General features: G+C 56.7%; 31 protein-coding genes, 2 tRNA genes and 1 pseudogene (2 of these 34 cut by a window edge). 15 read left to right on the top strand and 19 right to left on the bottom strand.

The window, feature by feature from the left end:
- A protein-coding gene (locus EQG79_RS12515; protein ID WP_129601675.1) for a TolB-like translocation protein crosses the window boundary here: on the top strand, window positions 1-444 show its final stretch. The gene continues 2505 nt to the left of window position 1, outside the view; only the last 444 of its 2949 coding nucleotides appear in the window; its start codon lies beyond the left edge, outside the window; its stop codon occupies window positions 442-444.
- A gap of 80 nt (window positions 445-524) precedes the next feature.
- Here the strand turns inward: EQG79_RS12515 and EQG79_RS12510 are convergent, their stop codons facing one another.
- From EQG79_RS12510 to EQG79_RS12490, 5 genes are all read right to left on the bottom strand, one after another.
- Window positions 525-1856 carry an ABC transporter permease gene (locus tag EQG79_RS12510; RefSeq protein WP_129601674.1) on the bottom strand — a complete coding sequence of 444 codons (1332 nt, stop codon included), beginning with the start codon at window positions 1854-1856 and terminating at the stop codon, window positions 525-527.
- A gap of 56 nt (window positions 1857-1912) precedes the next feature.
- Complete coding sequence (locus EQG79_RS12505) at window positions 1913-2824, bottom strand: ABC transporter ATP-binding protein (RefSeq protein WP_077921002.1); 912 nt, start codon at window positions 2822-2824, stop codon at window positions 1913-1915.
- Between the two features lie 165 nt (window positions 2825-2989).
- Entirely contained in the window at window positions 2990-3409 is a 420-nt protein-coding gene (locus tag EQG79_RS12500) for an RDD family protein (RefSeq protein ID WP_077921003.1), read from the bottom strand.
- A gap of 102 nt (window positions 3410-3511) precedes the next feature.
- Window positions 3512-4756 carry a dicarboxylate/amino acid:cation symporter gene (locus EQG79_RS12495; protein ID WP_077921004.1) on the bottom strand — a complete coding sequence of 415 codons (1245 nt, stop codon included), beginning with the start codon at window positions 4754-4756 and terminating at the stop codon, window positions 3512-3514.
- Window positions 4757-4940: 184 nt separating this feature from the next.
- Window positions 4941-5381, bottom strand: coding sequence for an SRPBCC family protein (locus tag EQG79_RS12490; RefSeq protein WP_077921005.1), 441 nt, complete (start codon window positions 5379-5381; stop codon window positions 4941-4943).
- A gap of 157 nt (window positions 5382-5538) precedes the next feature.
- Here EQG79_RS12490 and EQG79_RS12485 point away from each other — a divergent pair, with 157 nt between their 5' ends.
- Window positions 5539-9531 (top strand): hybrid sensor histidine kinase/response regulator transcription factor, encoded by a 3993-nt coding sequence (locus EQG79_RS12485; protein WP_129601673.1) that lies wholly within the window; start codon window positions 5539-5541, stop codon window positions 9529-9531.
- A 201-nt stretch (window positions 9532-9732) separates the two neighbouring features.
- Window positions 9733-10131, top strand: coding sequence for a LytR/AlgR family response regulator transcription factor (locus EQG79_RS12480; protein ID WP_077921007.1), 399 nt, complete (start codon window positions 9733-9735; stop codon window positions 10129-10131).
- A 113-nt stretch (window positions 10132-10244) separates the two neighbouring features.
- Here EQG79_RS12480 and EQG79_RS12475 read toward each other — a convergent pair whose 3' ends face one another.
- Window positions 10245-11753, bottom strand: a complete 1509-nt coding sequence (locus EQG79_RS12475; protein WP_077921008.1) for a glycine--tRNA ligase — start codon at window positions 11751-11753, stop codon at window positions 10245-10247.
- Between the two features lie 224 nt (window positions 11754-11977).
- Here EQG79_RS12475 and EQG79_RS12470 point away from each other — a divergent pair, with 224 nt between their 5' ends.
- The gene (locus EQG79_RS12470) at window positions 11978-12973 is read left to right on the top strand and encodes a helix-hairpin-helix domain-containing protein (RefSeq protein ID WP_129601672.1); all 996 of its coding nucleotides are present in this window, start codon (window positions 11978-11980) and stop codon (window positions 12971-12973) included.
- Between the two features lie 39 nt (window positions 12974-13012).
- Here the strand turns inward: EQG79_RS12470 and rlmD are convergent, their stop codons facing one another.
- Window positions 13013-14446 carry a 23S rRNA (uracil(1939)-C(5))-methyltransferase RlmD gene (rlmD, locus tag EQG79_RS12465; protein ID WP_129601671.1) on the bottom strand — a complete coding sequence of 478 codons (1434 nt, stop codon included), beginning with the start codon at window positions 14444-14446 and terminating at the stop codon, window positions 13013-13015.
- Window positions 14447-14516: 70 nt separating this feature from the next.
- Here rlmD and EQG79_RS12460 point away from each other — a divergent pair, with 70 nt between their 5' ends.
- Window positions 14517-16763: a T9SS type B sorting domain-containing protein gene (locus EQG79_RS12460; RefSeq protein WP_129601670.1), complete on the top strand. Its 2247-nt coding sequence runs from the start codon at window positions 14517-14519 to the stop codon at window positions 16761-16763.
- A gap of 28 nt (window positions 16764-16791) precedes the next feature.
- Entirely contained in the window at window positions 16792-17601 is an 810-nt protein-coding gene (locus EQG79_RS12455; protein ID WP_077921012.1) for an SDR family oxidoreductase, read from the top strand.
- A 25-nt stretch (window positions 17602-17626) separates the two neighbouring features.
- Here the strand turns inward: EQG79_RS12455 and EQG79_RS12450 are convergent, their stop codons facing one another.
- A complete protein-coding gene (locus EQG79_RS12450; protein ID WP_129602275.1) occupies window positions 17627-18301 on the bottom strand; it encodes a hypothetical protein in 675 nt (224 codons plus the stop codon).
- A gap of 118 nt (window positions 18302-18419) precedes the next feature.
- Between EQG79_RS12450 and EQG79_RS12445 the strand changes: the two genes are divergently transcribed.
- Window positions 18420-18495: transfer RNA gene (locus EQG79_RS12445), tRNA-Lys, on the top strand.
- Between the two features lie 71 nt (window positions 18496-18566).
- On the opposite strand, the gene EQG79_RS12440 is transcribed toward EQG79_RS12445, so the two are convergent.
- Window positions 18567-18989 carry a DUF3127 domain-containing protein gene (locus EQG79_RS12440; protein ID WP_129601669.1) on the bottom strand — a complete coding sequence of 141 codons (423 nt, stop codon included), beginning with the start codon at window positions 18987-18989 and terminating at the stop codon, window positions 18567-18569.
- Between the two features lie 151 nt (window positions 18990-19140).
- Between EQG79_RS12440 and EQG79_RS12435 the strand changes: the two genes are divergently transcribed.
- Window positions 19141-19222 (top strand) — tRNA-Leu (locus tag EQG79_RS12435).
- A 154-nt stretch (window positions 19223-19376) separates the two neighbouring features.
- Here EQG79_RS12435 and EQG79_RS12430 read toward each other — a convergent pair.
- The 7 genes and pseudogenes from EQG79_RS12430 to EQG79_RS12400 form a co-directional block, all read right to left on the bottom strand.
- A complete protein-coding gene (locus EQG79_RS12430) occupies window positions 19377-19817 on the bottom strand; it encodes a glycerophosphodiester phosphodiesterase family protein (protein ID WP_317126250.1) in 441 nt (146 codons plus the stop codon).
- Between the two features lie 103 nt (window positions 19818-19920).
- Window positions 19921-20892: pseudogene (locus EQG79_RS12425) on the bottom strand (TonB-dependent receptor); the annotation flags it as partial.
- Between the two features lie 113 nt (window positions 20893-21005).
- Window positions 21006-21767, bottom strand: a complete 762-nt coding sequence (locus tag EQG79_RS12420; RefSeq protein ID WP_129601668.1) for a LytR/AlgR family response regulator transcription factor — start codon at window positions 21765-21767, stop codon at window positions 21006-21008.
- Complete coding sequence (locus tag EQG79_RS12415; protein WP_129601667.1) at window positions 21764-22894, bottom strand: sensor histidine kinase; 1131 nt, start codon at window positions 22892-22894, stop codon at window positions 21764-21766. The genes EQG79_RS12420 and EQG79_RS12415 overlap by 4 nt, the downstream gene beginning before the upstream one ends.
- A 4-nt stretch (window positions 22895-22898) precedes the next feature.
- Window positions 22899-23555, bottom strand: coding sequence for a DUF5367 family protein (locus tag EQG79_RS12410; RefSeq protein WP_129601666.1), 657 nt, complete (start codon window positions 23553-23555; stop codon window positions 22899-22901).
- Between the two features lie 28 nt (window positions 23556-23583).
- Window positions 23584-28110, bottom strand: a complete 4527-nt coding sequence (locus EQG79_RS12405; protein ID WP_129601665.1) for an efflux RND transporter permease subunit — start codon at window positions 28108-28110, stop codon at window positions 23584-23586.
- Window positions 28107-29210, bottom strand: a complete 1104-nt coding sequence (locus tag EQG79_RS12400; RefSeq protein ID WP_129601664.1) for an efflux RND transporter periplasmic adaptor subunit — start codon at window positions 29208-29210, stop codon at window positions 28107-28109. Before EQG79_RS12400 ends, EQG79_RS12405 begins: the two co-directional genes overlap by 4 nt.
- 781 nt (window positions 29211-29991) lie before the next feature.
- Here EQG79_RS12400 and EQG79_RS12395 point away from each other — a divergent pair.
- Complete coding sequence (locus EQG79_RS12395; protein ID WP_129601663.1) at window positions 29992-33906, top strand: PAS domain S-box protein; 3915 nt, start codon at window positions 29992-29994, stop codon at window positions 33904-33906.
- A 55-nt stretch (window positions 33907-33961) separates the two neighbouring features.
- Here the strand turns inward: EQG79_RS12395 and treF are convergent, their stop codons facing one another.
- The 3 genes from treF to EQG79_RS12380 all read right to left on the bottom strand — a co-directional run bounded on the left by treF (window position 33962) and on the right by EQG79_RS12380 (window position 40519).
- A complete protein-coding gene (treF, locus tag EQG79_RS12390; protein WP_129601662.1) occupies window positions 33962-35569 on the bottom strand; it encodes an alpha,alpha-trehalase TreF in 1608 nt (535 codons plus the stop codon).
- A gap of 31 nt (window positions 35570-35600) precedes the next feature.
- Window positions 35601-38966, bottom strand: a complete 3366-nt coding sequence (treS, locus tag EQG79_RS12385; protein ID WP_129601661.1) for a maltose alpha-D-glucosyltransferase — start codon at window positions 38964-38966, stop codon at window positions 35601-35603.
- Window positions 38967-39118: 152 nt separating this feature from the next.
- On the bottom strand, window positions 39119-40519 hold the full coding sequence (locus tag EQG79_RS12380; RefSeq protein WP_077921023.1) for a chloride channel protein: 1401 nt from the start codon (window positions 40517-40519) through the stop codon (window positions 39119-39121).
- 347 nt (window positions 40520-40866) lie between these two features.
- Here EQG79_RS12380 and EQG79_RS12375 point away from each other — a divergent pair, with 347 nt between their 5' ends.
- The 6 genes from EQG79_RS12375 to EQG79_RS12350 form a co-directional block, all read left to right on the top strand.
- Entirely contained in the window at window positions 40867-42600 is a 1734-nt protein-coding gene (locus EQG79_RS12375; RefSeq protein WP_129601660.1) for a tetratricopeptide repeat protein, read from the top strand.
- A gap of 474 nt (window positions 42601-43074) precedes the next feature.
- A complete protein-coding gene (locus EQG79_RS12370; protein ID WP_129601659.1) occupies window positions 43075-44229 on the top strand; it encodes an efflux RND transporter periplasmic adaptor subunit in 1155 nt (384 codons plus the stop codon).
- Window positions 44230-44299: 70 nt separating this feature from the next.
- Window positions 44300-47518: an efflux RND transporter permease subunit gene (locus EQG79_RS12365; RefSeq protein WP_129601658.1), complete on the top strand. Its 3219-nt coding sequence runs from the start codon at window positions 44300-44302 to the stop codon at window positions 47516-47518.
- Complete coding sequence (locus EQG79_RS12360) at window positions 47496-48953, top strand: TolC family protein (RefSeq protein WP_129601657.1); 1458 nt, start codon at window positions 47496-47498, stop codon at window positions 48951-48953. The genes EQG79_RS12365 and EQG79_RS12360 overlap by 23 nt, the downstream gene beginning before the upstream one ends.
- Before the next feature lie 151 nt (window positions 48954-49104).
- Complete coding sequence (locus tag EQG79_RS12355) at window positions 49105-53175, top strand: hybrid sensor histidine kinase/response regulator transcription factor (RefSeq protein ID WP_129601656.1); 4071 nt, start codon at window positions 49105-49107, stop codon at window positions 53173-53175.
- Between the two features lie 598 nt (window positions 53176-53773).
- Window positions 53774-57671, top strand: the 5' portion of a protein-coding gene (locus tag EQG79_RS12350) for a hybrid sensor histidine kinase/response regulator transcription factor (RefSeq protein ID WP_165358880.1). Its footprint extends 119 nt past the window's final position; only the first 3898 of its 4017 coding nucleotides appear in the window; it begins with the start codon at window positions 53774-53776; the stop codon falls past the right edge of the window.

The raw sequence follows: 57671 nt of genomic DNA, 5'->3' as shown, positions 1-57671 counted from the left end.
GGTAAACACCATTCGTTACGGCTGCGGGGCGGTTTCCAGCAACAGTCGCGGGGTACGTACCGGTTTGCGCCGGTTGTATTTTACCCACGCGGTCAGGCCTACGTCAGCGATGATCAGATCCTGGCCGGGAGCGCTGAATACCGGTTGCCGATTGCCGATACGCACTGGTCGCTGGGGCGGTGGCTGTATGTACAGCGGATCAAAGCTGCCGGTTTTATGGATGCCGCCCAGGGACAAAGCCGACTTGAGGTTCGAACGGCCACGGGGCAGTTGCGCGGATATCAGACCCGAACCAATCAATACCAGACCGCGGGCGTCGACGTATCGTTCATCGTAAACGCCCTGCGCCTGCGCACTCCTTTTGAGGTAGGTGCCCGTGGCGTTTACAACCTGACTACCGGTCAATGGCTCGTTCAGCCCCTGGTGGTTGACATCGGCTTCTAACACGGTTTCCTTGAATGAAAGAAGCCCGCTGACCACAAGTTGTAACCTGTGATCAGCGGGCTTCTTCTGTTCTATGGGGTTTAGCCCTTATAAAACACCCATTTCGACAGTTCTTTGTACGACACTTTTTTGCCGTACATCAGAATACCCACCCGGTAGATGCGGGCAGCCAGCCAGGTGGTACCCATAAAGCCCAGGATCAGCAACACCATAGACAGGGCCAGCTCCCAGCCCGGCACCCCAAACGGTACCCGTACCATCATGACCACGGGCGAGGTCAGCGGGAAGATCGACGTCCAGAAGGCCAGCGGCCCATCAGGATCCCGAATCACGAACTGGGCTACTGCAATGGCGCCAATGATGGGCAGGGTAATCGGAAACATAAACTGCTGCGTTTCTGTCTCGTTGTCGACTGCCGCGCCAATGGCTCCAAACAAGGCACTGTAAATGAGGTAACCACCCAGGAAATAGAACAGAAAACAGGCTACGATCAAGGGAATATTGAGCGTATCGATGGCACGCATCACGCTGGCAACGGCACTCTCCTGCGTCTTTTTCACCTCAGCCGAAGCCGGTCCCTGAGCCATGGCCCCGGCGGCTCCGGATGTTTGCATAGCCTGCCGCCCCCGGTCCACCTTGTCGCCCATGATGGTACCGCCAATGGTAAAGAGGCCAATGGTGAGGGTGATCCAGAGCAGGAACTGGGTCAGACCAACCAGAGCCACGCCGATGATTTTCCCCAGCATCAGCTGAAAAGGCTTTACGGACGAGATAATCACCTCAACGATCCGGTTGGTTTTTTCTTCCATGACGCCCCGCATAACCTGAGTGCCGTAGATAAATACCGAAATATAAATCAGGAAAGCGCAGAAATACCCGATAATGGTGGTGGCAATGGCGTTGCTGTTCTTCTCACCCGCATCGCTCAGGTTGATCGTCTGCGCATCGACGTTGACTTTAGCGTCTTCGATTACCTTCTGGGTAATGCCGGCTTCGCTTAGTTTGATGGTTTCGATCTCCTTGCCAATAGCGCGTTCGATATTGTTCTGCAAATCAAGACTGACGCTCTTCTGGGCAAAAATCTGCACGGTTTTGGGCCTCTCGATGACATCTTTCGGAATAAACACCAGCGCATCGTACCCTTGCTTGACAAACGATTTCTTGGCGACGCTCAACGGTTGTTTTTCGTAGGAGTAGGTCGTTTCTTCATCATTTTTGAACTGGTTGGTGAACCGGCCGCTTTCGTCGACGACGGCGACTTTTTTCTGGTCGATGGAGCTTACGGCCGCCCAGCCGATGATAGCATAGAAGGCGAAGATCAGCAATGGCCCCAGGATGGTCATGATCACGAACGACCGTTTACGCACCCTGACCAGGTATTCGCGTTTGATAATCAGGAAAATTGTATGCATGGACTTGATAAGTGAATAGGCTTTGACGGTACACGATCCGGCAGCACAGGCCGGCATTAATCGTTGGTTTCGCCGACGGCCTGGATGAAGATATCGTTCATGCTGGGAATATTCTCGCCAAATGACCGAACCGCCACTCGATCGAGCAGGTGACGGATCAGTTCGTTGACGGCAGCGTCGGGCGGAATCCGGATATCCGTTCGCTGAAAGTTATCGTCGGTAGCGGTGGTGGTCAGTACTTCGAAGGCAGGCGGCAGGTCGTCAAGCGTTCCCTGGTACTCGACATGGTAGGTATGGGTTTTAAACTGCTCTTTGATGGCTCGTTTAGGTCCATCGAGCACTTTGTGAGATCGGTTTATGAGCGCGATGTGATCACAGAGTTCTTCAACCGATTCCATGCGGTGGGTCGAGAAGATGATGGTCTTCCCTCTGTCGCGTAGTTCGAGAATTTCATCCTTGATCAGATTGGCGTTGATGGGGTCAAAGCCGGAAAACGGCTCGTCGAGTATGATCAGATCGGGTTCGTGCATGACCGTGGCCACGAACTGCACCTTCTGCTGCATACCCTTCGACAAATCTTCTACCTGCTTGGTCCACCAGGTCTTGATATCGAACTTCACAAACCAGATTTTGAGCTTTTCCATGGCTTCTTTCTCGGTCAGCCCTTTCAGTTGAGCCAGGTAAAGCAATTGTTCACCAACCTTCATTTTTTTATAAAGGCCGCGTTCTTCGGGCAGGTAGCCAATACGCTTGATATGATCCGGCTTGAGCCGCTCACCATCCAGGATGACCTCCCCCGAATCGGGAGCGGTGATCTGATTAATAATACGGATTAGCGAGGTTTTACCGGCGCCATTGGGCCCAAGCAGCCCAAAAATACTGCCTTTGGGTACATGGAGGCTGACATCGTCCAGTGCCCGATGCTCGGCATACTGTTTGACGATGTGGTGGGTTTCGAGAATATTCACAGAGTTTGGTATATCGTTTAGGTTGTCTAATGAACAGACAAATGAACAGGGCCTGCACTGAATCAACAACCAATTTACGGATGAACTGCCATTGCGGTATATAGACGGTATAAAAAAACCACAGCCCCCGGTCGGGACTGTGGTTTTTGTGATGAAAACAACCGGTCAGGCCTTGACAACAATCGTTTTGGCCCATTTGTCGCCAAAGCGTTTTTTCTCATCGCTTAATACCATCAGGGCGTCAATGATGTTAAAAACCGGGATCATGAGCGACACCTGCCGGGTGATGGCCGTGCCGTAATCGCCCAGCAGACCGGCGCCGGTATCTTCCCGGACCGCTTTGATACCCATCAGCTTTTTTCCGATGCTTTGTCCGCCCAGGAAACCGCCCACTTCGGGCAGCGCATCTTTAACGAGAAAGTAAACAAGAGCGAAAATCATTCCGATGAAGGAAAGCCTGTAGCTAATGACGCCCAGAATCAATAGCGGCACGTAAGCCACGACGACATCGATAAGATACGCAATAAAACGCACACCGGCACTGGCTTTGACCTGGGTGCTGAGCGAGGTGAAGGACGATTCCACAGTATACGGGTTTAGGTAAAACGGTTTTTTAATATTCCCATCTAACCTACAAAATCCCCGGCAACGTTCTGCATTTCTGTTCAGCTACGGGCGCAATCTTTACTAAGCGGTAATCTCTTCAGAATCAATAGGATGAGTGCGGAATTCGCCTTCCCATTTAGAGACTACACAGGTGGCTACCGCGTTGCCGGCCACGCTCGTGGCGCTGCGCCCCATATCCAGAACCTGGTCGATACCCAACAACAGAGCCAGCCCTTCGATGGGTAAATTGAACAGGGACATGGTGCCCGCAATAACGACCAGCGACGCCCGCGGTACCCCGGCAATTCCCTTAGACGTGATCATCAGCGTCAGCATCATCGTAATCTGCTGTTCAATGCTTAGCGGTACGCCGTAGGCCTGGGCAATAAAAGCCGTTGCGAAGGTCATGTAGAGCATTGACCCGTCGAGGTTGAACGAATATCCCAGGGGCAGTACGAACGAGATGATTCGTTCTGAGCAGCCAAATCGCCGTAGAGCCTCAATGGTTTGCGGAAACGAAGCCTCCGAACTGGCCGTACTGAACGACAGGATGATCGCATTCTTGATTTCGGCCAGCAGCGCCAGATAGGGAATCCGCACGACCAGACAGATTACCCACAGAACGACAAAAACGAAGAAGAGCAGCCCGCCAAAGAAGCAAAGGATCAGGTAGGCATAGCCCGCCAGTATACCGAGCCCCTGCTGCGCTACTACGGCCGCAATGGCACCCAGCACCCCAAACGGTGCAAACGACATCACATACCCTGTCACTTTAAACATGACATGCGACAAAGCGTCGAGGGCTTTGATCACGATTTTTCCCTGGGCTCCAATGGACCCGACCGCAATACCGAAGAAAATACTGAAGACCACGATCTGTAGTATTTCGTTGGTGGCCATGGCATCGATAAAGCTCGTTGGTACAATGTGGGTAATGAAGTTCTCAAAAGTCATCTTAGGCACTTCAACCCCCGTATCGGTTCCCTTGGGAGGCAGGGGCAGGCTCATTACCTCGCCTGGTTTCAGGATGTTTACCACCAGCAGCCCAACAACCAGCGACAGTATGGTGGCGAAATAAAAGTAAGCCAGCGTCTTGAGTCCGATCCGACCAACGGTGCCAAAGTCGCCCAGTTTAGCGATACCCACGACCAGGGTGGCAAATACCAGCGGCCCGATGATCATCTTAATCAGCCGAAGAAAAATTTTGGAAAGTATATTCAGGTCCGTTCCCGAAAATCCTGAGTCAGTTGCCGGAAACAAGTAACCAATCAGGATACCGAGCACCATGCCCAGAAAGATACGCGTAGTCAAGTTAGGGAGTTTCATGCAGTCAGGTTGAAAGCCAGTATGAACAAAAGTAACGTAATCGGAGCAGTTGAGAAAACCGGAGCCGCACAGAAGTAGAGGCCAAAGCGCTCAAAAGGCTATCTGGAACGGGGGCAGCCCGAGATCTTACCCGCCCGCTGATGCTGGCCTGTCAGCTCGGCCGGGTAATCGGGTCGGTAATCGTTCAGGCTTTAAATACCCGTTTGTATATGGGTTTTCGGTACGCAAACTGCGCCCACAGGAGCGGATACATCAGGTAATCAAGCAGCCGAAACGGGGTTCTGAACGTAATATCGTCGATAACGACGGTTCCGCCCGACTCGTGTCTGACCAGCCGGTGCCGATGTCGCCAATATCGTAAGAAAAACGGCAGACGGACTCCTTCGTCGATGAAGTAAATTTCATTAGTCGTGGTTTGCTGATCGGTGATCAGGCTTTCCCAGTCCTGACGAAACACCAGAAAATTCAACCGCAGGAGAACCACATCTCCCCGTAAACAACCATCGAAACGAACTACCTCAACGGGCGGAAAAGGTGGGCTGAGCTGATCGAACAGCTTACGATCAAACCCAGACCAGACGTCGGGGAGGGCCGCCTGTACTACGGTTTCGAGAATAATATGCATGTAGTGATTTGTATCAAAGACTGTATATCCGATAAGGTTTCTATGCCGCTTAATAAATCTTACTACCGTAAAATTGATAAAGACGCCGAATTTAGCCAATTTGACCAGTCATAATCGGCCATCTCCAGGTCGACCAAAGCAATTTTAAACTCGGTTTATGCATCGGTTCGAGTGGTGGTTTGTCAGGTTAGTCGTTGTCGGATTGCTGACTCAAGCTACCCCGTCCAAGGCTACTGGCCCGGTTTCGGAGTATCTGACTGTACGGAATGGTCTTCCCCAGGGTTTCATAAGCGCCATGCTTCAGGATCAGCGTGGCTTTATCTGGCTGGCCACGCGCGATGGTCTCTGCCGCTACGATGGCACCCGGTTTCAGGTCTATAACCACGATCCCCAACAGCCAGGCTCACTCGCTTTTAGCAGCCTGACCGGCCTGCGGGAAGATAAAGCCGGCCGTATCTGGATCCGTACCGAGAATAACCACATCGACTGCTTCGATCCTGTAACCGAAAAAACCAATCACCCGTCCAACTCCCCCGCCTTTCGGCAAGTCCTGGGCCGCCACCAGCTCACCGGCATCTGGCCCGACCCGTCTGGCAATGTCTGGGTAACAACGCAAACAAACGGCTTTTTCCGGCTGAATGCAAACGGGTCAGTATCCCATCATCACTGGGCGGCCAGCCACGAGACCCAGCCGTTGATTCGATCGCTGCTCCTCGACAAAGGTGGTAATCTCTGGCTGGGCACCAACCTGGGACTCTTTCGCTATAACCCGCAATCAAAGCAGTTTGCCGCCTTTCGAATTGCTCAGGGCTTACCCCAGAACGATGTGTTCAGCCTCTACGAACGCCCGGGCGGTACTTTCGTGCTGGGTTTTCCGGGTAAGGCCGTCTTTTTCGACCCCGCAGTTGGGCGGGCCATGAAGACGTTATCCCTCCCCGGATCGCCGAACCAGATCCCGCTTTACGCCAGCGATACACGGGGAATCGACTACATCAACCAGCACCGCTACACGGATGAAACCGGTTTACAGCCCTTACCGGCCGACGCAAAGCTTAGCCGTTTCTCGGCCCTGTCCATGCTGGTCGACCGGTCCAATGTGCTCTGGATCGGACTCGACGGCGACGGGGTCATCAAATATGATCTGAACAAACGCCCGTTTACGGCCTGGCCCTACACCAGCTCGTTCTCGACGGACTGGATGACCCAGCAGGCGGGTATTCCGCTCAGCTCGATCCCTCCCCTGATCCGGCAGCAGCGGCCCGATGCGCTCAGGTACCAGTTCGACCGGCAAAAAAACCTGTGGCTCAGCAGTGCCGTAACCCCTCTATACCGCTATAACCCCAGCCAGAAGGTATTCGAAACGGTGCCCCCAACGGGTATCGAGACCCGCTGGTTACCGGGCGGATCGTTTCGCATGACCGCTCTGGCCACGGGGCCGTCGGGTGAAATCTGGGGGTTGCTGGGGCCCGACAACCGGGCCGTTGTCCGGTATAATCCCACCCTTCGCACATTTACCGCCTTCCCACTCCCCCTCCCCGCCAACAACCCCTACACCATCATGGGTATGCTGGTAGACGGTGGCCGAATCTATCTGGCGACGCAAAGCCATGGCTTGCTTCGGGCCGATTTATCGACTCAGCGACTGGTACGCTGGTACGCTCAGGCATCAGACCGCCAGTCGATTCCCAACAACGCGCTGCTGTGTCTGGCGCAGGATCCGGGGCAGTATAACTATTTATGGATCGGCACGTTTGGAAGCGGCCTTTGTCGACTCGATAAGCTAACGGGGCAGATACGGCGCTTTGGCGTGGGCCAGAGCTTACCCAACAATGTGATCTATGCCATTCGTCCCGATGGACAGGGCCACCTCTGGCTCAGTACAAACCGGGGGCTTTGCCGATTTGACAGTCGTACGTTTGAGGTCCGCAACTACACCACCGACGACGGTTTGCCCAGCGAGGAGTTTAACCGGTATCACGACGTTGCCTTACCCGACGGACGGCTGATCTTTGGCGGCATTGGTGGGTATACTGTCTTTCAACCCGGACAGGTGAGCGACGATGCCTACAAACCGCAGGTTGCCCTGACCGCCCTTCGCATCAACAACCAGCCCGTGCGGGCCACAACCCCCGGCTCTCCGCTTGCGCAGGACATCGACCAGACCACGGATATTGACCTCAACCACGACCAGAACTTCCTGGCGTTTGATTTTTCGGCACTCCAGTTTAACAAGAGCGGCAAGAATCAGTATCGCTACAAGTTAACCGGGCTGGACAAAGACTGGATTTACAGCGGTAACCTGACCACCGCTACCTACACCAACCTCCCTCCCGGCACCTATACATTCGTCGTTAACGCGTCCAATACCTCCGGCATCTGGAGTCCGCACGTGCGGAAGGTCAGGATCGTTATCAACCCGCCTGTCTGGGCAACCTGGTGGGCCTATACCGGGTATGTACTGCTGCTGATTGGCGCTATTGTACTGTTCCTGCGGGTTCGCATCAACCGGATTCAGCTCCGCAGCCGGATCGAACTTCGGGAGCAGGAGTCGGCGCAGCTCAAACAACTGGATGAAGTCAAATCCCGCTTCTTTGCCAACATTACCCACGAACTGCGCACACCACTGACTTTAATTCTAACACCGTTAGATCAACTTCTGGAGGAGATAACGGACCCGCAGCATCACAACCGGCTCTCCATGGTGTACCGGAGTGCCAACCGGCTTCTGCGGCTCATCAACGAGTTGCTTGATCTGGCTAAGCTGGAAGCTGGAACTCTAACCGTTACCAATGTACCGGGCGATCTGGCCGAGTTTGTCGAGCGAACGGTGTCGGTCTTTGACGAGGAAGCCCGACGCAAACGGGTTAGCCTGCGGGTGAAGTCAACCATTTTACAACCGCACTACTGGTTCGACAGTGACAAACTGGATAAAATCCTTAGCAACCTGCTGGCCAACGCCTTTAAATTCACGAACCCCGGCGGCTCCATCTCGGTCCTGCTCGAACTGGCCCAGCCTGCACAAAGCCTGTTGGAGTCGGCAGGACCGTCGACGGTTGCCTACGAACGGGTTCGACTCACGGTCAGCGACAGCGGTAAAGGCATCGACCCAGATAAGCTTCCCTATATTTTTAACCGGTTCTATCAGGCCAGCCCGTCGTCCGACCAATCGGTGACCGGCTCCGGTATTGGCCTGGCGCTGACGAAAGAACTGGTCGAGATCATGCAGGGCTCTGTCAGTGTATCGAGCAAACCATCGGTGGGCACCACGTTTGTAGTCGAGCTCCCCTGCCTCCCCGCCCGCTCAGCCGCATCACCTGTTCCGGCAACTAATCCTGGCCTAACCGGTCAGCAAGCTGGCCGCAGTACTGCCATAGATGCGCATACCTACCAGCTATTACTGGTCGAGGATAACGACGAAATAGCCGGTTACCTGGCTGACATCTTAAGCGAACACTGGCTCGTGAAGCGGGTTGGCAACGGACAGGCCGGGGTTGAAGCCGCCCTGGCTGACACGCCCGATGTGATCATCAGCGACGTACTGATGCCCGAACTGAATGGCTACGAACTGTGCCGCCAGGTGAAAGCCAATCCTGCCACCAGCCATATTCCCGTTATTCTGCTAACCGCCAAAACAGCCGTCGAAAGTCGGGCGGAAGGGTTCTCAGCGGGGGCAGACGATTACATAGCCAAACCGTTCGATGTGAATGAACTGCTGGGGCGCATCCGCAATCGGCTCGACCAGCAGCAACGACTACGCCAGCACCACCGCAAACTGCTGCTGCGCGAGGGGCATCTGCCCAACTCGAGCGCCGACCCGGAAGATGACTTCATGAACCGGGTCTATACCGTACTGGAAAGCAGACTCGACGATTCTACGTTCGGGGTCGAATCGCTGGCATCGGCTATTGGCATCAGCCGGATGCACCTCAACCGGAAACTAAAAGTGCTGACGGGCTTTACCCCCAATGAGCTTATCCGTGTGGTGCGGCTCAACCGGGCTGCTGAGCTATTGCTGACGGGGGCCTCCATTTCTGAAGTGGCCGATCGGGTTGGTTTCGATACGCCCGCTTATTTTTCGAAAGTCTTTAAAGAACATCATCACCTGACACCAACCGATTTTGTAGAAAAGAATCGGCAGGAAGTTGTGTAAGCGGTGTTTCGCTTCCTCATTTTGTATTAATCCCACTTTAAATTAGCCATTTTGGACCATTTGCTCGGCTTTATAGCTTGAGTTGAGGGCATGTTACAAATTTTATAGGGCGTGTTACAAATCAGCAAGTCCCTGGAAGAGATCCAAGTTAGTATTGTGTAGTGATCCTAACTATCTGTAAAACCTCTCTACCAGATACTCATGACCTATTATTCGTCTGCCTCAGCGTCGGTTCGTACCATGCCCTCCGAATGGCCTCCTTTAAAGCTGTACCTCCGCGAAACCGGTCGTCAGTCATTCTCTGTAGCTGATCTAGTATACCTTCAGGCCGTGGCTAATTACAGCTGGCTGAACTGGGTAGACGGACGTCGGATGCTGATGCCCCGTACGTTAAAGTATTATTCGCCCAAACTGCCTACCGAGCTGTTCATCCGGTTGCACCGCAACTGCGTGGTTAACAAACGGTACGTAGACCGGCTCGAACGTACCGAAACAGGCGGGCTCGTTCACCTGTCGACGGGGGAAGTATTACCCGTATCCCGTCGTCGGTGGGGCACCGTTCGTCGGCAGCTGGCCCACAACATGCCACATCTCAATTAATTATATTCTGGCTTTTCGCTTCTACTCCAACAGCCTTGCAGACAAAGAGCCCCGATCAACGTGATCGGGGCTCTTTGCGTATAATCAGCAACGAACGAAGCTGAAGTCAGTCTCTACATTTTTTCCAGCACACGTTCCATGGATACTTCCTGACCGATCCGGCTTTTCAGCTCGCTGATTGGCACCCGAATCTGCTCGGTCGTATCGCGGTACCGAATGGTAACGGTATCGTCTTCCAGGGTCTGGTAGTCGACCGCAATACAGAAAGGAGTGCCTATCAGATCCTGACGGGTGTAGCGCTTTCCGATAGCATCACGCTCTTCCATAACGACCCGGAACTCCGAACGCAGCGACTTCATGATCTGCTCGGCTTTCTCGGGCAGGCCATCTTTACGAACGAGCGGGAACACAGCCGCCTTGATGGGCGCCAGCGCCGGGTGCAGTTTGAGATACGTCCGCTCTTTCTGATCGTCGCCTTCGCCAACGGTTTCTTTGGTAAAGGCATTACAGAATACCGCCAGGAACAGCCGGTCGGCACCGACCGATGTTTCAACCACGTACGGAATGTAGTTGCCGTAGGGCTTGCCGGTTGCCGGATCGATATCGTTATCGAAATACTGTTGCTTTTTGCGGCTCAGCTCCTGGTGCGACTTCAGGTCAAAATCGGTACGGGAGTGAATACCTTCCATTTCGCGGAAACCAAACGGAAACTGATATTCAATGTCCACCGCTGCGTTGGCATAGTGGGCCAGCTTCTCATGGATATGGAACTTGAGTTTCGCGGCCGGCAGACCGATAGCCTGGTGGAATTTCATCCGGGTATCCCGCCAGCGTTCGTACCAGTCCATTTCGGTGCCGGGCCGCACGAAGAACTGCATTTCCATCTGTTCAAACTCGCGCATCCGGAACGTAAACTGCCGGGCCACGATCTCGTTCCGGAAGGCTTTCCCGATCTGGGCAATACCAAACGGCACCTTCATCCGGCCCGTCTTCTGCACGTTCAGGAAGTTAACGAAGATGCCCTGGGCAGTTTCGGGCCGCAGGTAGATCAGGCTGGCGTCTTCGGCCAGCGAGCCAACCTGGGTGGAGAACATCAGGTTGAACTGCCGAACCTCAGTCCAGTTGTCGGTACCCGACACGGGATCTTTGATGCCTTCGGCAATGATCAGGTTGCGCACGCCCTCCAGGTCGTTTTCGCCCAGCAGGCGTCCCATCTCCTGCAGGAGCGCCGTACTACGGGCTTCGTCACCGGCATTGGCGTACGCTTCGGCTTTAAGCTCCAGCAGCTGGTCGGCCCGATACCGCTTTTTAGAGTCGCGGTTGTCGATCATCGGATCGTTGAATGAATCAACGTGACCCGACGCTTTCCAGGTCAGGGGGTGCATGAAAATAGACGCGTCGATCCCCACCACGTTGTCATGGAGCTGGGTCATGGCTTTCCACCACAGCGTTTTCAGATTATTCTTCAGTTCAACGCCGTTCTGGCCGTAGTCATATACGGCCTGCAGACCGTCGTAAATCTCAGACGAAGGAAATACGAAGCCATATTCTTTGGCGTGGGCGATGATGTCTTGCAGCGAAGTCGCTGGTGGTCCGTCGGTACGGGCTGGAGTAGTATTCATACGTGGGGACAAAAATACAATACCAGCCGAATTATTTCGCCTGCTCCCTCAAATGACGATCTACTGACAGGTGCTTACTCGTCGGCGCGGGGGGCGTACCCACCCTGCCTGGGGCGGTACGGACAGCCGTCAGCGGCCAGGATTAGCTACCTACATCCGTTAATGAGTGACAATCGGCCGGACTGACAGTCTGAGGCACGTCTGTATTTGTCCGCATCATCGGTATGCTTACCCGCTTCCTGTCGTTCGTCCGTGACTATTTCGGTTTTTCACACAAAGAGAGCCGTGGCTTTCTGGTATTGCTTTTCCTGATCCTGCTCTTTTTGGCACTTCCGTTTCTGTATCGACTGTTGAGCGACCGGCAACCCGTAGACACCTCGGCCGCCGACCAGCAAAAGCTGGACAGTCTGGTGGCGCTGATGAAAGCCGAAGAGGCCCGCCAACCCCGCTATTCCCAGCAACGAGCGCGCGAGACCACCACAACAGAGCAGTTACGCGAACCATCCCTGTTTCGGTTCGATCCCAATACAATCAGTGTGGCCGGCTGGCAACAGCTCGGCTTACCCCGCTGGCTGGCCGAACGGATTGACAAGTACCGAAGCAAGGGCGGCCGATTCCGGAAGAAAGAGGACCTGTTGCGCATCTACGATTTCCCGCCCGATCTGTATGACGACCTGGAGCCCTATATCGTTTTGACTACAGGGGCCACGACCGGTGGTAACCCATACCCGGCCCCAACGGCGCCCCGTTCGGATCAGACTGCCCGAACCGATCGGGCTGACGCCACCGACCCGGCGCGCGCCGACCGACCGACGCGGGTAGCCCCTCAGCCTTTTGATATCAACACCGCCGACACAAGCCAGTTGGTTGCCCTCAAAGGCATCGGTCCGACGCTGGCTGCCCGTATCGTTAAGTACCGCGATGCGCTGGGTGGGTTCATATCCCAGAACCAGTTCGAGGACGTATACGGTCTTGACTCGCTGGCGCTGGTCGAGTTACGGCGGCTGGGTCAGATCCGGTCTGCCCCGCGCCGGATACCGGTCAATACGGCCACGGCCGAGCAGCTCGACCGACTCCCCTTTCTCTCGCGTCGGCAGGCGCAGGTGATTGTCAGCTACCGCGAGCAGCACGGAGCCTACACGTCCGCAGAGTCGCTCAGACCCATCCGCATCCTCGACGCCAAAACGATCGAAAAGCTCACTCCCTATCTGGATTTTTAGCCATCCGATACGAGCGGAGCTTTTCCCCGACTCGCCAGACTAGCTCCGCTTCGTCAACAAAACGACGTTTTCTACATGGTGGGTATGGGGAAACATATCAACCGGCTGCACATTGGCCACCGAGTATCCTTCGTCCAGAATTCCCAGATCACGAGCCTGTGTCGCTGTATTGCAGCTCACATAGACGATCCGCGCGGGCGCTGCCCGTAGCAATTGACGCGTCACAGCCTCATCCATACCAGCCCGGGGCGGATCGGTAATGACCACATCGGGACGACCGTGCTGGTCGAAGAAACCATCCGTCAGAATGTCGCGCATGTCGCCCGCGTAGAAGCTGGCGTTGGTGATATCGTTTACCTGGGCGTTGATGCGGGCATCGGCCACGGAGGCTTCAACGTACTCGACGCCAACCACTTCTTTAGCCTGCCGGGCCACGAACAGCGCAATGGTACCGGTGCCGGTATACAGGTCGTAGACCCGCTCCTGACCGGTCAGCCCCGCCCACTGACGCGCCACGCTGTACAGATTATACGCCTGCTGGGCGTTGGTCTGGTAGAACGACTTGGGACCCACCCGGAATACCAGGTCTTCCATGCGTTCCTCGATGTACGGCTTCCCCGCCCAGTTGATCACCGTCTGATCCTGATAGCTGTCGTTTTTCTTGGTATTGAGGATATAGTTGAGGGACGTTATCTCCGGAAACGAACGGTGCAGATGCGTCATCAGACCATTCAGCAGATCCGGGTTATCCTGCGCGACCTGCAACGTTACCATAATCTGCTGCGTAGTATCGGCGGTGCGGATAATGAGCGTTCGGAGGAAACCCGTATGCAGTTTCAGGTTGTACATGCTGATGCCGTGCAGATAGGCATAGTCGGCCACGGCCAGCCGGATGGCGTTCGACGGGTCGGGCTGGAGGTAACAATGCCGGATCGGAAGAACTTTGTCGAAACGGCCCGGCACGTGAAAACCAACCGCGCGCGGATCCATATCGTCGTCGGTACTGACTTCGGCCCGGGTCAGCCAGCGCCCTTCGGCACAGGTAAACTCGAGTTTGTTCCTATAGTATTGCGTTGGATGCGCAGCCAGTATAGGGAGAATAGGCGGCAAATCGACTTTTCCGATGCGAGTCAGGTGATCAACCACCTGCTGATGTTTGAACCGTAGTTGCTCATCGTAGCGGATGTGTTGCCACTTGCAGCCACCACAGGTACCGAAGTGTTCACAGAACGGCTCGGTCCGAACGGCAGACTGCTCGTGAATATGCTCCGCAACGGCTTCGCGGTACTGCTTTTTGCGGTTCGTGATGCGCAGGTCCACCCGGTCGCCGGGGGCCACGCCCGGGCCACCAGTGGGGTTTTCTACGAATATGACGCCATCGTCGGTCCGTACAATACATTTCCCTTCGGCGGCTACGGAATCGATCGTAACGTCGTACAACCGTTCGGGTGCTTTATGACTCTTTCTGCGCATGAATGTCTTTAAAAACTGCTAATTTAAGCAGCCGTTTTCGGACGGTCTCACTGCCGAATCGTTTCTGTCTATGCTGAATCTGTACTGTCGTTTCTGGGTTGTGCTGTTCGTTACGGGTTTATCACTGATTGTCAGCCATATGACTTCAGCCACGCACATTGTCGGTGGCGAGCTGGAATTACAGAAGCTGGGGCCCAACAGCGCCTTTAGTCACCGGTTTAACCTGAACCTGTATTTCGACGATATCAACGGCGATGTGGGGGCCGAAGACCAAAGCGCGGTCGTTTATATTTTTCGGAAACGCGACAACGCCCTGCAGGGAAGTATACAGCTCTTCCGGGTTACCAGTCAGTTTGTCAACTACACCAGCCCGACCTGTTCGCGCCAGGATCTGCGCACCCGCCTGATTCGCTACAGTACCGACGCCACTTTTCCGCAAACCTTCAACGACGCGGGCGGGTACTACATGAGCTGGGAGCGCTGCTGTCGCAATGGCACGATCAGCAATATTGTTGATCCGGGCGGGGCGGGGTCAACCTTTTACCTCGAATTTCCGGCTCCCTTTACCGCCGGCAACGCTCCCTATACCAACTCGTCGCCCGTGTTTACCGTGGCCAAAGGCGACTATATCTGCATCAACCGCCCCTTCACCTTCGATTTCAGCGCCCGCGATCCGGACGGTGATAGCCTGGCTTATGCGATGGTGACGCCCTATAACGGGTTCAGCACCCGGGCGCTACCGAACCCGGGCCTGTCGAATCAGCCGATTGCCTATGCCGGGCCATACCCGCCTGTTCAGTGGGTCAGCGGGGTTGGTCAGCAAAACCAGATTCCGGGGTCAGTTCCTTTGCAGGTTAACCCCAGAACCGGAGTGCTCAGCGTCACCGCCGACCGGCAGGGTCTTTATGTGTTCTCCGTTGAGGTAACCGAGTACCGGAATGGCCGGCAGATTGGCCGCGTCCGGCGCGATTTTCAGCTGAAAGTCGTCGACTGCCCCAAAAATGACGCCCCTCAGCTGCTTTTTCGGCCCGACGGTCAGACGGCGTTCTACAAAGAAGGAACAGTGTTGACGATAACCGAAAAAGACACAAACTGCCTGAGCCTGTTCGTTACCGACATCAACCCGAATCAGCGGATTACAATCACCAACATGAGCGGATCCTTGCCCGGGCTTACACTGAACCCGGGTGAGTTACTCACCCGAACCGGGCAGGATACGCTACAGGCCAAGTTCTGCTTCGGCCGGTGCGTGGGGGGCGACGGACGCCCGTTTACCCTGCTCGTGCGGGCAACGGACGAAGGCTGCCCACAGGGGCTGAGCGATACCCTCAGCATCCGGCTCAACATCATTCCCTCGAACAACAACCGACCCGAAGCCGGCACCGACCTGCGGCCCGATCAAAGCCGGGTAACAGTGGGGTCTTCACTCACTTTCAACGCCTTCGGGACTGATAAAGACAATGATAATATTTCGATCCAGGCCGTGGGGCGCGGGTTTACGCTGGCGCAGGCCGGCATGTCCTTCGGCTCGGCGTCGGGTGTCGGTAACGTGTCGCAACCGTTCACCTGGAAACCCACCTGTGTGCAAACGGCGCAGGACACGTATATCGTCGATTTCATCGTAACGGATACCCGCTGCAACCGCAACCTGAGCGATACCGTCAGCGTCGTGCTGACCGCCACGGGCACTCCCAGCCAGCCCCCCGCCATCCAGACAACCCTGAACCAGCCGGTCGTTGATCTGGTGGTGACTCCCAGCGATACCGCCGGCCGGTCTACCTTCGACGTGCTGGCCACCGATCCGGATCGGGATATTCTGTACATGACCGGCACCGGCCGGGGTTTTGATATGAAAGCCGTAGGCATGACTTTTTCCAACAAAACCGGTACCCCTACCCTACAGTCGGCGTTCGACTGGAAACCCACCTGCGAGCTACTGGCCGGCAAACCCGAAGCCACCTACGTGGTCGACTTCGCAGCGGATGACCGGTCGTGTCAGCCCAATCGTACCGCCACAACCACGGTCACGTTTCGGCTCCTCGACCCATCCCTGACCGCTACGATTGTTGTGCCGAACGTATTTACGCCCAACGGTGACGGGTACAACGATTTTTTTGCCGTCAAGGACATGCCTCAAAACGCCTGTAGCGAGCAGTTTATATCCGTCGAAATTGCCAACCGCTGGGGGAAAACCATCTTCACATCGACCGATCCGAAATTCAGATGGTACGGTACCGACGCCCCGGTAGGCACGTACTATTACTTCATTCAGACCAGCAAACGTACGTTCAAAGGGCCACTCTCGCTGATTCGGTAATGGCGAATTACCTATTTTTGCCCTGTATATGAACAACACTGTAGTCTTGATTACCGGTGCCTCTTCGGGCATTGGCCGGGCGCTCGCTTTTGCTTTCGGGCGCGAAGGTGCTTCTGTCGTTATCTGCGCCCGTACCAATACGGCGATCCAGGCCGTGGCCGATGAGCTTCGGCAAGCCAATATCAACACCCTGGCCCTGGTGGCCGATGTAAGCGTTGAAGCCGATGTGAAACGGCTCATCGAGCAGACCATAGCCCAGCTCGGCCGTCTGGACATTCTCATTAATAACGCGGGCATCTCGATGCGGTCCATGCTGATCGATACCGATCCGGCCGTTATCCAGAAGGTGATGGACATCAACTTCATGGGAACTGTATATGCCACCCGTTACGCGCTTCCCCATATCATTCAGGCTAAGGGGTCCATTGTGGGAATCTCGTCCATAGCGGGCTACCGGGGTCTGCCCGTACGCGCTGGCTATTCGGCCTCCAAGTTTGCCATGAACGGATTTCTGGAAGCCGTGCGTACCGAACTTTTACATACCGGGGTGCATGTTCTGACGGCTTGCCCGGGTTTTACGGCGTCCAACATCCGCTTTGCCGCCCTCGGGGCTCAGGGTCAGGTCGTTGGGGAGACCATGCGCGATGAGGGCAGCATGATGACCGCCGAAGAATGCGCTGAACATATTCTGCGGGCCGTCCGGCAACGGAAGCGCGAGCTGATCCTGACAACCCAGGGCAAATTCACCGTATTTCTGAATAAATGGCTACCCAGCCTAATGGACAAGCTGGTTTACAATACCCTGGCCAAAGAGAAAGATTCGCCCCTGAAAAAGTAACTGGGTGGTGCGCGAAAGCGGGCAGTTAAATGATCCAGACGTTATCGCGCCGGATGTAATAGAGCTGGTTGTTCCAGAACACCCGCAGGTAGATATCTTTTTGCCCCAGGATGTTGACCTTATGCCCCCGCCCAATGACTTCGGCAACCGAAGCTGCGGCCGACGGGGCTGTCCGGAGCAATACCCGATCGGTACTGGTAATACCCGACTGAACACCTTCGGGCAGGTTTACAAAAGCCAGTAGTATCAACAGATACCCCGTCAGAACCCATTTCTGCCGTTGCGGGGTTGGCTGCCGACGCAGTGCCTTTACCAGGATAACCCCGAACACATACCCGGCGGGAACCAGCAGAAACAGCAGGACGTAGAGACTGTATTTTCGGTAGAAGAGATAAAAATAATTCAGATCGTCAGTCTCGTACCCATGCAGGTTGTTGGCCCGGGCGATTTCGTTCATCTTGAGCAAAACGGCATCGTCGGGGTGCCGATCAAAGTAAACCTGCAGGTAGTACAACAACCGGGATACGTCCTGTTGCTGCTCATACGCACTCGCTAATTTCAATAACATGGCATCTGTTGCCGTGTGTCCATCGGCCAGCGCACTTTCGTACTGAACAGCCGCAGCGGCCTGATCGCCAGCGGCAAACAGCGAATCAGCCTGGTGTAATGAATCGGCCCGGGTCAGGCACGAATACGCCATTACAGCCAGGAATAGGCTTATTTTTAGGAGCAGGGCTTGTATTGAATCAAATAAGGCCATACTTTTGCACCGCGATAAAGGAAAAGGCGTTGGTCGAACAAGGTCGATTCTGGCATCCGATCTGGTAGCTCAGCTGGTAGAGCAATACACTTTTAATGTATGGGTCCTGGGTTCGAATCCCAGCCGGATCACCAAGAAAAACGGGGAGAAAAAGAAAGGAAGTCCAGACTTCCTTTCTTTTTCTCCCCGTTTTTCTTGACTAGACTTAGAAGGGCAGATCGTTGCTTTCGTCGTCGAATGTGGTGTTGAACGGCATACCGGCGGGCTGGGATGGCTGAGCCGGACGAGACGCCTGCGCCGGGCGACCCGCCGGAGCAGCGTAACCCGGAGCGGGCGCCCCAGCGCCATCACCCTCGGTCAACTCGATCCGGAAAGCCCGCAATTCGGTGTACCAGCGATCATTGTACTCGCGCGATTCGGCACTGAAGGTTGCCTTGAGCGTATCGCCATCCGCAAACTGCTTCAGATCGCTGGCCTTCTCTCCCCAAGCTGTCAGACATACTTTTTTAGGATATTGGCTGTCAAGGGTTTCGATTACAAATTCCTGCTTGTTCCAGGGGCCATTTTTGCCCTGACCCGTTACTTCGGGCAGGACTTTGACGAGTTTTCCTATTAATTCAAGTGCCATAATGTCGTAGGCGATTACAATTGATTTAGAAGGATAAATTTACGAAAAAAGGCGGTAAATGCCTTGAATCGGCCTAAAAAAGAGAAACTTTCAGAGCTGTCTTTTGCTTCGAATTAGTAAAAAGCTATCTTTGCACCCGCAATCACGTTTTGGCCACGTGGTGAAACTGGTAGACACGCCATCTTGAGGGGGTGGTGCTGCAAGGCATGGGAGTTCGAGTCTCCCCGTGGTCACAAAGTAAACAGACAAGCACTTACATTTATTTGTAAGTGCTTGTCTGTTTATAGGGGGTTACAACAACTGCATAGACCAGTCCTGTATTCGCTTTTCTCAGATAGATAGCCGCATAATGAAGTTAATACGCTACTTAGAGATCTGTGAATGAGTCTACTTCTTTTCCGAAATCGCGTAGGTCTCTACCGAGTCGATCAGTTCAGCCAGCAGGGGCTTGTAGGTTCGTATTTTCTGCTGGTCCGGAAACTGCGGGTGCGGTTTACTGCCCACGTCGAACGGTTTGATCTGGTCGTAGGTAAGCTGGTACAGGTTGATCGACTTCTGCTCGCCGGCCGTTACGGGGGTTCCGTCAGGTTTGGTGGCTATATCAGCCGACATGTAGGGGTCGTGCGATACGAGCACCTGATTGTCTTTCGAAATAACTACATCGAGTTCGAGCGTCTGCACGCCCAGGTCGAGGGCTTTTTTTATGGCCGGGATGGTATTCTCCGGCACGAGCCCCCGCGCGCCCCGGTGCCCCTGCCGCTCGAGTTTGGGCTGCGCCCAGAGTAAGTTTGTCCAGAAAAGAAGGCTGGCAATTAATCCGGTTTTCATGATTGGCTGGCTGGTTCGTCAGTCAAAGCGTCTACCGCCCCGGGCCGCTAAGTCAGGGGCGGTAGACGGCTTTGGTGAATTCGTAATGGGTAACAGGTAACGACTAAAAACTATAGCGGGCGCCCAGCTGAACCTGGAACGGATCGCCCGAGGGCGTAACGGCCCCCCGAGTTGTTGACCCGGTAGTTGTATTGCTGGGTAGCCTGAGAAAAACCTGGTAAGGCCGCATTGCCAGTAGCCGCCGGAACGCCCAGTGCATACAGGACCTGCGAACCCAGCGACCGGTTGGTACCCCGGTTTCGGTTGAGCAGGTTGGCGAAGTTAAAGATATCGGCCGATACCTCGATGGCGTGGGTTTTGTGAATCCGGAACCGCTTCAGCGCCCGAATGTCGACTACGCCGAAGAAACCGTTGATACCTCCGTTGCGCTGGGCAATCCGACCCGAATACGTGTTGATATAGTCTTTCAGGCTCTGGCTGGCGTCGGGGTTATCAAGCAGTGCCTGCAGGCCGGCGCGCACGTTGGCCGGCAATTCCGGGCTGTTGCGGTCAAAAACGTAGGCCAGGTCATTGGTTCCCACAAAATCGGCGTTGGTGTTACCACCCGACAGCAGCGAGTAGCGCGTTCCGCCAATACCCGTATAGCGAACGCCCAGCGTGATGCCGAAGAAAGACGGCAATGTTCCGTAGAACACGACTTTGTTTCGGAAGTGATTGTCGGAATACGTAAGGGTACCGAGGTTTCGCGGATCATCTTTTACGAGTTGTACCAACGTAGCCGTGTTGGCCACGTTTCCGTGAAAAGACGTGTTGTCGCGGGTGTCGTTCCAGGTGTAGCTGGCCGTAATTTCGCCATCGCGGAAGTACTGCCAGGTAGCATCGGCCACGACGGCAAACTGATTTACTTTGCCGTCGCTGTTCAGCTCCAGCACCCGGCCCAGTCGGTTACTGATACGCCCTTGCTGCCAGTCGCCCACGCCACTCGATGGCATCGATGCCAGGGGGGCACGTACACGCCCCGGCTGTCTTCATTAGCCAGCCGGAAAAACGGATTGGCCACCATGTTCCGGTCAACCTAGAAGAGACCAGGACCACGCGCATTTTGACAGGCCTGTATACCCGTAGCTCGTGCTCCCAATAGTAGTCACTGATTTGCCAGTCGGCCGAAATGGGTACTGAATTCATCGCTCATTGATTCAACCATACTTTGAGCGCTTCGGCTCGGTCGCGGCTGATAAATACCTCTTCCGGGGCGGAGGGCGTTAGGTCGAGTTTCAACCGACCGTTGAAATGTTTATGGATGGCGGTGATGCTTTCGATACCGACAATGCACTGCCGACTGGCCCGAAAGAACAGGCGGGGGTCGAGCTGATCGACTAGTTCTTCCAGGGTTTCCGGGATGGGAAACCATTTGTTATCGGGGCATACGAGCCGGGTAATCTTGTTTTCCGAATAAAAGTACGCCACTTCACGGGTCGGAATGGCCCGGTACATATCTCGGTAGGAAACGAGAAACCGCTGGCGATACGTCCGCTGTGATTGGTTGAGTGCCTGAACCAACTGGCCATAGTCAAGGGCTGAAGGCGCGGCCGGACCGATTGTCTTTCTGAACTTGGTCAAAGCCGCTTCCAGCTCACGGGGCACAATGGGTTTGAGCAGGTAATCCAGCGAATTGAGTTTGAACGCCTGCACGGCATATTCATCGTAGGCTGTGGTAAAGATGATAGGGCAGCGCGGCTCGACCTGCCGGAACACCTCGAAGCTGAGTCCGTCGGACAGCTGAATATCACTGAACAACAGGTCCGGGTGGGCGCTGGTTTGCAAATAGGTCACAGCCTCGGTCACACTTTCCAGTACGGGGCCGATCAGAATCGTCGAATCCGCATCGGCCAACAGACGGGCCAGTCGCCGGGCAGCCGGTTGTTCGTCTTCGATAATGAGTGCGGTCATGGCCTGAACAAAAACAGTTGAACGGTAAAAAACTCGTCCGTCTCGGTCACAACGGGCGGCTTTTCACTCAAGAGCCGGTAGCGGTTGTGAATGTTGCGTAACCCAACGCCCGAAGGCATGCCCTTGGGCAGCGTTGACGGGACAGGTACGTCGTCGGCAACGGGCGAATCAGCCCCGGCTGGAACGGCCATTGGGCTTGTCATGCGCTTTTGTTTGTTGTTCACAACGAGCAGTTCGCCCCCATCGGTTACTGTCAGTTGAATACGCAGCGGCCGGGTTCGGTCGACGATGTTGTGTTTAACAGCGTTTTCGAGCAGCAACTGGAGCGTCATGGGCGGGAGTTGCCAGGACCGGTACCGATCCGGTATCGTGATCTCGGCTTGTAGATTGGCCCCGAATCGTTTGTCGAGCAGGTACAGATAGGCCTGAGCCAGATCAAGTTCTTCATCGAGGGTTACCAGCGTCTGATCGCGTTTTTGCAGGACGTACCGGTACACCAGCGATAAGTTCTCGATAAAATCGACGGCCTGCCGGGGGCTTTCTTCGACAATAGCCGTCAGCGTATTCAGGTTGTTGAACAGAAAATGGGGGTCGAGCTGGCTTTTCAGCGCTTCGTAGCGAGCCTCGACCGACTCCCGTTTGAGTCGTTCCGTTTCCAGCAGGGATGCCTGCCACCGCCCGAAAAAGTAGGCCCCCGTATGAATGGCGTTAAGGAAAAGCGCCATCAGACTGCCAAAAACCACCGTTTGGCGAATGCTCAGCCAGTCGGCCTCCGTAAATTGATAAGTCGGGTCCTCAAGAAAAACCAACAGCCAGACGAGCAAGCCGACAATCAGAACACTATCGAAGACGAGCGCGACAAACTGGGTTATAAAGCGCAGCATGGGCTTCTGGTCCCAGGGCATACGTCTATTTAACCAGTGGGTTGTCCAAAGGCTGCTTTCCGACAGTAAATAGGCACCACCCAGCGCCACGCAGATATCAACGCAGTAGGTTTGCCACGCATCGGGCCCTTGGTAGCTGGCGTGGTTGAACGACTGCGGGTCGATGTAATAAATAATGAGGTACAGCAACAGGCCAAACAAAGGCGTGCCCACTAACCGGAACCATTTCGTGAAAGAAGTCATGGCATCAGGCAGGTCGGTTGGGTTTTCTGATGGTGATCAAGCCGCTAAGGATGATGAAGCTGTATCCGCAAAACAACCAGGCGGCAAACAGCGAATCGGCTTCGGGTCGGACCGCCGATGCGGGCATATTCGGAAAAACATCGGTAAAGAAAAATAAGGTTCCCGCGTCGAATAGCATGCCGGGTAGGGCAAACAGGGTTGCCGCCAGCAGTTTTTCCGACTCGCGAACGTGCCGGGTTCGGTACAGAATGTTCATCAGCAAAACCATACCAATGGCCACCCCCACGAAAGCAGCAATCGTTAACGGTGTATTGCCCGGAACCAGCAGATACTGCCCAACGAAGCGCAGTAATAGCGTGGCAACGGCCCAGACCACAACGCCCGCGCCCAGAAAAAACGACCTGAATGGTGCAACAGGGACGACTACATAGGCCTTGATTTTATTGACGTACTCTTTACCCAGCAAAGCGACCGATGCTGCAAAGGCCAGTTCACCCAACACGGCAATACCCGTGATAAGACCGGCCCTGGCCGTGCCAGCCAGCGGAAGCGTGACAAAGGGCAAGGTAAGGGCCGCGACAAGCGTAAGGCACGAAACGACAAACAGAATAACACCCAGTCGTTTCGACGTTTTGGGCGATAATCGATTCAGTGTCTGCATGAGTAGAAAACAAGTTTAGAGAGGAGAACTAGGGCTTTGACTCATCATTACCCACGGCTTTATCCAGCTCGACGGTGGCGATCAACACGTCGTACAGGGCCTGAACCCGGTTGCTTTGGGCCTGCCGCAGGGCTAATTCCGCATCGGCGACTTCGCTCCACCGGGCAAGGCCCTGCCGGTAGCGGCTCCGGACGAGAGCATAACTACGCTCGGCCGCGGCAATGGTCCGGCCCTGAGCCGTTAACCGTTCGCGGGCTTCTTCCACGGCGTACTGACCGTACGTTACCTCATTGCGGATCAACGCCCGATTGTAGGCCAGTTGCCGCCCGGCCTGGAAGTAGGCCAGACGGGCCTGCCGTACTTTGGGCTGGAGGGTTGGGTTCCAGATCGGTAGCGTTAACTGCACTCCCAGAAACGCAGTCAACGGCCATCGCGAACGACCGAAGTCGAAGTTGCTCATCTGCGACTGGGTGCTGAGCTGCCCGAACAAACCGAGCGTTGGCTTGCTTCGGCTTCTCTCGAGCTCGGTTTGGCGCTGGCTTTGTTCCAGCGACAGGGCGAGAAGCCGCAGTTCGGGCCTTTGGGTTAGGGCCTGGTCCACTACGTTGGGGTCGGTCAGGGGCGGGCCGGCGTCTGGCAATGTCAGCGAGTCCGTTAGCACCAGTGGCGCGGTGCTGGGCAGGTCGAGCAGGGTGGCCAGTGAACCCGTCAGTTGCCGGATGGTCCGTTCCAGCTTCGACAGGTTTGGGCGCTGGTTTTCGCGTTCGACAAACGCCCGAAGCGTGTCGGCATCCGTGGCCAGCTGTACCCGAAGCAGGTTGCGGGTTTCGCGCAGGGCTTCGTCGGCACGGGCCATGCTCTGGCGGGCCAACTGCTGCTGAGCCTGGGCCAACAGGACGGACAGATACAATTTTTTGACCTCGGCTACCTGCCGGTTCGCCACGACCCGGACTTGCTGTTGGGCCTGCTGCTGACCGTTGCTGGCTAACCGGCGACTGATGCGCAGGTCGGGCTGGATCAGCGGCATGGTCACGTTGACAGCTCCGGTGTAGCCGTTGGGCAGGGCAGCCGCCACGGGCGTCAGGCGGTTGTTGTCGAAGGCAAACGAGCCGGTTGCCGGGTCGATGTTTACGGCCGGGAAGAAAAAAACGGGCGGTTTGATATTGTGCTGGTATTGCCCGGTAGCACTGAACGTGGGCAAGGCCGCCCGCCTGACTTCCTCTAGCCGGGCGTCAGCTTTGTCCACCTCCAGCTGCGCCACCACCACCTCACCATTGACCCGCCGAACCCGGTCTACGGCGTCTTGCAGAGACAGGGCATAGGGGTGAGAGGCTGGGACCTGGGTCAGTGGGGATTGGGTCGGTAGCTGAGCGTGGGCCGCCTGAAGCGTAAACATCACCGCCAGCATCGTAGCCACCCCCGCCCGATTACCCTTCGCTCCCTGCCCCACGGCCTTACCCTTCTGCCTCAGGCCCTTTGCCCATACCCGCAGCCGCGTTACATCCAGGTAGACCGTTGGCACAAAGACCAGCGTCAGAAACATGGAACTGGACAGTCCACCAATCAGGGCCCAGGCCAGGCCGGTTTTTAGCTCCGCGCCGGGGCCGGAAGCCAGGGCAATGGGCAGCATCCCGATCACCATGGCCAGTGTCGTCATCAAAATCGGCCGCAGGCGGGTTTGGCCCGCGTCGAGCAGGGCGTCGGTCACGGTCATGCCTGCCTCCCGGTTTTCATTGGCCCGTTCGACCAGCAGGATCGCGTTTTTGGCCACCAGTCCGAGCATCATAATCATGCCCAGCAGGCTAAACACATTGAGTGAATTCATGGTCAGTGCCAGCGCCAGCAGCGCACCCACGACGGCCACCGGAATCGAGAACAGGACGACAAACGGATACAGCCACGAGTTGTACAGCGCAACCATGATGAGGTACATGAACAGAATGGCTGCGCCAAACACCAGCCCCAGCTTGCCGAAGGCATCGTCCTGAAGTTCGAGATCACCGCCGTAGGTGATGCGCACATCGGGGGGTACGTTCAGGGCTGTAACCGCTTGCCGGATATCCTCACCAATGGCGCCCACCGGCCGACCAATCACCTGCGAATAAATAGTCACGGCGTTGCTGCGGTCCTTGCGTTCCAGCAGGGCGGGCATGAACGCATCGTGCACCTCGGCAATCTGGTGCAGCGCCACGGGCTGACCAGCGGGGTTAATGAGCGTGAGTCGGCGGAGTGTAGCGGTGCGGTTGCGGTCCGTTTCCTGAAGCCGTACCCGAACGGTCACCGACACGTCGTTCTGCTGTATCGTCAGGTCGTCGTATCCGGCCAGTGCCGTGCGCAGGAGGCCCCCCACCTCTTCGGTAGTCAGGCCGTAGCGGGCCAGTTTTTCGGGATCAACGGAAATCTGCACCTCCGGTTTCAGGCTTTCGCCCGACAACCGAATGTCGGCGGTACCCGGAATTGAACACATTCGGTCGCCAATTCGGCGGGCCTGCTGTTGCACCTGTGCCCGATCGGCCCCGTTGACGATCACGATAATCGGTTGGGTCGCGTCGGAGCCGAGCAGCCCAATGGGCGAAACACGCATCCGCACACCCGGCTCGCGGGCAATGATTTCTTTGACCTGCCGTGACAACTGAGCCAGGCTGCGGGTACGTTCCTCGCGTGGTTTGAACGTCAGGTTCAGCTCGGCCGTATGGGTGGTGGGCACGCCGACAAAACCGTCCGGATTAGCCCCAACATTGGTAAAGACCTTGGTTACCTCGGGCATCCGGCGAAAGGCGCTTTCCAGTCGTTTCGCCATCGCATCGGTCTGTTCCAGTTTTGCGCCGTCGGGCAATTGCGCAATAACCTGCACTTCGCCTTTATCGGCGGGGGCGGTAAATTCAGTGCCGATGAAGCCCGAAACCGGAAGCCATAAAGCGCCCACAAACAGGACCAGAACCAGGCTGGCAACCGTTTTGCGGTGTTCCAGCGCCCAGGCCAGCCCCTGAAGATACCTGTTGCTTATCCAATCGTACTGCCGCTCGAACCACAAACTAAACCTACCCATCAGGGTATATTTGGTCAAAGGTTCTAAGCGTCCAAAGCGCGACGCGATCATGGGCGTCAGCGTGAACGAAACGAGCAGACTAAATAAGGTGGAGATGACAACGACCAGCGCAAACTCACGCATCAGATCGCCGATCAGGCCTGGTGCCAGCGAGAGCGGTACAAAAACAACCACATCGACGAGCGTGATGGCCAGGGCGGCAAAGCCGATCTCGTTACGACCGTCGAGCGCGGCCTGACGCTTTTCCTTGCCGTGTTCCAACTGTTTGTATATGTTTTCCAGCACCACAATCGAGTCGTCGACCAGAATGCCGACCACCAGCGACAGGGCCAGCAGCGTCAGCAGGTTCAGCGAAAAGCCCAACAGGTTCATGAAGACGAAAGTGGAAAGCAGCGAAGCCGGAATAGCGACCATTACGATCAGCGACGAGCGCAGGCTGTGCAGGAACACGAACATGACCAGCGCCACCAGCCCAATGGCCAGAAACAGATCGTGGTTAACGGCTTCGGCCGCAGCCAGGGTAAATTCGGAACCGTCCTGAGCCACGTCGAAGTGAAGGCCCTGCGCCGAAAAGTCGGTCTGGAGTGTCTGCATCTCGGCCCTGACGCGCTGGCTGATCTCCACATTATTCGCGCCCGATTGCTTGGTTATCAGTACCCCAACCGACGACCGGCCGTTGTAGCGGTTGATATTTTCAGCGTCCCTGGCCTGCGTCCGGATGGTCCCAATTTCCCCCAGCCGAATGGTTTGGCCGGGCCGTGACTGGCCGTTGGAAACCACAATCGACCGCAAACGGCTTAACTCGTCCGTTTTACCGACCACGCGCACCGAGTACAGCGCGTCGTGGTCTTTAACATTACCAGCCGGGACATTGAGGTTGGCCTGCCGAATCGCATTCGTCACCTGAAGAACCGACAACCGGCGTTCTTCCAACCGGCGGACGTCCAGGTCGACGGCCACTTCCGTTTCGGCGAGGCCCACGAAACTGACCTGACCCACGCCGGGTACCTGCGCCAGCCGTGGTTTGATCTGGTTTTTCAGCAGTGTCCCCAGCTCGAGCGGGGGCAGCTGGCTCGTGATAGCCACGCGCAACACGGGCAGATCAGTCAGGGAATATTTGCTGACCTGCGGGGTTTTGCTGCCAACCGGTAGTTTGGCCAGTATATCGTTAACCCGGCGCTGGGTTTCCTGCAATGCCTTATCGGGATCGGCTTCCTGCCGGAACTCGATGGTCACCAGCGATATGTTTTCCAGCGACTGGGCGGTGATGCGTTTGACCTTGTCGGCGGTCGAAACGGCTTCTTCGACGGGCCGCGTGATCGACGATTCCAGTTCGCCCGGTGACGCGCCCGGCCATACGGTCGCAACCGTGACAAAGGGCGTTGCGATATTGGGCAGCAGTTCGTAACGCAGTTGCGTATACGAAAACAGGCCGACGATACCGAGTACCAAAAACAGGACAATGATCAGAATGGGCCGGGTTATGGACAGTTGCGTAAGGTTCATGGTTGTAGCGTTGACGAGTGAACAGGAAGCCCATTACGCAGACCCGTAGCCCCACTGACCACGATCCGTTCCCCGGCCTCTAGGCCCCGGCGCACCACCAGATCGGTGCCAACCACATCGCCCGTCTGGATGGGGCGACGCAGAACCCGCTGGCCTTGCAGGACATAAACCGCAGTTGAGTCGCCGTTCTGGATAATTGCCGTTCGCGGAATCGTCAGTACAGGGGTTACCGGCCTCTTGTTGCGGCTAACCTGGGCGGTCAGGCCAACCCGTAACGGGTATCGTGTATTGGCGTTGTTGACGCGTATCTCCACGGGAAACCGGCCCGGAACGGAGGTTCCCGGAACGGAGGTTCCGGAAACCGACCAGTCTCCCCCTTTCAGCCCGATGTGGTGCACCGTGCCGCGAAAGGGTACGCCCGGATAGGCCTCAAACCGGACCGGCACGACCTGACCAACGGCCCAGTCAGTAAGTTCGGTTTCGGGCACACTGATGGTCACTTTAACAGCCGACACATCGGTGATGGTGGCCAGCGGTGTTCCGGGGGCAATGAACATCCCACGCTCGATGGGCTTCTCGGTAATCGTACCGCCAATGGGCGCTTTAATGAGCGCATCGCCAACCTGTTTGCGGATGGACAGTAGCTGAAACTCGGCGTTACGTACCTGCAGACGCGCATTCTCGACCTCGCTGGCGGTACTATTGTTTTCGCGGTGCAGCGTTTCGTAACGAACCAGATCCTGCCGCGCTTTGGCGAGCGTTCCCTCGGCCACGACCAGCGATGCTTCGTTGACGTCAGCATCTACCCTAAGCAGCGGCTGACCTTCCCGGACTGAGCCATTAAGCCGGATATAAAGCCTACGGACGATCCCTTGCGTGGTGGCCGTCATGGCTACTTCACGCCAATAGGTGCTTTGGCCAATGTAGCTGGTTTCAGTTGTCAGCGATTGCCGACGAACGGGCGCAACGGTTACCGTTACGGGGAGGGGAAGAGCTGCTGCCTGAACCTGAGCCTGTTGGGTTTGCTGATTGTAGGCCAGCCAGAATCCGGTACCCCCCAGTAGTACCAGCCATCCGATGACCCAAACTGTCTTTTTCATGGTGCTTGTCGGCTATGATTAGCAAGACAAACCTAGCGGTGAGCAGACGGCTACAGAGCCGAAATCGAACCCAGTCGGTAAAAAGGTCCACCCAATAGTTGATTATTGACTACTGACCAGTAAGAGACCCGCCAGGTATACCGAAACGGCCGGTCTTCCTTACTTCTCGATGGCTGTCCCCGACTGAGATAATCCGTAAGAGCTTGTTTGGGGCAGGAATTTATGTGAATTCCTCTAGCCCGAATGGGCTACCTTTTCACCCCCCAGCCCCCTAAAGGGGGAGCCCATTCGGCGCGGACGGCTCCCCCTTTAGGGGGCTGGGGGGTGAAAAGGCCGGTCTCTTCACGGTTTTATCTTTTTATCAACTCTTCCCCAAACAAGCTTTTAGGCCGGGCCGCCGTCGCGGGGCTGGGGGGTGTAAGATCCGGTCTCTGCGTAGCTTTACCTTCTTATCACGCCTTCCTCAAACAACCCCTTATGACCGCCTGGGCCGTTACGCAACGTATCGCCCAATCGAGCGAACCAGCGACCGCATCACGGCATAAACTGGTGCTCCATAAAAAAGGGAAGCCCACCCGACACCTGGTGTCGAAGAATACAATAGCAGGTAGATCACATCGGACCACCCATCTGGGCTGACTGGGGAAATTACTCTCTCCGTAACCGCAACCTGGTCAGGACACGACCGAGTAAGTAATTTTTGTTTACTATTATTATTTTTCATAAACAAATTCTCATTATTGCCTATCTTTAGTTGCCGAATACTTACCTACGGAGTAGCATGTTGATTCCACCGAACGAAAAAAAACGCCTGGAAGCCCTTCATCAATATCAGATTCTGGACACCCTTCCCGAAAGAACGTTTGACCGACTAACCGAACTGGCTTCCCAAATTTGTCAGACGCCTATCTCGTTGCTGTCGCTGGTCGACGAAAACCGACTCTGGGTAAAATCGTATGTTGGTATTGAGACCCAGGAAGCCGATCGGGACACCTCATTCTGTCAATATACCATCCTTGACACGCTATTACTGGAAATTGAAGATACGCACCTGGACACCCGCTTTCAGGATAGTCCGCTGGTTGTCAATGATCCTTATCTACGCTTTTACGCGGGCTACCCACTGATAGACCCTGACGGCTATTCGCTGGGCGCCCTCTGCGTACTGGATAACGCCCCCCGGAAATTAACCGAAGATCAACGGAAAGCCCTGCAGACCCTGGCCGAGATGGCCACCGAGCTGCTGATCGAAAACCGGCAGAAACAGGAACAGGTTTACCTTAATAATCTATTTACCCTGTCAAACGACTTGATTTGTGTGGCGGGTACTGACGGCTACTTCAAGCGGCTGAACCCCGCCTTTTCGCACATTCTGGGGTGGGATGAGGCCTATCTGTTGCAGACCTCCTTTGCCGACCTGGTCCACCCGGACGACGTTCAGTCAACCCAGCAGGAAATTAACCGGCTGGCGGCCGGCAACCCGACCGTTAACTTTTCTCACCGGTTTCGGTGTCAGGATGGGTCGTACAGAAACCTGCAGTGGGTGGCTACGCCTGAACCGGGCACCGGGTCCATTTTCGCCATTGCGCGCGACGTGACCAACGAAAAGCGGAAAGAGCAGCAGCTCTTTCAGTCAGAGAGCAAGTTCCGGTCCTTCTTCGAAAATTCCCAGGGGTTCATGTGCATCCACGATCTGGAGGGCCGTTTCCTGACGGTCAATACGGCCGGGGCCCAGGCGCTGGGGTACCAGCCCGACGAACTCATCGGGGGTCGGCTGCACGATATTGTTCCCAAACATCACCACGAGAAGCTGAATGATTACCTGACGACCATTCGGGATACCGGCCAGGCCAATGGGATCATGCACACCCACCATAAAGATGGCTCTCTGCTGATCTGGCTGTTTAACAATACCCTGGAGAAGGAGCTTTCCGGCGATGTTTTTGTCATTGGCAATGCGATTGATATTACCCGCCGGCATCAACTCGAAGTGGACCTGAAATGGACCCAGCATATCCTTGAGCAGACTAACGAGGTAGCCCGCATTGGTACATGGTCGGTAGATATGGTAAAAAATACGATCGACTGGTCGAGGGTAACGAGAGCCATCCATGAAGTTCCAGACGACTATAAACCTACGTTTGAGACAGCAGTCAATTTCTTCGAGGGGCCCCAATACTTGCTGATCACGGAGGCCCTGAACCGGGCGATTCAGCAGGGAATCTCGTACGATATCGAGTTGCAGATTGTCACCGCAACGGGCCGAACCGTGTGGGTGCGCACGGTAGGAACCCCGGAATTTGAGGGGGGCGTATGCAAACGGCTATACGGTACCTTCCAGGATATTGATGACAAAAAGCGGGCTGAACAGGCGCTCATGAACGAAAAGTCGCGGCTGTCGGCTTTTGTCGAACATGCCCCGGCGGCCGTGGCCATGTTTGACCGTTCAGTTCGATACATCGCGGTTAGTAACCGATGGATGGAAGACTATCAGCTGACCGAGAGCGTAATTGGCCGGAGCCATTACGACGTTTTTCCGAATATTTCGGACGCCTGGAAAGCGTTGCACGCCCGCTGCATCGAAGGGGCCGTGGAGAAAAACGACGAAGATGTATGGCGCCCCAACGGCTGGAACCACGATCAGTATCTCCGCTGGGAGGTACGTCCCTGGTACCAGTTCGACGGGTCGATCGGGGGGATCATGATGTTTACCCAGGATATTACCGAAGCCTGCCAGCAACGCGACGAACTCAGAAAAGCCAAGCTCCTGGCCGAACAGGCCAGCATGGCCAAATCGGAGTTTCTAGCCAACATGAGCCACGAAATCAGAACCCCGCTGAACGGGGTGATCGGGTTTACCGATCTGGTCCTGAAGACCTCCCTCAATGCCACCCAGCATCAGTACTTATCGATCGTAAGCCAATCGGCCAATGCGCTGCTGAGTATCATCAACGACATTCTTGATTTCTCGAAAATCGAGGCTGGCAAGCTGGAGCTGTCTCTGGAGAAAGTGGACCTTTACGAACTCAGCAGCCAGGCAGCGGGCATCATAACCTATCAGGCTCAGCAGAAAGGGCTTGAGATGCTGCTGAACCTGCCGACCAACCTCCCCCGCTTCGTTCATGTCGACAGCGTTCGGCTCAAGCAGGTGCTGGTCAACCTGCTCGGCAACGCGGTCAAGTTCACCGAACGCGGGGAAATAGAGTTGAAAATAAAGCCGCTCACCGACAGCAGGCAGCCGCTCGTTACCTACCGATTCGAAGTACGCGACACCGGCATTGGCATACAGCCGGAGATGCAGGAACGCATTTTTGAAGCCTTTTCGCAGGCCGACCCGTCGACCACCAAGAAGTACGGCGGCACCGGGCTGGGGCTGACCATCTCCAATAAACTGCTTGGCCTGATGGGTAGCCAGCTCCAGCTCACGAGCGAACCTGGTCAGGGCAGCTGCTTTTTCTTCGACATCCGGCTGAAAACAGAACTGGGCGAGCCCATTCTCTGGCGCGATGTTAACCTGATTCGGAAAGTGCTGATCGTTGACGATAACGAAAATAACCGGCTGATCCTGCGTCAGATGTTTTCGCTCAAACAGATTCAGGTTGATGAAGCCCGCAATGGGTTCGATGCTTTACAATTACTGGGGCAGCACCGGCAGTATGATGTTATCCTGATGGATTATCACATGCCCTACATGGATGGCATCGAAACGATAGAAAAAATCAGGGCTAACTTCCCCAGCGAGCAACAGGCTATCATCCTGCTTCACAGCTCTTCCGATGATGAGCGAATCATCAGGGCCAGCGAAGAACTGGCCATTAACCAGCGACTCGTCAAACCGATTAAAATGGTTGAGCTGTACCATGCCTTATCCCGGCTGAATCAGCAGGAACCGAAGCCCGTACAGCCCGCCGACAATCCGCCCACGCGATCGGAGCCTACCCTGGTGAAGGTGTTGCTAGTGGAGGATAACCACATCAATCAGCTGCTGGCGAAAACCATTGTATCCCGCATTGTACCCAACGTGCAGATCAGCGAAGCCCTGAACGGACTGGAAGCGGTTGAACAGTACACATCCGTTCAGCCCGACCTCATCCTGATGGATATACAGATGCCCCTGATGAACGGCTACGAGGCCACGCAGCGTATTCGGGAGTTACAGCAGGGCCGCCACGTACCCATCATTGCCCTGACGGCCGGTACGGTAAAGGGAGAACGTGAACGCTGCCTGGCCGCGGGCATGGACGACTTTGTGGCCAAACCCATTGTGGAAGAAACCATTGTATCGGTATTCCATAAATGGCTGCGGGCTATACCCGAACCGGCTAAGCCTACCTCCGCTGCTACGCCCCGGACCACGGTTGACCACGTTGCCCACTACGATCCTGATGTCATCAAAAACCTGGCGGGCCAGGATCCGACGTTTATTCGGGAACTGGTAGAAGCCGCCGGGTTCGAACTGCGCAAATCGCTGTCGGTTCTTCAATCGAGCCTTCTGCCCCTGAATCCGTCGGGGATCAAGGGAGCCGCCCATAAGCTGCGGGGTACGGCCCTGAGCGCCGGTATGCCCACCCTCGCCCAGCAATGCAGCACCCTCGAACAACTGGACACTTATACCGATCAGGTTGTGCAGGAGCACGTTCTGCAGATCGAGTTTGAAGTCAACCTGGTTCTTTCCCTGATGACAAGTGCCATTTAAACGAAACCAGCCCAGGCCCCTTATTGACCGAACAGCGAGCCGACGCTTAATCGGCTCACTTTTCGGTCAATAAGCGCAGCAGAACCCCGTTGGTCCAGCCGAAGCCATCCTGCGTGGGGTACTCGCCCCCTTTGGCGGTGGCGGTGCTGATGACGTCGTACTTTTCGACCATCTTGCCGGAAGCTTTATAGACCCGCAGGTTCTCGTTGACCCAGCTGGTTTTGATCCGGTTGGCCAGCGGCACCTGTCTGTACTGACGGAGCCCCTGAATGGTAATCCACTGTAAGGGTGCCCAGCCATTGGGCGCGTCCCACTGCTCTCCGGAGCGAACGAGGGTCGTTGTCAGGCCACCCGGCCTGAGGAATGATTTTTCCAGCTGGCGCGCTACACTCACCGCCTGGCTGGCCGTTGCGATCCGTACAAAAAGCGGGTAGACACCAGCCAGGGAATAGACGGTAGCCTGTTTGCGCGCAACGAAGTCATAATCGAAGAAAAACTGGTTTCTGGCACTCCAGCAATAGCGCTGAATCGCATCGCGCCGTTGCTGAGCCAGTTGACGGTAGTTTTTGGCCCGATTTTGATCGCCTTTCAGTGAGTAGCCCTCAGCCAGCAGCCATTCCAGGTTGACCAGTAGCGAATTGAGATCGACCGGAATAAAATCGGTGGTATGGATGGTTCGCAGCCGTTTGCCGTCGCGAAACCAGCGGGTGCTGAAATCCCAGCCCGACTCCGCCCCGGCGCGGATGTGGCGATACAGAGCCTGCGGGTCTTTGGCATTGCGCGCCAGATTGACATCCTCCCGGTACGACTCGGGCCGCGGTGTCTGCCGATCATCGTAGTAGCGATTCAGGTAAACCCCGTCAGCCAGCCGGACAATCCGTCGGTACGCCGGCGACTGGGCCGTCAGCTGGTCCTTGCCATCCATCCAGAAATCGTATTCTTTCTGCAGCTGGGGCAGGTAGCTGACAATAACCCGGCGGCCCTGTACTTCGCTCAGCAGGCTGACCATGAACGAAAAAAACGGGGGTTGCGAGCGCCCCAGAAAATAAGTCCGGTTGCCGTTGGGAATAAAACCGAAGGTATTGATCAGGTAGGCGAAATTATCGACCATGTTGCGGATCTGGGCGTTCTGCCCCGATGCCCGCAGGCCCAGCATGGTAAAGTAACTGTCCCAGTAGTAAATTTCCCCGAAACGCCCGCCCGGCACCACGTACGATTTGGGCAGCGGAATGAGCGACCCGGTCAGGGTACCCGCTTTGGAGCGCGGGCTGGCCGGACGGGTCAGCACCGGCCACAGGTCATTAATATGCTGCTGAGCTGACTGGCCGGTTTTACTGGTATAGCCCGAAGCCGGTTTCGTTGGTACGACGAAATGTTGCAGTACGAACGACTTCAGATCGAAGTCCCGCTGTTGACTGGCCTGATTGTAATTGGCCAGAATCGTAGCCGTCGGAAACCGGGGGATACAGTCGGCAAACGTTTTCGAGTCCGGAAAAACAGCCTTCAGCTGAACCTCCCGGAAGAGCGCCCCAAACTCCTCATCAGGACCGGCCAGCACCGATCCTGATGAGGTTTCTTTTGACAACACCCGCTGCGCCTGGCTATCAGCCAGGCCGGGGAGCAATAATACACTAACAAGAAGGCACTTAAACTCAATTCGCATTACGGGTTGCGGTTTTGATTACGGAAATGAGCTACCCGGCCGGTTCGGGCTCGGTAGCGGCCGGAACGGGATCGGTGACCGGATCGGACACCACCCGACCGATGATTTGCAGGGGCAACCGCACCCAGTCGGGCCGGTGGTTCAGCTCGTGAGTCAGATCAGCAATGGCGGTTTCGAGCAGGTAGGTTTCCAGCAGCATCTGCAGGTCATCGACCCGGGCCGGCACGAACGAGCTCGACTCTACCGTCTGCAGATACGCTTTGAGGAAGAACCCGCTCATGTACTGGGCCCATACATCGGCAAACGGCAGCAGCCGGGGAGCCTCCTCGCGGGTCAGCTGATCGCTCTGCAGGAAGCCTTCGTAGGTAACGTAATAGAGCGAGCGAATCAGCGAGGCCACGTCGCGCAGGGGCGAGCGCTTCAGCCTGCGTTCGCTGTAGCTGCGGGCCGGATCACCGCCAAAATCCTGAATGGCCACGTCGCGCCCGGTAACCAGAATTTTATCCAGCTGCAGGTTGCCGTGTATCCGGATCTTGTCGATATCCAGCTTCCGGGCATAAATACGGCGGAGGGTAGCCAGCACCTGCTCTTTGGCGGGCAGCCGCTGATCGATCTCCTGCCGGACCGACTCGGGTAACCGTCCCTGCGTCCGTTTAAGCGTCTGGAAACTTTCGCGCACCAGCGTCTGCAAACCCGAGAAGAGCGACCGTTGATAATGCAGGGAGAAGCCCTCGGGCGCAAACTCCTTCTGCTGCTTATCCGACGCCAGGGCCAGGTGCATCTGACCGATCCGTATGCCCAGCAAACGGGCCTGCTCGGCCGCCCGCCGACCCAGCAGCTCTTCGGTTTCGGCGGGCAGGTCGCTGAACGCCACGGGCTGGCTCAGCGTGCCGCGGGGTGCAGCCAGGGCCGCTTCCAGCTGCTCTTTATCCCGCGCCAGAATCCGCTCGATGTAGTTGGTAACCCGGTCCAGGATATAGCTCTTCCCGTCGCCATGCCGGTCTTCCATCCGCTGCATCACGCCCAGCATCACCCGGTTGCCGGCGGGGCCCAGCTCAAGAGCACCGGCATAGGCGGGCACATGCGCAAAATCCGCCTGTTCGGACAGGAAGCGCGTCAGTTCGGTATCGGGGTTGGTGGCCAGATCTACCTTACGGTATAGCTTCAGCTGCCACGATAAGTCGTACGTGATTGACGCGTAGCCCCGCTCTGCCGTGCTCAGCTTCGGCTTGCTGTCCCCGTGTTCCCGAACGTATTCCTGAAGCATCGGGGTGGTCAGGAATACCAGATTATCGGCCGATCCGGTCTGTTCACTCGCTATGTGGCGGAGCAGGGCCAGCTGCACCTCGGCCATGTACAGGCCATCGCACAGTACGCCGGTTTCGGTACCCACCTGCAGGCTGGCCATGACAGCCTGCGGACAGTTGCTGGTCAGCTTATCGGCGGCACCGCTGCCGGCAAAGGCCAGTGTCAGCTGGTACGTTTCGGGCAGTCCACGCTCGTAGGCTACTTCCAGCAATAGAATATAGGCTGATCCTTCTGCCAGGGGCAGGCTGGCCTGCGCGGTGATACTCAAACCGTAGATAGGCGGTTTATCGGCTCCGAACCAGTCGGTTTTGGGCAGATAAGCCGGGAGTATTTCGGTTTCCAGCTGCTCGCGGGTGCGCCCCTGAAGCAGGCCAGGCCAGTTATTGATCCGCATACCCGGCAGCTGCGAGAGGCTCACCGATTCGGCCGCTACTTTGTCGAGAATGAACCACTGGTAGTCATGGGCCGCCAGCGTGAATGCATAGGTTTCGTTGTCGGGAACCGGCGGGAAGGCGTTTTTGCTGAATACCTCAACGGGTACGTAACCACCGAATCCGCTTAACTCCACGGCCGCAGGCTGGGCAAATTTGGAGAGGTTGACGATAACCAGCAGGGTCTGGTCTTCGTAGGTCCGGGTGAAAGCCAGTACTTTGGGGTTCTCGACGGGCAGAAACGTCATATCCCCCCGCCCGAAAGCCTTGTATCGCTTACGCAGGTGGATCATGCGTTTCATGAACCAGAACAGCGACGAGGTATTACGTCGCTGGGTTTCCACATTCACCGACTCGTAGTGATACTCCGGGTCCAGGATGGTGGGCAGGTAAAGCCGGTGGGGATTCGTACCCGAAAAACCAGCGTTCCGGTCGGGCGACCACTGCATGGGTGTCCGCACGCCATCGCGGTCGCCGAGATAGACGTTGTCGCCCATACCGATTTCGTCGCCGTAGTAGATAACGGGCGTGCCTGGCAGGGAGAATAGTAAACTGTTGAGCAGCTCAATTTTCTTCCGGTTGTTCCCCATCAGCGGGGCCAGCCGGTGCCGGATACCCAGGTTAATTTTGGCCCGCGGGTCCTTGGCGTAGGTCTTGTACATGTAGTCGCGCTCCTCATCGGTCACCATCTCCAGCGTCAGTTCGTCGTGGTTGCGCAGGAAGATGGCCCACTGGCAGTTGTCCGGAATAGCCGGCGTCTGATCGAAGATGTCGGTGATTGGATACCGGTCTTCCATCTGCAGCGACATGAACATGCGGGGCATGACCGGGAAGTGGTAGTTCATGTGACACTCGTCGCCATCGCCGAAGTAAGAGGCCGAATCTTCGGGCCACATGTTGGCCTCGGCCAGGAAAACCACGCCCGGAAAATGATCATCGATGTGTTTTCGCAGCTTCTTCAGGAAGTCGTGGGTCTCGGGCAGGTTTTCGCCGTTGGTCCCTTCGCGCTCGAACAGGTACGGCACCGCATCGAGCCGGAACCCATCGACGCCCAGCTCGCACCAATAGTCGATGAGCTTGAAAATCTCGGCCTGTACCTCCGGGCTATCGTAGTTCAGGTCGGGCTGGTGATGAAAGAACCGGTGCCAGTAGTACTGCTGCGCTTCGTGGTCCCAGGTCCAGTTGGAGCTCTCGAAATCCTGAAAAATGATCCGGACATCGCGGTACTGCTCGGGGTTGTCGGTCCAGACGTAATAATCGCGTTCGGGCGAGCCTTTGGGAGCTTTCCGGGCCCGCTGAAACCACGGATGCTGATCGGAGGTGTGGTTGATGACCAGCTCGGTAATAACCTTCAGATTGCGCTGATGGGCTTCGTCGAGCAGGGTTTTGAATTCCTCGATGGTTCCGTACGAGGGGTTGATGGTGTAGTAATCGGCAATGTCGTAGCCGTCGTCGCGTAGGGGCGATGGATAGAACGGCAGCAGCCAGATGGCCGTCACCCCCAGTTCCTGCAGGTAGTCGAGTTTTTCGAGCAGGCCCTGGAAATCACCAATGCCATCGCCATTGCCATCGCGAAATGCTTTTATGTGTAATTCGTAGATAATGGCGTATTTGTACCAATACAGATTTTCGGTTTCTGTTGCTTTACGTTGAGTCATGATCTTGCTGGTTTAGTAGCGCACCTACCCCGGCCAGTTACTCGCCTTGTTTGATAGGATATTATATAAGGAACTGGCTACGGGCTGTTTTGTATGCAGCAGCCGCCCGAAAAGCCCGTTTTGCTATTAGCCGGAACCAACTGGCTACCTCCTTATTCGACCGCTAAGGGCCGGTTTTCGGGCTGCTGCGGGTTGGGTCGGGTGCTGGCTTCGCGCACAAACCCTTCCTTGAGGTGTTCATAAAAAGACACCGGATCGACCAGCGACGCGGCTCCCTGCGCCATAAGCCCGCCCAGCAGCAGCTGAAAAATAGCCGAGTGGCGATCGGTCATTTCAAGCACCAGAATGGCCGCGGTAAACGGCGACCGAACGACCCCGGTCAGAAAGCTTACCATACTGACCAGGATGATGAGGTTATGATCGGCAGGCGATATGCGGGCCAGTCGCCCCAGCGCATCGCCCAGGATGGCCCCGGCACTCAGCGAAGTGGCAAATACGCCCCCGGCTCCTCCGCTGCTGTAGCTGAGCGCCATACCCGCAAACCGCACCGGAAACAAGTACCAGGGGGTCTCGCCCGTATTCTGAAACAGCAGGCGGTTGATAATGGGTTTACCCGTCCCGGCCGCGTCCATGCCTACCCAGAACACCAGTCCGGCCAGCAGCAGCCCGCAACCGGCCACCCAGCCCGCCTGTGCCGGCAGCGTCCTGAACCGCTGGCGGTAGCGGTTGATCCACAGCAGGGTTTTGGCAAAAAGAGCACCCGCCAGCCCACACAACAACGCAATCAGCATCACGATACCCAGCAGCCAGCCCGTAGAGACCGTAACCTTCGGAAAGCCCAGGTACAGATACGGCCCCTGAATAGCCTGCGCCGTCATACCGGCAATGATGACGGCGGTGAAGACGGCGGTTCGAAACCGGGTGATGTGGGTTTGGGTCAGCTCCTCTACTACGAAGACAATACCGCCGAGTGGGGTGTTGAACGCAGCCGCCAGGCCAGCCGCCCCGCCCGTTACCAGCGCAATCTGCCGCGACAGCTGCGGCCAGCCGGCGGGTTGCAGCCGGTTGATTGCCCTGAATATGGCGGCCGATATCTGGATGGTTGGCCCCTCGCGCCCAATGACCCCGCCCCCCAGCAGCAGGGCTACACTGCTGATTACTTTGACCACCGCCACCCGCAGACTCAGCAGATACGCCGTGTAGCCGTGGGTTTTGGGATGGGATAATTCAATGCCGGCCATGACCTGCGGAATACCACTGCCCCGCGCGGCCGGCGCCAGCCAGCGCACCAGTCCCCAGGCTAGTAGGAAAGCTACCGGCGTCAGGACGAATGTCAGGAGCGGGTTAGTATGAAACCAGTGAAAACTAAGCTCTTCTGCCCATTCAAAGGCTTTTTCGTAGCCTACCGCTACCAGCCCGGTCAGCAATGAGGCCACCCAGAACGGCAAACTCTGCAAAATAACCCGTCGTACCGGTCCCGTATAGACCCGACGAATCACGTACTGGTCGATCCAGGCCAAAACCCGGGCATACCGGGATTCTTTGTTGATCATTGATGAACACCATTGATTAGCTAGACAACGACCTGATTTCGATTGTGGTTTACGGCCCGGGCGGTTCTAAGCAGATTGTAAGGTTTTGCCAAATCCCCTACCCGCCCCTTAGGCTTACTCCTGAGCTGGGCATACTGTTTATGAACGCGCTGCCACTTCGACCAGACTATTTCTGCCGCTTTGTCGGTCTGGTACAATGGTTATAAGCGGGGTACGCTGTCCCTGATTAGCCCTCTCTAAGCCAATTCTAAGTATATCCTAAGCTCCTTCTTAGGTTTCGCGTCCATCTTGCCACCATCGAAGACAGCATCCCGCTGCTCAGGAATACTGAATTAACCCTACATGTTATGAAAAACAAGCATCCCCTTTTAGGACCACTGGCCGTTGTCGGTTTGCTGGTTACTATACAGGCGTCGGCTCAGACGCCGGCTCCCGATGCACCGACCCTGATGAATATGGGCCGCTTCGACGAAGCCAAACAGAAACTTCGGCAGGACGCTCAGCAGAATCCGGGCATGCAGACGTACTTTAACGCTGGCTACGGCTATCTGCGCGCCGGCCAGCCCGACTCGGCCCGCATCTGGTTCGAGAAAGGAGTTCCTTCGGACGAGAAGCGGGTACCGCTCAACGAAACGGGTATTGCCATTACCCATCTGGTTCAGAACAACACCACCGAAGCCAGCGCCAAACTGGCCGATGTGGTCAAGAAAAGCAAAGGAAAAAACGCGGACATCCTGTACCGGATCGGCGAAGCCTACACAGGGTATCTCACCCCCGACAGTGGTTCCATCAAGCCTCGTTATCCGCGGGTCGTCAACGCGGCTTCGGCCATCGATTATCTGAACCAGGCTGCCGAGCGGGACAAGAAAAACGCGTCGGTTCAGCTGGCGCTGGGCGATGCGCACTACCTGAATAAAGACGCCGGGACCGCCGTTACCCGCTACGAGAGTGCGCTGGAAATGGGCATGGATGCCTCCCGGGTCTATCAGCGGATTGGCGATATCTACTGGCAGGGTCGAAACCTGAACCTGTCGGTCGAGAACTACAAAAAAGCCATCGAAGCCAATCCCCGCTACGCCCCGGCTTACCGACAGCTGGCCGAACTTTATTACCTCGTCAATCGCTACAAGGAGGCCGCCAACTATACCGATCAGTACATTCGGGTGTCGGGCGATCGGCGGGCCGATATGCTGCTCCGGTCCGCTCAGTTTCATTTCCTGGCCAACAATTTCCAGCAGGCCGTAAACGTCATCGACAGCAACCGGGCTGTGCTGGCCCAGAACCCAATCGTTTACCGCATTGAGGGCTGGGCCTACTCGTCGCTGAAGCAGCCGCAGAAAGCCATTGAAAACATCAGCACCTTTCTCGAAAAAGCGCCCCAGAAGGCTATGCCCGACGATTATAAATACCTGGGACGGGCGTATCTGGCGCAGGAAGGGTTTGCCAATGATTCGCTCAAGGCGCAGAACGACTCAGTCGGTATAGCCTACCTGCTCAAAGCGGCCCCGGCCGATACCAGCGAGAACCTCTACAGCGACGTAGCCAAATACTACTACCGGACCAAGAAGCACCCGCAGGCCGTGGCCGCGCTCGACTCAGCTGCTAAACACGGCTTCAAAGCCGACATGCAGGATCTGTTCCGGTACGGCATGAGCAACTACACCCTCGGGTTTGCCCGCGATAGCCTGGGTAAACTGCAGCGGGATACGCTTCGCTTCGCCAAAGCCGATTCGGCCCTAGCCCTGGCGCAGCAGGGTTCGCCCGATTATTCGCCCACGGTGCTGTACCGGGCCAAGGCTAACTACTACGCCTACACGCCCGAAGAGGCCGTCAGAAATGGCAAAGCCCGCCCTTATTTCGAGCAGTTTATCGGCATGGTTGCTGACAAGGAAGAGGAGCGGAAGCGGTATCAGAAAGATTTGGCACTCGCCTTCAAGTACCTGATATCGTACCACGAACTGGTCACCAAAGACCAAACCGCCCGGGCCGACTGGCTCAAACGCGGACTCACCCTGCTGCCCAATAATACCGACCTGGCCAAAATTGCCACGGCCGATACCGACGACTCAACGGATCAGTAACGAGTCTTTTCCAGACTAGTCTGCCTGCCCACTCCTCATACTCAAACCGGTCTACAGCTACGACGGGTTGCGTATGAGGAGTTTTGCGTGTACAGCCGTGGGCAATTACCCGCATCAGACTCCTATGATACGAGGGTGAAAATATTTGAAAAATACAATTTTTGAAGAGATGGCCTGCGAGTATTTGTCTACTCGCTGTTGCGTTAATCCGGGCGGTAAACCAAGCGATGGAGCCGACGGGCAATTAGCACTATACAGTACTCGCCGTAGGTCAGAATGAACTATGAGGAGTTATTCTTATATTTTTTTAATGTAACACTTCTTTTTATAGTGGTCTCTAAGGGAATTCTAAGTATTTTCTAAGGTCTTCTTTAGTAGTCTTTCCGTATTTGCCACAGTAGAAGCTGTTCAATTTACCCCACAGGTTCAGCGGCTTACACCGGCACCTAACTTTTGTCCAGAATAACTCATCTTATGAATGCATCTTCGGGTATCAGTGTCTTCTTCGTGAGCGCTCTAGTGATTTCACTGGCAGGCTGCTCGGCTCGGTCTGAATCGAGCGAAACAAAAGAGGCAGCGGAAAAACCGGCTTTCCCGGTTATCGAGCTTACTAACCAGGACGCCACCCTCGACAACGACTACGCCAGCAACCTCGAAGCGGTGCAGAACGTGGAGGTACGCGCCCGGGTAGCCGGCTACCTCGATAAGATTCTGGTCGATGAAGGGCAACCCGTTCGGAAAGGGCAACTCATGTTCCAGCTGAACGACGCCGAATACCGCGTGGAAACCGCCCGGGCGCAGGCCAGCCTCGAAAACGCCACCGCCCAGGCCAAAACGGCAGAAGTGGAGATGGAACGGGTAAAGCTGCTGGTCGATAAAAACATCATATCGGCTTCGGAACTGAAGCTGGCCAGGGCCAAACGCGAGTCGGCTCAGGCATCGATCAACGAAGCCAAAGCGGCCTTGGCCAAAGCCCGGCTGCACGTCTCGCTGGCGGGCGTCAGAGCGCCTTTCGATGGGGTCATCAACCGCATTCCGTTTAAGCCGGGTAGCCTGATCGAAGAAGGCGCCCTGCTGACGACCGTATCCGACGTTCGGGAGATCTACGCCTACTTCAACGTCTCCGAGAAAGAATACCTGGCCTTCGTCAAGAAACGGAAAAGCCCCGACAAGACGACCAGCAAGGAAGTCGACCTGCTGTTAGCCGACGACTCGCCCTATTCTCATAAAGGAAAGATAGAAACGACCGAGACCATTTTTGAAGGTAACTCCGGCACCATTGCGTTCCGGGCCCGCTTTCCGAACCCCAACCGGCTGCTGCGCCACGGGGCTACGGGTAAAGTACGTTTGTCGACCGATGTGGATGATGCCCTGCTGGTTCCCCAGAAAGCCGTATTCGAAGTACAGGACAAAAATTTCGTGTACGTGGTTGACGCCAACAACAAGGTAAAGACCCGCAGTTTTATTCCCCGGAGCCGGGTCGATCAGTTTTACATCGTGCAGTCGGGGCTGCGTCCCGGCGAGCGGATCGTCTACGAAGGCATCCAGAACGTTAAGGATGGCCTGACCATTACGCCCCAGACCTTACCCGCCAACGAACTGCGCGCCCTGTACGCGTCGGCCGACTAGTGTTTACAGACCTCCCCCAGTTTGTGCGTCAGGCTTCCCCTCGCGTAACCCGTACATAAACTCAACGCATATGTTCAAAACCTTCATCAAGCGTCCGCTGCTCTCGACCGTCATCTCGGTCGTGATTGTGTTGATGGGTGTACTGGCCCTGACCAGTCTGCCTGTGACCCAGTTTCCGGATATTGTTCCGCCCTCGGTAACGGTAACGGCGAAATACACGGGTGCCAACGCGGAGGTATCTACCAAAGCCGTTGCTACCCCGCTGGAACGGGCCATCAACGGGGTGCCGGGCATGACCTATATGACCTCCATGTCGGGTAACGACGGCACAACCCTCATTCAGGTCTTTTTCAACGTAGGTACCGATCCCGATCTGGCCGCTGTAAACGTACAGACCCGCGTCACTACCGTGCTGGATGAGCTTCCCGAAGAGGTGATCAAAGCGGGGGTGCAGACCGAAAAAGAGGTGAACAGCATGCTGCTTTACCTCAACATCGTCAGCGACGACCCTACCGTCGACGAGAAGTTCATCTACAATTTTGCCGACATCAATATTCTGGCCGAGCTCAAGCGGATCGATGGCGTAGGCTTTGCCGCGATCATGGGGAACCGCGACTATTCGATGCGGGTGTGGCTCAAGCCCGACCGGATGACGGTGTATGACGTCTCGGCCGACGAGGTGATTGCGGCCATCCGGAAGCAGAACGTGGAAGCGGCCCCCGGTAAAGCCGGCGAGAGTGCCGACCGCGACCCTCAGACTTTGCAATACGTGCTGCGCTACACGGGTAAATTTTTCGAGCCCGCCCAGTACGAAAATCTGGTTCTCCGCGCCAATGCCGACGGCTCGCTGCTTCGGCTGAAAGATGTGGCCAGCGTAGAATTCGGCTCCGTCGATTACGGCGTCCTGTCTAAAACCGACGGCCGTCCCTCGGCGGCTATCATGCTCAAGCAGCGCCCGGGGTCCAACGCCCGCGACGTTATTGCCAACGTGAAAGCCCGCATGGCCGAGCTGAAAGAAAGCTCGTTCCCGACGGGCATGACCTATAACTACGCCTACGATGTGTCCCGCTTCCTGGACGCGTCGATCAACGAGGTTATTCATACCCTGGTCGAAGCCTTTATTCTGGTATTTATCATCGTGTTCCTGTTTTTGCAGGATTGGCGGTCAACGCTGATCTGCGCCCTGGCGGTGCCGGTAGCTCTGGTCGGCACGTTTGCCTTCATGAGCATGATCGGGTTTTCGATCAACCTGCTGACCCTGTTTGCGCTGGTGCTGGCCATCGGTATTGTAGTTGACAACGCCATTGTGGTGGTCGAAGCCGTTCATGCCAAGATGACCGAAGAGCATCTGTCGCCCCGGGCGGCTACGTTCGGAGCCATGAGCGACATTGCCGGAGCTATCGTAGCCATTACCCTGGTGATGTCGGCGGTGTTCGTGCCCGTGGCGTTTATGTCGGGGCCGGTCGGTATTTTCTACCGGCAGTTCTCGCTGACGCTGGCCATCGCCATTGTCATTTCGGGGGTTAACGCGCTGACGCTGACGCCCGCCCTCTGTGCGCTGCTGCTGCGGCCGGTTCATGGCCAGCAGAAAGGCCTGCTGGGTCGTTTTTTCGCCCGCTTCAACCGGGGCTACGATGCGTTGTCGAACCGGTACCAGCGCCTGCTGCAGCCGGTCCTGAACCGGGGCGTGATCACCTGGGGACTCCTCTTGCTCTTTATTCTGGGCACCTGGGGAGTTAGTACCATCCTGCCGGGCGGCTTTATTCCGACCGAAGACCAGGGCATGATCTACGTGAACGTCACCACACCCGCCGGCGCCACCGTAGACCGGACCGAGAAAGTGCTGGACGCGATCGAGGAGGTGGTGTCGAAAGAAGAATCGGTCGAAAACGTATCGACCCTGGCCGGATTCAGCCTTATGACCGACGGGGCGGGGGCTTCGTACGGCATGGGGATGATCAACCTCAAACCTTGGGAAGAGCGGTCGGTGACGATGCAGGAACTGATCGAGATCCTGGAAGAAAAAACTGGACACATTCACGATGCCAGTATCCAGTTCTTCCCTCCGCCCACCGTACCGGGGTTTGGTAACTCGAGCGGCTTTGAACTGCGCCTGCTGGACCGGGGCCGTAGTGGCGACCTCCAGAAAACCGCCCAGGTAGCCGACAAATTCATCGAAGCCCTGAAGCAGCGGCCCGAGATCCGGGACGCGTTCACCAGCTTCGACCCGAGTTTCCCGCAGTACCTGTTACAGGTCGACCAGGAAAAAGCCGCTCAAAAAGGGGTGTCTATCGATAACGCCATGGGTACGCTCCAGACGCTGATGGGTAGTTATTACGCGTCTAACTTCATCCGCTTCGGTCAGATGTACAAGGTGATGGTACAGGCCGACCCCAGCTACCGGACCAAGCCCGAAGACGTACTCAACCTGCGGGTCAAGAACGACCAGGGCGAGATGGTACCTTACTCCAACTTTGTCCGGCTTCAGCGGGTTTACGGACCCGAGCAGCTGACCCGGTACAATATGTATACCTCGGCCATGATCAACGGCGACGCAGCGCCGGGCTACAGCAGTGGCGATGCGATTCGGGCCATCGAAGAGGTAGCTGAATCCCAGCTCCCCAAAGGGTTCGGTTTCGAATGGTCGGGTATGACCCGGGAAGAAGTGCTGTCGGGCGATCAGGCCATGTACATCTTCGCCATCTGTCTGGTGTTCGTATACCTGCTGCTGGTGGCCCAGTACGAAAGCATCTTCCTGCCGCTGCCGGTTATCCTCTCACTGCCCACGGGCGTGTTTGGCTCCTTTGCCTTTTTGCAGCTGATGGGGCTTCAGAACAACATCTACGCGCAGGTGGCGCTGGTGATGCTGATCGGTCTGCTCGGCAAAAACGCGATTCTGATTGTGGAGTTCGCCAACCAGCGACAGAAAGAAGGGCTGCCGATCGTGAAGGCGGCAATGGAAGGAGCCGTTTCGCGGCTTCGCCCGATCCTGATGACCTCCTTTGCGTTCATTGCCGGACTGATTCCGCTCTGTATTGCGTCGGGCGCGGGGGCCGTCGGAAACCGGTCCATCGGTACGGCGGCAGCGGGCGGTATGCTGACCGGAACGCTGTTCGGGCTCGTCGTGATCCCGGGTCTGTTTGTCATCTTCGCTAAACTAGCCGAACGCTTTGGCTCGAAAACCCCGGCCGACGGTGATCCCGAGGACACCGACGACCAGCTCCACGAAGCCGACTCTGTTCCTGCTTATTCACAAAACCACACCAATGGTGCCGTCATTCATCCCTAAATCATATTTCCTAAGCGCGGGCCGTTTGGCGACCCTGGTTCTGGTTATCAGTAGCTGTCAGGTAGCCCGGCCGGTACAACCCTCCGTGCCCCATCCCCTGCCGGGTTCCTTTGCCGGCAGTCAGGATACGTCCAGCATTGCCGCCCAGGGCTGGCGCACTTTCTTTGCCGACCCCAGTCTGGTGTCGCTCATCGATACGGCCCTGGCGGGTAACCTCGACCTGCGGATTGCCACCCAGCGGATCGAAGTGGCCCGGGCTGCGTTCGACTACAGCCGAGGCTTTCTGGTTCCTTCGGTCAACGCCGTAGCCTCGGCTGGCGTTGACCGCTTTGGCCGAAACACCCTCAACGGCGTGGGCAACTTCGATACTAACCTGTCCGATAATATCCGCGGGGATCAGGTCATTCCGAACCCAACGCCTGATTTTTTCCTGGGCGCCCGCAGCACCTGGGAGGTCGACATCTGGGGGAAACTCAGGAACCGGCGCAAAGCAGCTTACCTACGCCTGCTGGCCTCGGAAGAAGGACGTCATGCGGTCGTTACGGCGCTGGTATCGGAGATAGCGCGGTATTATTACACCCTGCTGGCCCTCGACGGGGAGCTGGAGATATTACAGAAGAACATCAACTTTCAGCAAAATGCGCTGGAGCTGGTTCGGGTACAGAAACAGGCGGGCCGGGTTACCGAGCTGGGCATTCAGCAGTTTTCGGCTCAGCTCCTCAACACCCGCAGCCGACAGGGCCAGGTGCAGCAGCGGATCGTAGAAGCCGAGAACCAGCTGAACCGCCTGCTGGGTCGTTTTCCGCAACCCATCGCGCGGGGGCAGTCGCTGCGGGGTCGGGAGCTGCCGGGTCAGGTAACATCGGGTATACCCGCGCAGATGCTCACCCGCCGACCCGATATTCGGCAGGCCGAGCTGGAACTACAGGCCGCCAACGTCGATATCGACGTAGCCCGGGCCGAGTTTCTGCCCAGCCTGAACCTGTCTGCCTACGTGGGGCTCAATGCGTTCCGCACGTCGGTGCTGTTCAATCCGGGCTCCATTGCCGCGGGTATCCTGGGTGGACTATCCGCTCCGATCCTGAACCGTCGTTTCCTGAAAGCCAGCTACGGCCAGTCGATAGCCCAGAGCCGCGAACTGCTGTATCGGTATCACCAGACGGTTCAGACCGGGTTCAGCGAGGTGGTTACCAGTCTGCGGGGGGTCGAAAACTACCGCAACGTGGCTGACCTCCAGGCCCAGGAAGTCAACGTGCTGAATCAGGCCGTTACCGTCTCGAACGATCTCTTTGCCGGGGGCTACGCGTCTTACCTGGAGGTGATCACGGCGCAGCGCAGCGTGCTGGAGGCTGAACTGGCGCTGATCAACACCCGGCAGGCGCAGTTTTTGTCCCTGACCGACCTGTATCGATCGTTGGGGGGCGGCTGGGACTAGTTAATCCCTGGCCTGCTCAGCTGACAGACCGCATCGAATCGCCCCGGGGCCGTATTCGATGCGGTTTTTTCGTTTCGTAGCGATTTAGACCACTGGACAATACAGGTTAAGTTCCTGATTTTAGTTAAGTTGCGCATAACTCCTCTCCTGTATGCGGCTTATTTACCTTCTGTTGCTCCTGCCTTACACCCTGCTGGCACAGCAAACCGGCTGGCAGGAGCTTACCATCTCGGATGGGCTCTCGCAGGGCATGATCTTCGATCTGGCCCAGGACCATACCGGGTATATCTGGGTAGCGACCAAAGACGGTCTCAACCGATACGACGGCCATAACTTCCGGGTTTTTACCCACGACCCCTACAATCCGTTCAGCCTCTCCGACAACGCCTGCTCGGCCCTGCTCGTCGACCGGCATAAACGACTGTGGATCGGCACCCTCACCCGCGGGCTGAACCTGTTCGACGATCGGACGCAACGGTTTTACCACATCCGGGTCAGCGACCAACCGGGGCCCAATGCCGGCAATTATGACATTCGCGTCATTACCGAAGACCCCGACGGCAACATCTGGATTGGCACCGATAAGAACAAAATTTTCAAGATTACCCTGCCCCGGGACAAACTGCCCGATCAGGCCGACCTCACCGACCGGGTGCAGATTCAGACGCTTGTTATCAGCACGGCAGCGTCGATGAACACCATTTTCTCGTTCAGCTTTCAGCCCGACGGGCGGGCGTTTCTGGGGGCTGCCTACGGCGTTTACCGATTCGACTGGCGCCATCCGACCCGAACCTACGAGCTGGACTTTACCATGAAAGAGCCGCTCGACTTTCATGCCGTTTATACGGACCCCGAGCGCGACCTTTGGTTTGCCAGCACCCGGGATCGAATCATTGGCTGGCATAAGGGTCAGCAGAAAAGCATTGCGCTGCCCCACAGCAACTACGTTGGTGTGCAGATCCAGCCCATCGACCGCAACACCCTGGCGATTGCCACCCCGGACCACCTCTGGATCATGTCGCCCGCCGAGCTGTTCAGCCAGACCCGACTTTCTCCCGAAACGGCCTTTGTAGCCTTGCCCGCCCACGTTTACTCGATCACCAATCTGCTCCGGGACCGGACCGGCAATATATGGGTCGGCACGAGCGGCTACGGACTGCGACGGTTTAACCCGATTATCCGGCAGTTCAACTCCTACCTGGCCAACCACTCACTCTCCAACCTCTTCGTCGACCGGCAGGGCCGTATTTACGCCCGTCACCAGTTTGCCTATGCCCAGCTTGACCGTCCCTGGAACACGCTGCGGCCGTTTCTCGACGAACGACTGGCTGCGGCCGACAAGCGACAGCGTTTCATGATGCAGGACAGCCGCGGGTTCTTCTGGGTATCGAACGTCAACTTCATGACCCATGAGAATCAGCTGTTCAAGTTCTCGCCCGACTGGAAGCTCCTTAAGAAATTCCCCCTGCCGGCTAAGGTAACCTTCGGCTTTTACGGCAACTACACCGTAGAAGACAAAGTGGGTAACCTCTGGATCGGAGCCGTAGACGGTCGGCTTCTGACGTTCAACACCCGCACGGAATCGTTTGGCGTTTTAGCCTATGATTCGTTACTACCCCGGAGCGGAGCCGTTATCGAGACCTATGCCCTGCGCTTCGACCCGGCGGGAACGCTCTGGATCGGTACCCAGTCAGGTCTGGTTCGCGTTGCACATCCGCTCGATAAACCCGCGTTCTCAATCTATAAAACCATTGCTACCGACCGGCAAAGCCTGAGCCACGACTTTATCACCTGCCTGATCGATGATCCGCAGCAACCCCAACGCTATTTGTGGGTCGGCACGAAAGGCGGGGGTCTGGAGCGACTCGATAAACAAACCGGCCGTTTCACCCACTTTACCGAAGCCCAGGGCTTGCCCAACCGGGTCATTTACGGCCTGCTCTCCGATGCCTCCGGGATGCTGTGGCTGAGTACCAACCGGGGCCTGTCTCAGTTTAATCCCCGCACCGGCACCTTCCGGAACTTCTCCAAAGCCGATGGCCTGCAGGATGATGAGTTCAACACCTGTTCGTTCTATAAAACCCCATCGGGTGAGCTGCTCTTCGGGGGTGTCAACGGACTCAACAGTTTCAGGCCTGAGAACCTGGTTCGCAAAACGGGGCCCGCCCCCCAGGCCCATATCATTGGCCTCAAAGTCAACAATGAAGTGGTTACGGTGGGGGGCGCCGATGGCCTGCTGGCCCAGAGTATCGACTATACCCAGCGGCTTGACCTCTCGCCCACCCAAACCCTGCTGACCCTTGAGTTCGGGCTCATGGATTACAGCCACTCGACCCGAAACCGGTACCGCTACCGGCTGGAGGGCATCGACCGGAACTGGGTAGAAGCCGGCACCGTTCGGTTTGCCAACTACACTCAGCTTCCCTACGGGCAATATACGTTTCAGATGATGGGGTCGGCCGATGGTGAAGTCTGGAGCAGGCCGGTGACGCTGGCCATACACGTTCAGCCGCCTTTTTACCGAACCTGGTGGGCCTATCTGCTGTACATCGGCCTGCTCCTCCTGCTGGGGTGGTTGTTATACCGTTTCCAGCAGCAGCGCTGGCTGCTGCGGCAGCAGGTTCTGTTCGAGCAGAAAGAAGCGGCCCGGCTGGCGGAGCTGGATGCGTTCAAGACCCAGTTTTTCACCAATATTTCGCATGAGTTCCGGACCCCGCTAACCCTGATTCTGGGCCCCATCGAGCAGGCCATTCAGGACTACGCGCACGACGCCCGCTTCCCGCTCGTGCACCGGAACGCCAACCGGTTGCTGAGCCTGATCAACCAGCTTCTGGATATCAGCAAGCTGGACGCCGGTCAGCTCATTCCCCGACCGGAACCCGGCGATCTGGCGTCGTTCCTGCGGTTACTGGCCAGCTCGTACCGCTCGCTGGCCGAAAGCCGGCAAATCCTGTTCAGCTTTGAGCAGAACGAGCCCGAACGGTGGGCGCGCTTCGATGCGGACAAAATAGAGAAGATCGTCACGAACCTGCTCACCAACGCATTTAAGTTCACCCCGGCCGGGCATCAGGTCCGGATGCAGGTGCGTTATCCGGCACCCGGTTTGTCGGGTTCCTGGGAAGTCCGGGTTCAGGACACAGGGATCGGGATCGCCCCGACGCACCTGAAGCATATTTTCGAGCGGTTTTACCAGATTGACGGCAAGATCGGCTGGTCCATTGAAGGAACCGGCATCGGCCTGGCGCTGGTCAGTGAACTGGTTGGCGTACTCGACGGCACCATCGACGTAGACAGCACCGAAGGGGTAGGCACGACCTTTACGGTTAGGCTCCCCCTGGTCAACGCCACCCCGCCCCCGGCCGCTGCGGCAGCCGCTGCCAGCCCCGAACCGACCAACCGGGTGGTCAGCGACCGGAGTGCGGCCCGTAGCGCCCATGTGTTACCCGTCATCCACGATAACCTCCTGCTGATCGTCGACGATAATGCTGATATCAGAACCTATATCCGTAGTATTTTCGAGAACGACTACCAGGTGCTGGAAGCGGCCGATGGGCTGGAAGGCCTGGAATGCGCCACTACCTGCTTGCCCGACATCGTAATCTGCGATCTGATGATGCCCCGGCTCGACGGGCTCAGCTTCTGCAGCACCCTGAAGAGCCAGGATTCGACCAGCCATATCCCCATTGTGATGCTGACCGCCAAAGCAACGCCCGAAGACCGAATCGACGGTTTTCGGCGCGGGGCCGATGAGTACCTGACCAAGCCCTTCAACCGGGCCGAGATCACGGTGCGGGTGCAGAACCTGGTGCAGAACCAGGTTCGGTTGCGCCAGTATCTGACTGGCCAGCGCCAGGTACCCAGTCCGACCCAGGCACCCATGACGGCCCGGGAACTCGACTTCCTGCAGCGGGTTCGGCTCGCGATCAACAGTCAGCTGGCCAACAGCAGCTTCGATGTTGGCCAGCTGAGCACGACCGTTTCCATGAGTCAGCGGCAGCTGGTTCGTAAACTAAAAGCCCTGACCGGCCAGACAGCCGTTGAGTTTGTTCGTAACCAGCGGCTCGATCATGCGGCCGAACTACTGGCTCAGGGTCGCTACAGCGTTTCGGAGGTAGCCTATCAGGTCGGCTTTGAGAGCCTTCCCTATTTTACCAAAGTGTTTCAGGATAAATTTGGCCGTTTGCCATCCTCCTACGTGCCGGCCAGACACTCTGGCGTGTAATGCCGGACTCCTCAAGATTGGCTACGCGGCTTTCTTCCGGGCTTGTCATATGGCTGCCAGCCAGGGCTGTCAGTGTGTCCCGTCGTCGGGTATGTGCCGACCAGTCTGTCCTCTAAAAAAGACTTTCCCAAAAAAAGAGCCCCCAACCAGTGGTTGAGGGCTCAGAGGCACTCGTTGCTTGATAAAGAAAGAGGAAGGTTGAGGTAAAGCCTGCCGAAACAGACCCGTGGATGGGTTTCCGTAACCGGATGTTCGTCCGATACAGCTTCTGCCTTCGGGCAAAAACCAGAGGTTGACGAACATTCACTCAGGAAGCTTTGACAAAGGTAGCTGGCCTCCCCCTCAACCCCCTGTCACTTTCGCGCCATAAATTGTCGCTATTGTGCCATAGTATACTGTTTTACAGTAGTATTTTTGCAACCCGGCGGGACATTGTCGACCGATAAACGCGTACAGATAGATGATAGCCAGTCCACACGCTAAATAATCTATATTATCTATCAACATAACTTTATTGATGACCTGGCGTTTTCCACATCCTGAAAGGTCTTACATATACCCGTTTGTCTGTCTGTTTGTCTGTCTGCTGACAAACGGCATGGCTCAGTCATTCCGGTTTACGAAGCCTACCCAGATCATTACGGGTCAGGATGGTCTACCGCAGTCATTCGTGTGCGGCCTTGTGCAGGACATCGACGGGTTTATCTGGGTCGGTACCCGCGACGGGCTGGCCCGCTACGACGGTGCTGACTTCCGCTACTACCGGCACGACCAAACCGACACTACGACCCTGCAGTCGAACGCCGTCACCTCCCTGTACAGCGATTATCAGCATCAGCTCTGGATCATGCAGGATGATGGGCTCGATCAGCTCGACCCACGAACGGGTGTCATCCGGCATGTTGGTAATCTACCCGCCGTGCGTCGGGTGCATAGTCGTTTTCACCAGCATCAGTCAACGGCCTGGATCGACCCGCGGGGGCGTTTCTGGGTGGCCTCCAAACAGGGTGGTCTGTTTCGCATTGAGCCGCAAACGGGCCGGGTCCGGCATCTGAACCGACAGCAGAACGGCCTGCTCAGCGATACCGTCAAGGCCCTCGTTGCCGATGGGCGTCGGCAGCTCTGGGTCTTCACGCAAAAAGGCATGAGTCGGTGGGATGAGCGCCGGCAGCGTTTTATCAATTACCCCCTGCCGTTTACCCTGGCGCAACCTATTGAACCCGAACGGGTACAGGATGAGCTGCCCGGCCTGATCGTCAGCACCACCGGCGAACTCATTACCGCCGACCGCAGCTCGTTTATCCTTTTCGACCCCAAGCGGGGCCGCTACCGTCGGCTGCCGGTTTCGGTGCCAATGAACTACGGTACCGCCTGGCTCCAGGCCGACAGCTCGGGTGGTTTCTTTACCGACCTGGCCGGGCAGGTTTTTCACTATTCAGCCCGGCAGGGTTTCCAGAAACGGTGGGAAACGGACCTGACTGCTTACCGGCATCCGCAATCGTTTCTCATCGATCGGTCGGGGGTGATGTGGTACGGCACCAACGCGGCCGGTCTCCGGCGGGTCGATCTTACCGCGCCCGACTTCACGACCTATCCCTACCATACCGCTTTTCATCCGGACGTTCTTCAGCAGGAGCTGGGTTTGCCTATCCAATCGCTGTTGCCGTCGCTGGGTCGGCCGGAACGGATGCAGCACTTCAGCTCGTACCTTTGCCGGACGGTTCATGATCCGCAGCAACGCATCTGGTTTGCCCACGATCGTGACGTAGGGTATTACGACCCCCGCAGCCGAACCGGTCGGTCTCTCCCTCCTCTCCCCAACGATCAGTCGGCCGGCTCGGCCATCCGGGGCATAGCCCTGTCGCCCGCCGGGGGGTTGTGGTGTATCCAGAGCAACGGCCTGATCTGGTACTTCGACCCTTCGGCTCGGCAGTGGACACTCCCCTTTGGCCGGACCATGCCCTACGGCCGGCTGGTGGTCGTTGATCTGCTGGCCGACAGGGACCAACTGTGGATTACTACCCTGGACCGGGGCCTGCTCCGTTTTTCGCTGTCGACCCGCCAGACCCGTATCTATGATCATGCGCAACTGCCCGGCACATTTCTGACCAATCGGTTACTGGGCATTATGCAGGATCCCCAGCGGGCCGATCTGCTCTGGGTCGGCAGCTACGAAGGGCTGATCTGCCTCAACCGAAAAACCGGCCAGAGCCGCGTCTTTACCACCCGCAACGGGCTGCCCAACAACACCATCTACGCCATGGAGGCCGACCGACAGGGGTTTCTGTGGCTCAGCACCAACCAGGGGCTTTGCCGCTTTCATCCCGTGACGCATCAGACCCGGACCTTCCGAGCCTACCAGGGACTACAGGCCGACGAGTTCAACCGGTTTCATTCGCTGCTGTTACCCGACGGTCGACTGGCATTCGGCGGGACGGCGGGCTGGACAATTTTCAACCCCTCCACGATCCAGACCGATACGTTTCAGCCGACGGTCATGCTGACCAGCCTGAAAATCAACAACCAGCCCGCCGATTACAGAACTGGCCAGACACCATTACCGGCTCCGCTGAATACGCTGACCGAACTGTCGCTTCCCTATGACCAGAACTTTCTGACGTTTGAGTTTGCCAGCACGCAGTATAACCAGCCCAACCGGCGCCGGTACCGATACCAGCTCAGGGGGGTCGATCCGGGCTGGGTCGATGCGGGCACCCTCCCACTGGCTACGTATACGAAACTGCCGCCCGGCTGGTATGAACTGCGGCTGAATGCCGCCAATACGTCAGGGCAATGGAGCCACCATATCAAAACCCTCATGGTTCGGATAAGGCCTCCCTTCTGGGCCACTTGGTGGGCCTACCTGACCTACATCCTGCTCGCGCTGGGGGGGCTCTACGGCTACATCCATTACCGCACCCGTCGGATTCAGGAAAGGCACCGGCTGATCCTCGAACGGCAGGAAACGGAGCAGCTCAAAACCCTCGATAAGCTGAAGAGCCGGTTCTTCACCAACATTACCCACGAGTTCCGAACCCCACTGACGTTAATCATCACCCCCATCGATCAGCTCCTGCGCGAGCATACCTATCCACCCGCGCTTCAGCAAACCCTGACGTCGGTCCATCGCAACGCGACCCAGTTGCTGCAACTAATCAATCAGCTGCTCGACTTGTCGAAGCTGGCGGCCGGCGGCCTGTCGGTCACCGAATCGCAGGGCGACCTGACTGCCTACGTGCGGGACCTGGTCGAGTCCTTCCAGGCTACCGCTACCGCCCGCCAGATCAGCCTGATCTTTGTGGGACAGACGCTGCCCGGCGATGTCTGCTTCGATGCCGACAAATGGGCCAAGATCAGCAACAACCTCATCCATAACGCCCTCAAATTCACCCCAACCGGCGGCCAGATTACCGTTGAGCTGTCGGCCACCGTCGACGAGACCACACAGGCCATCTCGGCCGTCTGCCTGTCGGTCACCGATACCGGCATTGGCATTCCTGCCGATAAACTACCGCATGTGTTTGACCGGTTCTACCAGGTCGATGATTCAGGAACGCGCCCGTACGAAGGCAGTGGTATCGGACTGTCGCTGGTTCGGGAACTGACCGATCTGCTCGGGGGCCAGCTCGCGATGACCAGCACTCCGGGGCAGGGTAGCCGGGTTCAGGTCACGCTGCCGGTCAGGCTGGCTCCCCACCTGCCGAACGCCGACACGGAGCCAGCCTCGCTCCAGCCGGCTGTTTTGTCGGCCGCCGACGACCCGGAGCCCACTCCGCCCGAGCTGAATGACCCGCGCCCTCAGGTGCTGGTCGTAGACGATCATCCCGACCTGCGCGCCTATATTGTCCAGGGGTTACAGGCGCACTACCGGGTCAGCACCGCTGCCGATGGAGAGGCCGCCTGGCAGCTCATTCAGGTAAGCATGCCCGACCTGGTCATCAGCGACGTGATGATGCCCGGACTGGATGGGTACGCGCTCTGCCAGCGAATCAAACAAACGCCCCTGACAGCCCATATTGCGGTTATCCTCCTGACGGCCCGGGTCTCGGCCGACAGCAAGCTGGAAGGTCTTAGCGCCGGGGCCAACGATTACCTGGCCAAGCCTTTTCAGATGAATGAACTTCAGCTCAGGGTGGCGAACTGGCTGTCGTATCAGCAACAACTCAGGCAGTTCCTTTACCAGCGGCTGAACACGGGCGACGCGCCCATTGCCCATCAGACCCTGGAAGACCCACTCCTGCGGCAGCTGTACCAGATTCTCGATACCGAACTGAACAACCCGGAACTGAGCGTCAACAGCCTCGCCAACGAACTGGCCGTCAGCACCCGAACCCTCCAGCGAAAACTGGCCGCGCTGACGGGTCTGAAAACCAACGAGGTTATTCGAAACTACAGACTCAAAAAAGCCGCGCAACTACTGCAGGAAGGCCACAGCGTTACCGAAACAGCGTTTCTGGTGGGCATCGATAACCTCTCGTATTTTTCGCAGCGCTTCA

Origin of the sequence: Spirosoma sordidisoli, from assembly GCF_004138325.1 — a bacterium.
Taxonomy (GTDB): Bacteria; Bacteroidota; Bacteroidia; order Cytophagales; family Spirosomataceae; genus Spirosoma; species Spirosoma sordidisoli.
The sequence above is the reverse complement of the archived record's forward strand: the minus strand, read 5'-3'. Positions and strand labels throughout refer to the sequence as shown.

What these genes read in the sequence shown, in the direction of transcription:
- EQG79_RS12510 (WP_129601674.1), bottom strand. Translation starts at nt 1,856, where the DNA reads ATGCATACAATTTTCCTGATTATCAAACGCGAATACCTGGTCAGGGTG.
- EQG79_RS12495 (WP_077921004.1), bottom strand. Translation starts at nt 4,756, where the DNA reads ATGAAACTCCCTAACTTGACTACGCGTATCTTTCTGGGCATGGTGCTC.
- EQG79_RS12490 (WP_077921005.1), bottom strand. Translation starts at nt 5,381, where the DNA reads ATGCATATTATTCTCGAAACCGTAGTACAGGCGGCCCTCCCCGACGTC.
- EQG79_RS12485 (WP_129601673.1), top strand. Translation starts at nt 5,539, where the DNA reads ATGCATCGGTTCGAGTGGTGGTTTGTCAGGTTAGTCGTTGTCGGATTG.
- EQG79_RS12480 (WP_077921007.1), top strand. Translation starts at nt 9,733, where the DNA reads ATGACCTATTATTCGTCTGCCTCAGCGTCGGTTCGTACCATGCCCTCC.
- EQG79_RS12475 (WP_077921008.1), bottom strand. Translation starts at nt 11,753, where the DNA reads ATGAATACTACTCCAGCCCGTACCGACGGACCACCAGCGACTTCGCTG.
- EQG79_RS12470 (WP_129601672.1), top strand. Translation starts at nt 11,978, where the DNA reads ATGCTTACCCGCTTCCTGTCGTTCGTCCGTGACTATTTCGGTTTTTCA.
- rlmD (WP_129601671.1), bottom strand. Translation starts at nt 14,446, where the DNA reads ATGCGCAGAAAGAGTCATAAAGCACCCGAACGGTTGTACGACGTTACG.
- EQG79_RS12460 (WP_129601670.1), top strand. Translation starts at nt 14,517, where the DNA reads ATGCTGAATCTGTACTGTCGTTTCTGGGTTGTGCTGTTCGTTACGGGT.
- EQG79_RS12455 (WP_077921012.1), top strand. Translation starts at nt 16,792, where the DNA reads ATGAACAACACTGTAGTCTTGATTACCGGTGCCTCTTCGGGCATTGGC.
- EQG79_RS12450 (WP_129602275.1), bottom strand. Translation starts at nt 18,301, where the DNA reads ATGGCGTATTCGTGCCTGACCCGGGCCGATTCATTACACCAGGCTGAT.
- EQG79_RS12440 (WP_129601669.1), bottom strand. Translation starts at nt 18,989, where the DNA reads ATGGCACTTGAATTAATAGGAAAACTCGTCAAAGTCCTGCCCGAAGTA.
- EQG79_RS12430 (WP_317126250.1), bottom strand. Translation starts at nt 19,817, where the DNA reads ATGAAAACCGGATTAATTGCCAGCCTTCTTTTCTGGACAAACTTACTC.
- EQG79_RS12420 (WP_129601668.1), bottom strand. Translation starts at nt 21,767, where the DNA reads ATGACCGCACTCATTATCGAAGACGAACAACCGGCTGCCCGGCGACTG.
- EQG79_RS12415 (WP_129601667.1), bottom strand. Translation starts at nt 22,894, where the DNA reads ATGACTTCTTTCACGAAATGGTTCCGGTTAGTGGGCACGCCTTTGTTT.
- EQG79_RS12410 (WP_129601666.1), bottom strand. Translation starts at nt 23,555, where the DNA reads ATGCAGACACTGAATCGATTATCGCCCAAAACGTCGAAACGACTGGGT.
- EQG79_RS12405 (WP_129601665.1), bottom strand. Translation starts at nt 28,110, where the DNA reads ATGAACCTTACGCAACTGTCCATAACCCGGCCCATTCTGATCATTGTC.
- EQG79_RS12400 (WP_129601664.1), bottom strand. Translation starts at nt 29,210, where the DNA reads ATGAAAAAGACAGTTTGGGTCATCGGATGGCTGGTACTACTGGGGGGT.
- EQG79_RS12395 (WP_129601663.1), top strand. Translation starts at nt 29,992, where the DNA reads ATGTTGATTCCACCGAACGAAAAAAAACGCCTGGAAGCCCTTCATCAA.
- treF (WP_129601662.1), bottom strand. Translation starts at nt 35,569, where the DNA reads ATGCGAATTGAGTTTAAGTGCCTTCTTGTTAGTGTATTATTGCTCCCC.
- treS (WP_129601661.1), bottom strand. Translation starts at nt 38,966, where the DNA reads ATGACTCAACGTAAAGCAACAGAAACCGAAAATCTGTATTGGTACAAA.
- EQG79_RS12380 (WP_077921023.1), bottom strand. Translation starts at nt 40,519, where the DNA reads ATGATCAACAAAGAATCCCGGTATGCCCGGGTTTTGGCCTGGATCGAC.
- EQG79_RS12375 (WP_129601660.1), top strand. Translation starts at nt 40,867, where the DNA reads ATGAAAAACAAGCATCCCCTTTTAGGACCACTGGCCGTTGTCGGTTTG.
- EQG79_RS12370 (WP_129601659.1), top strand. Translation starts at nt 43,075, where the DNA reads ATGAATGCATCTTCGGGTATCAGTGTCTTCTTCGTGAGCGCTCTAGTG.
- EQG79_RS12365 (WP_129601658.1), top strand. Translation starts at nt 44,300, where the DNA reads ATGTTCAAAACCTTCATCAAGCGTCCGCTGCTCTCGACCGTCATCTCG.
- EQG79_RS12360 (WP_129601657.1), top strand. Translation starts at nt 47,496, where the DNA reads ATGGTGCCGTCATTCATCCCTAAATCATATTTCCTAAGCGCGGGCCGT.
- EQG79_RS12355 (WP_129601656.1), top strand. Translation starts at nt 49,105, where the DNA reads ATGCGGCTTATTTACCTTCTGTTGCTCCTGCCTTACACCCTGCTGGCA.